Annotated in this window: 61 protein-coding genes and 1 pseudogene (2 of these 62 only partly in view); 29 read left to right on the forward strand and 33 right to left on the reverse strand. The window is 74.2% G+C overall.

The genetic code is table 11. The features are described 5' to 3' along the window. A protein-coding gene (locus tag BF93_RS03575) for a DEAD/DEAH box helicase (RefSeq protein WP_038370697.1) crosses the window boundary here: on the reverse strand, window positions 1–1411 show its 5' portion. It extends 320 nt beyond the left edge of the window; 1411 of the gene's 1731 nt are visible here — the first part of the coding sequence; its start codon is at window positions 1409–1411; the stop codon falls past the left edge of the window. A 107-nt stretch (window positions 1412–1518) separates the two neighbouring features. Here BF93_RS03575 and BF93_RS03580 point away from each other — a divergent pair, with 107 nt between their 5' ends. Next, entirely contained in the window at window positions 1519–2067 is a 549-nt protein-coding gene (locus BF93_RS03580; protein WP_156954029.1) for a hypothetical protein, read from the forward strand. A gap of 110 nt (window positions 2068–2177) precedes the next feature. Here BF93_RS03580 and BF93_RS03585 read toward each other — a convergent pair whose 3' ends face one another. Then, the gene (locus tag BF93_RS03585; protein ID WP_051486484.1) at window positions 2178–2906 is read right to left on the reverse strand and encodes a class I SAM-dependent methyltransferase; all 729 of its coding nucleotides are present in this window, start codon (window positions 2904–2906) and stop codon (window positions 2178–2180) included. Between the two features lie 43 nt (window positions 2907–2949). After that, entirely contained in the window at window positions 2950–3906 is a 957-nt protein-coding gene (locus BF93_RS03590; protein ID WP_038370699.1) for a GlxA family transcriptional regulator, read from the reverse strand. 70 nt (window positions 3907–3976) lie between these two features. On the opposite strand from BF93_RS03590, the gene BF93_RS03595 reads away from it, so the two are divergent. Then, entirely contained in the window at window positions 3977–4927 is a 951-nt protein-coding gene (locus tag BF93_RS03595; protein ID WP_038370701.1) for an NADP-dependent oxidoreductase, read from the forward strand. 31 nt (window positions 4928–4958) lie between these two features. Here the strand turns inward: BF93_RS03595 and BF93_RS03600 are convergent, their stop codons facing one another. Continuing rightward, entirely contained in the window at window positions 4959–5582 is a 624-nt protein-coding gene (locus tag BF93_RS03600; RefSeq protein ID WP_038370702.1) for a TetR/AcrR family transcriptional regulator, read from the reverse strand. Between the two features lie 105 nt (window positions 5583–5687). On the opposite strand from BF93_RS03600, the gene BF93_RS03605 reads away from it, so the two are divergent. Both BF93_RS03605 and BF93_RS03610 read left to right on the forward strand, forming a co-directional pair. After that, a complete protein-coding gene (locus BF93_RS03605; RefSeq protein WP_038370703.1) occupies window positions 5688–6230 on the forward strand; it encodes a dihydrofolate reductase family protein in 543 nt (180 codons plus the stop codon). A gap of 77 nt (window positions 6231–6307) precedes the next feature. Continuing rightward, entirely contained in the window at window positions 6308–6979 is a 672-nt protein-coding gene (locus tag BF93_RS03610) for a YdeI/OmpD-associated family protein (protein ID WP_051486485.1), read from the forward strand. A gap of 93 nt (window positions 6980–7072) precedes the next feature. Here BF93_RS03610 and BF93_RS03615 read toward each other — a convergent pair whose 3' ends face one another. Next, window positions 7073–7663, reverse strand: a complete 591-nt coding sequence (locus tag BF93_RS03615) for a TetR/AcrR family transcriptional regulator (RefSeq protein WP_051486486.1) — start codon at window positions 7661–7663, stop codon at window positions 7073–7075. Between the two features lie 83 nt (window positions 7664–7746). Between BF93_RS03615 and BF93_RS03620 the strand changes: the two genes are divergently transcribed. Continuing rightward, a complete protein-coding gene (locus tag BF93_RS03620) occupies window positions 7747–8943 on the forward strand; it encodes an MFS transporter (RefSeq protein WP_051486487.1) in 1197 nt (398 codons plus the stop codon). 12 nt (window positions 8944–8955) lie between these two features. Here BF93_RS03620 and BF93_RS03625 read toward each other — a convergent pair whose 3' ends face one another. Beyond that, window positions 8956–9576, reverse strand: coding sequence for a response regulator (locus BF93_RS03625; protein WP_038370704.1), 621 nt, complete (start codon window positions 9574–9576; stop codon window positions 8956–8958). Then, window positions 9573–10769, reverse strand: a complete 1197-nt coding sequence (locus BF93_RS03630; RefSeq protein ID WP_038370705.1) for a sensor histidine kinase — start codon at window positions 10767–10769, stop codon at window positions 9573–9575. The genes BF93_RS03625 and BF93_RS03630 overlap by 4 nt, the downstream gene beginning before the upstream one ends. Window positions 10770–10919: 150 nt before the next feature. Here BF93_RS03630 and BF93_RS03635 point away from each other — a divergent pair, with 150 nt between their 5' ends. Both BF93_RS03635 and BF93_RS03640 read left to right on the forward strand, forming a co-directional pair. Continuing rightward, window positions 10920–12011, forward strand: coding sequence for an ABC transporter permease (locus BF93_RS03635; RefSeq protein WP_038370706.1), 1092 nt, complete (start codon window positions 10920–10922; stop codon window positions 12009–12011). Next, complete coding sequence (locus BF93_RS03640) at window positions 12008–12706, forward strand: ABC transporter ATP-binding protein (protein ID WP_038370708.1); 699 nt, start codon at window positions 12008–12010, stop codon at window positions 12704–12706. Before BF93_RS03635 ends, BF93_RS03640 begins: the two co-directional genes overlap by 4 nt. Here the strand turns inward: BF93_RS03640 and arr are convergent. The 3 genes and pseudogenes from arr to BF93_RS03655 all read right to left on the reverse strand — a co-directional run bounded on the left by arr (window position 12699) and on the right by BF93_RS03655 (window position 14806). Then, window positions 12699–13124: an NAD(+)--rifampin ADP-ribosyltransferase gene (gene arr / locus BF93_RS03645; RefSeq protein WP_038370710.1), complete on the reverse strand. Its 426-nt coding sequence runs from the start codon at window positions 13122–13124 to the stop codon at window positions 12699–12701. The genes BF93_RS03640 and arr overlap by 8 nt on opposite strands. A 70-nt stretch (window positions 13125–13194) precedes the next feature. Continuing rightward, window positions 13195–14055, reverse strand: a pseudogene (locus tag BF93_RS19930) (alpha/beta hydrolase); the annotation flags it as partial. 172 nt (window positions 14056–14227) lie between these two features. Beyond that, the gene (locus BF93_RS03655; protein WP_038370712.1) at window positions 14228–14806 is read right to left on the reverse strand and encodes a mycothiol transferase; all 579 of its coding nucleotides are present in this window, start codon (window positions 14804–14806) and stop codon (window positions 14228–14230) included. A 209-nt stretch (window positions 14807–15015) separates the two neighbouring features. On the opposite strand from BF93_RS03655, the gene BF93_RS03660 reads away from it, so the two are divergent. Next, window positions 15016–15981 carry an aminoglycoside phosphotransferase/kinase family protein gene (locus BF93_RS03660; protein ID WP_051486488.1) on the forward strand — a complete coding sequence of 322 codons (966 nt, stop codon included), beginning with the start codon at window positions 15016–15018 and terminating at the stop codon, window positions 15979–15981. An 18-nt stretch (window positions 15982–15999) separates the two neighbouring features. Here the strand turns inward: BF93_RS03660 and BF93_RS03665 are convergent, their stop codons facing one another. Further along, entirely contained in the window at window positions 16000–16431 is a 432-nt protein-coding gene (locus BF93_RS03665) for a CHRD domain-containing protein (protein WP_038370714.1), read from the reverse strand. 154 nt (window positions 16432–16585) lie between these two features. On the opposite strand from BF93_RS03665, the gene BF93_RS03670 reads away from it, so the two are divergent. Further along, the gene (locus tag BF93_RS03670; protein WP_038370715.1) at window positions 16586–17518 is read left to right on the forward strand and encodes an alpha/beta fold hydrolase; all 933 of its coding nucleotides are present in this window, start codon (window positions 16586–16588) and stop codon (window positions 17516–17518) included. Between the two features lie 93 nt (window positions 17519–17611). On the opposite strand, the gene BF93_RS03675 is transcribed toward BF93_RS03670, so the two are convergent. The 3 genes from BF93_RS03675 to BF93_RS03685 form a co-directional block, all read right to left on the reverse strand. Continuing rightward, window positions 17612–17866: a PspC domain-containing protein gene (locus tag BF93_RS03675; RefSeq protein WP_038371042.1), complete on the reverse strand. Its 255-nt coding sequence runs from the start codon at window positions 17864–17866 to the stop codon at window positions 17612–17614. A 93-nt stretch (window positions 17867–17959) separates the two neighbouring features. Next, entirely contained in the window at window positions 17960–19579 is a 1620-nt protein-coding gene (locus BF93_RS03680; protein WP_038370716.1) for an alkaline phosphatase D family protein, read from the reverse strand. 93 nt (window positions 19580–19672) lie between these two features. Next, on the reverse strand, window positions 19673–20890 hold the full coding sequence (locus BF93_RS03685; RefSeq protein WP_051486489.1) for an MFS transporter: 1218 nt from the start codon (window positions 20888–20890) through the stop codon (window positions 19673–19675). Between the two features lie 101 nt (window positions 20891–20991). Here BF93_RS03685 and BF93_RS03690 point away from each other — a divergent pair, with 101 nt between their 5' ends. Together BF93_RS03690 and BF93_RS03695 are read left to right on the forward strand one after the other, a co-directional pair. Further along, window positions 20992–21879, forward strand: a complete 888-nt coding sequence (locus tag BF93_RS03690; protein WP_038370717.1) for a helix-turn-helix transcriptional regulator — start codon at window positions 20992–20994, stop codon at window positions 21877–21879. Between the two features lie 2 nt (window positions 21880–21881). Continuing rightward, window positions 21882–22868 (forward strand): aldo/keto reductase, encoded by a 987-nt coding sequence (locus BF93_RS03695; RefSeq protein WP_038370718.1) that lies wholly within the window; start codon window positions 21882–21884, stop codon window positions 22866–22868. Window positions 22869–22928: 60 nt separating this feature from the next. On the opposite strand, the gene BF93_RS03700 is transcribed toward BF93_RS03695, so the two are convergent. The 4 genes from BF93_RS03700 to BF93_RS03715 all read right to left on the reverse strand — a co-directional run bounded on the left by BF93_RS03700 (window position 22929) and on the right by BF93_RS03715 (window position 25116). Next, window positions 22929–23363 (reverse strand): VOC family protein, encoded by a 435-nt coding sequence (locus BF93_RS03700; protein ID WP_038370719.1) that lies wholly within the window; start codon window positions 23361–23363, stop codon window positions 22929–22931. A gap of 145 nt (window positions 23364–23508) precedes the next feature. After that, the gene (locus BF93_RS03705; RefSeq protein ID WP_038370721.1) at window positions 23509–23883 is read right to left on the reverse strand and encodes a VOC family protein; all 375 of its coding nucleotides are present in this window, start codon (window positions 23881–23883) and stop codon (window positions 23509–23511) included. A 12-nt stretch (window positions 23884–23895) separates the two neighbouring features. After that, on the reverse strand, window positions 23896–24126 hold the full coding sequence (locus tag BF93_RS03710; protein ID WP_038370722.1) for a hypothetical protein: 231 nt from the start codon (window positions 24124–24126) through the stop codon (window positions 23896–23898). Window positions 24127–24168: 42 nt separating this feature from the next. Beyond that, window positions 24169–25116 (reverse strand): helix-turn-helix transcriptional regulator, encoded by a 948-nt coding sequence (locus tag BF93_RS03715; RefSeq protein ID WP_038371045.1) that lies wholly within the window; start codon window positions 25114–25116, stop codon window positions 24169–24171. 63 nt (window positions 25117–25179) lie between these two features. Between BF93_RS03715 and BF93_RS03720 the strand changes: the two genes are divergently transcribed. Next, window positions 25180–26316, forward strand: coding sequence for an epoxide hydrolase family protein (locus BF93_RS03720; RefSeq protein WP_038370724.1), 1137 nt, complete (start codon window positions 25180–25182; stop codon window positions 26314–26316). 25 nt (window positions 26317–26341) lie between these two features. On the opposite strand, the gene BF93_RS03725 is transcribed toward BF93_RS03720, so the two are convergent. After that, window positions 26342–27199 carry an alpha/beta fold hydrolase gene (locus BF93_RS03725; RefSeq protein WP_038370725.1) on the reverse strand — a complete coding sequence of 286 codons (858 nt, stop codon included), beginning with the start codon at window positions 27197–27199 and terminating at the stop codon, window positions 26342–26344. Then, window positions 27196–27642 (reverse strand): MerR family transcriptional regulator, encoded by a 447-nt coding sequence (locus BF93_RS03730; RefSeq protein ID WP_051486490.1) that lies wholly within the window; start codon window positions 27640–27642, stop codon window positions 27196–27198. Before BF93_RS03730 ends, BF93_RS03725 begins: the two co-directional genes overlap by 4 nt. Window positions 27643–27783: 141 nt before the next feature. On the opposite strand from BF93_RS03730, the gene BF93_RS03735 reads away from it, so the two are divergent. Next, complete coding sequence (locus BF93_RS03735; protein WP_038370727.1) at window positions 27784–28509, forward strand: SDR family oxidoreductase; 726 nt, start codon at window positions 27784–27786, stop codon at window positions 28507–28509. Window positions 28510–28556: 47 nt separating this feature from the next. On the opposite strand, the gene BF93_RS03740 is transcribed toward BF93_RS03735, so the two are convergent. Further along, on the reverse strand, window positions 28557–29459 hold the full coding sequence (locus BF93_RS03740; protein WP_038370728.1) for a dihydrodipicolinate synthase family protein: 903 nt from the start codon (window positions 29457–29459) through the stop codon (window positions 28557–28559). Next, entirely contained in the window at window positions 29456–30160 is a 705-nt protein-coding gene (locus BF93_RS03745; protein ID WP_038370729.1) for a TetR/AcrR family transcriptional regulator, read from the reverse strand. Before BF93_RS03745 ends, BF93_RS03740 begins: the two co-directional genes overlap by 4 nt. 63 nt (window positions 30161–30223) lie before the next feature. Between BF93_RS03745 and BF93_RS03750 the strand changes: the two genes are divergently transcribed. The 4 genes from BF93_RS03750 (at window position 30224) to BF93_RS03765 (ending at window position 32621) form a co-directional block, all read left to right on the forward strand. Next, window positions 30224–30979 (forward strand): SDR family oxidoreductase, encoded by a 756-nt coding sequence (locus tag BF93_RS03750; protein ID WP_038370730.1) that lies wholly within the window; start codon window positions 30224–30226, stop codon window positions 30977–30979. Between the two features lie 14 nt (window positions 30980–30993). Further along, window positions 30994–31323 carry a nuclear transport factor 2 family protein gene (locus tag BF93_RS03755; protein WP_038370731.1) on the forward strand — a complete coding sequence of 110 codons (330 nt, stop codon included), beginning with the start codon at window positions 30994–30996 and terminating at the stop codon, window positions 31321–31323. Window positions 31324–31433: 110 nt separating this feature from the next. Continuing rightward, window positions 31434–32183, forward strand: a complete 750-nt coding sequence (locus BF93_RS03760; RefSeq protein WP_038370732.1) for a phosphotransferase family protein — start codon at window positions 31434–31436, stop codon at window positions 32181–32183. Window positions 32184–32300: 117 nt separating this feature from the next. Then, complete coding sequence (locus BF93_RS03765; RefSeq protein WP_332248904.1) at window positions 32301–32621, forward strand: winged helix-turn-helix transcriptional regulator; 321 nt, start codon at window positions 32301–32303, stop codon at window positions 32619–32621. Between the two features lie 71 nt (window positions 32622–32692). Here BF93_RS03765 and BF93_RS03770 read toward each other — a convergent pair whose 3' ends face one another. Then, window positions 32693–33268 carry a MarR family winged helix-turn-helix transcriptional regulator gene (locus BF93_RS03770; protein ID WP_084148230.1) on the reverse strand — a complete coding sequence of 192 codons (576 nt, stop codon included), beginning with the start codon at window positions 33266–33268 and terminating at the stop codon, window positions 32693–32695. A gap of 55 nt (window positions 33269–33323) precedes the next feature. Here BF93_RS03770 and BF93_RS03775 point away from each other — a divergent pair, with 55 nt between their 5' ends. Further along, a complete protein-coding gene (locus tag BF93_RS03775) occupies window positions 33324–34052 on the forward strand; it encodes an SDR family NAD(P)-dependent oxidoreductase (protein WP_038370734.1) in 729 nt (242 codons plus the stop codon). A gap of 531 nt (window positions 34053–34583) precedes the next feature. Here the strand turns inward: BF93_RS03775 and BF93_RS03785 are convergent. From BF93_RS03785 to BF93_RS03795, 3 genes are all read right to left on the reverse strand, one after another. After that, window positions 34584–35687, reverse strand: a complete 1104-nt coding sequence (locus BF93_RS03785; RefSeq protein WP_232226182.1) for a cupin domain-containing protein — start codon at window positions 35685–35687, stop codon at window positions 34584–34586. Window positions 35688–35859: 172 nt separating this feature from the next. After that, window positions 35860–36300 carry an alternative ribosome rescue aminoacyl-tRNA hydrolase ArfB gene (arfB, locus tag BF93_RS03790; RefSeq protein WP_038370736.1) on the reverse strand — a complete coding sequence of 147 codons (441 nt, stop codon included), beginning with the start codon at window positions 36298–36300 and terminating at the stop codon, window positions 35860–35862. Window positions 36301–36344: 44 nt separating this feature from the next. Beyond that, a complete protein-coding gene (locus tag BF93_RS03795) occupies window positions 36345–37136 on the reverse strand; it encodes a DUF3152 domain-containing protein (protein WP_156954030.1) in 792 nt (263 codons plus the stop codon). A 120-nt stretch (window positions 37137–37256) separates the two neighbouring features. On the opposite strand from BF93_RS03795, the gene BF93_RS03800 reads away from it, so the two are divergent. Then, window positions 37257–38912 (forward strand): ABC-F family ATP-binding cassette domain-containing protein, encoded by a 1656-nt coding sequence (locus tag BF93_RS03800; protein WP_038370738.1) that lies wholly within the window; start codon window positions 37257–37259, stop codon window positions 38910–38912. 18 nt (window positions 38913–38930) lie between these two features. Here BF93_RS03800 and BF93_RS03805 read toward each other — a convergent pair whose 3' ends face one another. Further along, a complete protein-coding gene (locus BF93_RS03805; protein WP_038370739.1) occupies window positions 38931–40907 on the reverse strand; it encodes a vWA domain-containing protein in 1977 nt (658 codons plus the stop codon). After that, window positions 40900–42315: a sigma 54-interacting transcriptional regulator gene (locus tag BF93_RS03810; RefSeq protein ID WP_051486492.1), complete on the reverse strand. Its 1416-nt coding sequence runs from the start codon at window positions 42313–42315 to the stop codon at window positions 40900–40902. The genes BF93_RS03805 and BF93_RS03810 overlap by 8 nt, the downstream gene beginning before the upstream one ends. 98 nt (window positions 42316–42413) lie before the next feature. On the opposite strand from BF93_RS03810, the gene BF93_RS03815 reads away from it, so the two are divergent. The 5 genes from BF93_RS03815 (at window position 42414) to BF93_RS03835 (ending at window position 45513) form a co-directional block, all read left to right on the forward strand. Beyond that, window positions 42414–43049 (forward strand): histidine phosphatase family protein, encoded by a 636-nt coding sequence (locus BF93_RS03815; RefSeq protein ID WP_038370740.1) that lies wholly within the window; start codon window positions 42414–42416, stop codon window positions 43047–43049. Beyond that, window positions 43046–43798, forward strand: a complete 753-nt coding sequence (locus BF93_RS03820; protein ID WP_084148232.1) for an SCO1664 family protein — start codon at window positions 43046–43048, stop codon at window positions 43796–43798. The genes BF93_RS03815 and BF93_RS03820 overlap by 4 nt, the downstream gene beginning before the upstream one ends. Before the next feature lie 64 nt (window positions 43799–43862). After that, window positions 43863–44468, forward strand: a complete 606-nt coding sequence (locus BF93_RS03825; RefSeq protein ID WP_038371054.1) for a dihydrofolate reductase family protein — start codon at window positions 43863–43865, stop codon at window positions 44466–44468. Further along, window positions 44465–45037: a GNAT family N-acetyltransferase gene (locus tag BF93_RS03830; RefSeq protein WP_232226183.1), complete on the forward strand. Its 573-nt coding sequence runs from the start codon at window positions 44465–44467 to the stop codon at window positions 45035–45037. The genes BF93_RS03825 and BF93_RS03830 overlap by 4 nt, the downstream gene beginning before the upstream one ends. After that, complete coding sequence (locus tag BF93_RS03835; RefSeq protein WP_038370742.1) at window positions 45034–45513, forward strand: HIT family protein; 480 nt, start codon at window positions 45034–45036, stop codon at window positions 45511–45513. The genes BF93_RS03830 and BF93_RS03835 overlap by 4 nt, the downstream gene beginning before the upstream one ends. Before the next feature lie 50 nt (window positions 45514–45563). Here BF93_RS03835 and BF93_RS03840 read toward each other — a convergent pair whose 3' ends face one another. Then, a complete protein-coding gene (locus tag BF93_RS03840; RefSeq protein WP_038370743.1) occupies window positions 45564–46433 on the reverse strand; it encodes a sigma-70 family RNA polymerase sigma factor in 870 nt (289 codons plus the stop codon). Between the two features lie 84 nt (window positions 46434–46517). Here BF93_RS03840 and BF93_RS03845 point away from each other — a divergent pair, with 84 nt between their 5' ends. Then, on the forward strand, window positions 46518–46904 hold the full coding sequence (locus tag BF93_RS03845; protein WP_038370744.1) for a DoxX family protein: 387 nt from the start codon (window positions 46518–46520) through the stop codon (window positions 46902–46904). A 48-nt stretch (window positions 46905–46952) separates the two neighbouring features. Next, window positions 46953–47411: a DUF1232 domain-containing protein gene (locus tag BF93_RS03850; protein ID WP_051486493.1), complete on the forward strand. Its 459-nt coding sequence runs from the start codon at window positions 46953–46955 to the stop codon at window positions 47409–47411. Here BF93_RS03850 and BF93_RS03855 read toward each other — a convergent pair. Together BF93_RS03855 and BF93_RS03860 are read right to left on the reverse strand one after the other, a co-directional pair. Then, window positions 47390–47893 carry an SRPBCC family protein gene (locus BF93_RS03855; RefSeq protein WP_038370745.1) on the reverse strand — a complete coding sequence of 168 codons (504 nt, stop codon included), beginning with the start codon at window positions 47891–47893 and terminating at the stop codon, window positions 47390–47392. The genes BF93_RS03850 and BF93_RS03855 overlap by 22 nt on opposite strands. Next, window positions 47890–48756, reverse strand: a complete 867-nt coding sequence (locus BF93_RS03860; protein ID WP_038370746.1) for a hypothetical protein — start codon at window positions 48754–48756, stop codon at window positions 47890–47892. The genes BF93_RS03855 and BF93_RS03860 overlap by 4 nt, the downstream gene beginning before the upstream one ends. Window positions 48757–48844: 88 nt before the next feature. Here BF93_RS03860 and BF93_RS03865 point away from each other — a divergent pair, with 88 nt between their 5' ends. From BF93_RS03865 to BF93_RS03875, 3 genes are all read left to right on the forward strand, one after another. After that, window positions 48845–49189: a DUF2200 domain-containing protein gene (locus tag BF93_RS03865; protein WP_038370747.1), complete on the forward strand. Its 345-nt coding sequence runs from the start codon at window positions 48845–48847 to the stop codon at window positions 49187–49189. 203 nt (window positions 49190–49392) lie between these two features. After that, complete coding sequence (locus BF93_RS03870; RefSeq protein WP_038370748.1) at window positions 49393–50685, forward strand: ATP-binding protein; 1293 nt, start codon at window positions 49393–49395, stop codon at window positions 50683–50685. A gap of 56 nt (window positions 50686–50741) precedes the next feature. Continuing rightward, a complete protein-coding gene (locus BF93_RS03875; RefSeq protein ID WP_038370749.1) occupies window positions 50742–51125 on the forward strand; it encodes a VOC family protein in 384 nt (127 codons plus the stop codon). Between the two features lie 22 nt (window positions 51126–51147). On the opposite strand, the gene BF93_RS03880 is transcribed toward BF93_RS03875, so the two are convergent. Both BF93_RS03880 and BF93_RS03885 read right to left on the reverse strand, forming a co-directional pair. Next, complete coding sequence (locus BF93_RS03880; RefSeq protein WP_051486494.1) at window positions 51148–51864, reverse strand: helix-turn-helix domain-containing protein; 717 nt, start codon at window positions 51862–51864, stop codon at window positions 51148–51150. 3 nt (window positions 51865–51867) lie between these two features. Beyond that, a protein-coding gene (locus BF93_RS03885) for a nucleoside hydrolase (protein ID WP_038370751.1) crosses the window boundary here: on the reverse strand, window positions 51868–52262 show its 3' portion. Its footprint extends 499 nt past the window's final position; only the last 395 of its 894 coding nucleotides appear in the window; its start codon lies off the right edge, out of view — the gene reads right to left on this strand; the stop codon is at window positions 51868–51870.

Here is a 52262-nt window from a genome sequence, read left to right on the forward strand (position 1 = left end):
TCGAGGCGACCGTGGTGAACACGCAGACCTTCGCCGTCCCGGTCTGGAACCGCAGCCGCTCGGCCTCGACGTCGAAACGATCCTGGCCGTAGATGGTGGCCACCTCGAGGCCCAGGTCGCGCAGCCGCTCGGTGATCGGGTCGGCGGCGGTGGCGACGAACTCGACCGAGCACGCCACCTGCCGTTCGGCCTCGACCTGCTGGGCGATCCAGGCGACGGTGGAGTCCACGCGGATCAGCCCGGCCTTCTGGCGGAAGCGCAGCAGCGCCGCCCGGCCCTTGGCGGTGCTCCGGCCGCGCCGGGCGATGTCCATGTCACGGCAGAACTCGCCCCATTCGGCGTCATACGCCGCACGCTCCGCCGGGGTGAGCGTCACCGGCATCCCCGAGATCGGCACCGGCCCCCATGGCGCCGCGCGGTGCAGCATCGCCGTCGGCCGCTGGTCCTCGAGCCAGCCGCGCACCCGCGCGAGGTCCTCCGCCCGGCGGGTCGCATCGGTGGTCCACGTCGCGCCGTATCGGCCCCGTTCCAGCGAGATCCCGTGGCGCTCCAGCGCGGAGGCGAAATCGGCCCCGGGCTGCTTCGCGGAGGTCCAGCGCGCCATCGGCTCCCCGTGGGCCTGCGCGTAGGCGGGGGCGAGGTAGGGCAGCTCGAGCGGCGTGTGACCGGGCGTCGCGGTCGTCGCGATGACGAACGGCGCCTCCTCGTGCGGGCGCCCATGGCCGGAGACGGTCGCCCAGAGCTTCCACCGCTTGGTGGTTGTGCGGCGCAGCGCATGCGCCTCATCGGCGATGATCACGTCCCAGTCGTGCTCGACGACCTTCTTCAGACGGTCCCAGGTGATCACCACCCAGGTCAGGCCGCCGTCGCCCAGCGCCGTGATGGTGCGGCACCAGTGCCCGATGGTGATCGCCGCGGGCCGGTCGGCGACGACCAGCACCCGCTGCGCCGCGCGGAGGGAGCCGACGGCCGTGGCCCCGAGCACGGCGGAGATCGTCTTGCCGACGCCGGGCTCATCGGCCAGCAGGAACTGCCGCCCGCCGGCCTGGGCGTGCGCGGCGATCGCATCGGCCGCCTCGAACTGGTTCCGGCGGGGCTCGAGATCCTCGGCCGGCGGGGGAGCCGAGGCAGGGCTGCCGGGGTTGAGGGTGTTCTCGAGGAACCGGCCCAGGGTGTGCGGCCCGGGAGCGTAGGGCGCCAGATGCGCCGGCAGCGCGCGGCCGACGAACAGGTGCATCGACACCGCCGGATGCCAGGACGCCCCGTCGACCTGGGTCCCGTAGGGGACGTCGAGCACCCACAGGCGCTCGCCGGGGCCGACGAACGGCAGCGGCCGCTGCGCGCCGCCGGCCCCGGTGCGCGGCGAGGACCTGCGGCGACGGCGGGTGCTGGAGCGGCGAGAAGGGGGCACCCGGTGACCTTATCGGGAGCCTGATCCGGCCGTCGGCACCCTCGCCGGGGCGAGGGCCGCCGCGAGGAGATCTGCGGCTCCGCCCGGCGCTCGATACGGTGGAGGGCATGACGTGGGTATGGATCGTGCTCGGGATTCTCGCCGCTGTCGTCGTGGTCATCGCCGCGATCCTCGTCGGGCTCGGTGCCGCGCGCCGGCGGCTGCGCCGTCAGATCGCCCGTCAGCAGGAGCAGGCCCCGGCGTTCCCCGACTGGGCCCGCGAGCACGGCTACACCTACTCCGCCGCCTTTCCCGAGAGCGACGTGGAGCACCTCAGGGGCCTGGGAGCTCTCACCCCGTTCAGCGATTTCGTCTTCTCCCGGGCCGAGCACGTCTTCCGCGCCGCGGAGGGCGGCCGGATGCGCTACCTGCTGCAGCTCACCGTCTTCAGCGACCCCGGCCCGGAGGCCCGGCCTCGCGGTGCGCTCACGGTCGCCGTCGCGCAGGTGCCGCGGTCCGCGGCGGTGGCCGATGTCCGCGAGCCCGCGCCCTCGCGCGGACAGGCCGGGGTGCACGCCCACGGGCGCTGGGTGACCAGCTATCGCGGCGGCCCGCTGACGCTCGAGTCGATGGAGATCGTCGAGGGCCGCCTGGATCAGCACCTGCAGAGGACCTGAGGTCGACGCTCCTCGAGAAGGGCGCCGCGCCCGGGCCCCGCGCACCGGCCGTGCGCCGCGCCGCGGCGGCGCCTGTCCGGGTGCGCCCGGGGGAGCGTGCGGACGGCCCCCTACCCCGCCCGCTCCAGGGCGAGCAGAGGACTGTCCGGGGCCGGGCCGACTGCCCGCAGCCCTCGTGCGGCGGCTTCCCGGACGAGGACCTCTCGGCTGAGCGCGCGCCAGGGATAGCTCGCACGGCGCCGTTCGAGGAGGTCGCCGTGGGCATCGAGCAAGGACCATTCCATGGTCCAGGTCACCCGGGTCCCGTCCAGGGGATCGGCCCGCCCCCGGGTGCGGATCCGGTTCTCGCCGATCGCGACCTCGCCGAAGTCGGTCCACGGGATCGCCGTGACGGTCCCGGGCGGCTGCAGGGAGAGGGCGAACCGTCCGCCGGGCCGGAGGCGTCCGCCCAGCGCGGCCCACAGGTGCATCCTGGCGTCGTCGTCGAGGTGCCCGATGGCATTCAGCATGACCGCGGCGTCCCAGCGCGGCGGGAGCCGGTCCAGCGCCTCGGGCACCCCGGACGGGACCACGGTCGTGTCCCGCATCAGGGTCGGATCGCCGGCGATCGTGGTCATCAGGCCCGCGCGCATCGACGCGGAGGGCTCGACGGCGAACAGCCGCGCCGCGCCCAGCTCCCGGAGCACGGGCAGCGCCGTGCCGACCCCCGAGGCGATGTCGACCACGTCCCCCTGGAGGGGACCGAGGGCGGAGCGCAGGGCGGAGGCGGTGCTCTCCTGCCACGGCGCGACGAGGGCGGCGTACCACTCGGCGTTGGCGGTGTACAGATCGTCGCTCATGCACCGAGGCTACATGAGAACGATTATCGCCTTGGGGTGCGGTCTACCCGGAGCGCTGGAACGTCCGGCGGTACGCCGAGGGTGTGACGGCCATCGCGGCGTGGAAGTGCCGGCGCAGCGAGGTGCCGGTGGCGAAGCCGACCTCCTCGGCGACCCGGTCGATCGGCAGGTCGCTGCTCTCGAGCAGATGCCGGGCGCGGGCCACCCGCTGGCCGATGATCCACGCCCCGGGGCTCACGCCGACCTCGGCGGTGAAGCGGCGCGAGAAGGTCCGCGGGCTCATCCCCGCCCGGCGGGCGAGGGCGGCCAGGTCGAGGGGCTCGCGCAGGTGCTCGAGGGCCCAGCTGCGCGCGGGGGCGGTGCCGGCGCTCCCGGGATCCGGGACCGGCTGCTCGATGTACTGCGCCTGCCCGCCGTCGCGGAAGGGCGGGACGACGCAGCGGCGTGCGACCGCGGCGGCGATCTCGCTGCCGTGGTCCGTGCGCACGAGATGGAGGCACGCGTCCACCCCGGAGGCCGCCCCGGCGGAGGTGAGGATCCGCCCCTCGTCGACGAAGAGCACGTCGGGGTCGAGGTCGACCCGCGGGAACCGGCGGCGGAAGAGGTCGGCCAGGTTCCAGTGCGTGGTCGCCCGGCGGCCGTCCAGCATCCCCGCCGCGGCCAGGATGAACGCGCCCGTGCAGATCGAGACGATCCGCGCCTCGGCGCGGATGCGTGCCAGGGCGCCGGTGAGCGCCCCGGGCAGCTCGGCGGGGATCTCCGCCGGCGTGATCGAGGCGATGACCACGATGTCCGCGCTGTCCAGGAGCTCGGGCCCGTGCGGGACGTCGATGACGAAGTCCGAGGCGGTGCGGACGGGCCCGCCGTCGGCGCTGCACGTCGAGACCTCGTACAGCCCCGGGGCGGCCTCGAGGATGCGGCTGGGGATGCCGAGCTCGAAGGGGTAGACCCCGTCGAGCGCGAGCACCGCCACCTGCTGGACCTGCCCCGGAGCGACCATGGCACGATCATATCGAAGGATGACCTTCTTGCCATGTCGGCGGCGCTCCGGAGACGGCATCGTGGAGGGCATGACCACGTCACACACCATGCGAGCCGTCACGCAGCACTCCCTCGGAGGCCCCGAGGTCCTCGAGATCGCCGAGGTCTCCCGCCCGGAGCCCCGTCCCAACGAGATCCTCGTCCGTGTGCGCGCGGCGAGCCTGAACCCCACCGACTGGAAGCACCGCGCCGGCGGCGGCTTCCTCGGGGACCCGCCCTTCGTCCTGGGCTGGGACCTCTCCGGCGTCGTGGCGGCCGTCGGCATCGGGGTGGCCCGCTTCCGGCCGGGGGACGAGGTGTTCGGGATGCTCCCCTACCCGTACGGCCACGGCGCGCACGCCGAGTACGTCGCCGCCCCCGCCCGGGTCTTCGCGACGAAGCCCGCCGCCCTGGACCACCTCCACGCGGCGGCGCTGCCCCTGGTGTCGCTGACGGCCTGGCAGGCCCTCGTCGAGAACGCCGATCTGGGGCCCGGGCAGCGCGTGCTGATCCACGCCGCCGCCGGCGGGGTCGGGCACGTGGCCGTGCAGATCGCGAAGGCCCGCGGCGCGCACGTGATCGGCACCGCGAGCGCCCCGAAGCACGACGTCCTGCGCGAGCTGGGCGTGGACGAGGCGATCGACTACACCAGCCAGGACGTCGCCGAGGCCGTCGACGGTGTCGACGTCGTGCTGGACACGATCGGCGGCGAGATCTCCACCCGGTCCCTGCGCACCCTGCGGCCGGGAGGAATCCTCGTCTCGATCCTCCCCGTCGGCTCCGAGGACCTCTTCCGGGAGGCCGAGCGGCGCGGCGTCCGGGCCGTGCGGATGCTCGTCGACTCCTCCCGCGCCGACCTGCAGGCGATCACGGAGCTCGTCGAGCAGGGCCGGCTGCGGCCGATGATCGCCGAGACCGTCCCGCTCGAGAGGATCGCCGAGGGGCACCGCCTCGGCGACACCGGCCGCACCACCGGCAAGATCGTCGTCACCATGGGGTGAACGGCACGGCCCCGGAGCGTGGCGGCGTGCGTCAGGGGGAGGCGCAGCGCGCGGCGATCGTGCGCGCGGCCTCCTCGACGACGCGCCGCTGCTCCTCCTCCGTGATCGTCCAGGTGCCGTGCACGAGGCGAGGCCAGAACACCGCGGAGGCGATCATCCCCAGGAACTGGGCCGATATGAGGTCCGGATCCTCGATGTCGGCCCGCCCCGCCGCGTGCTCCGCCCGGAGGTAGCGCCCGAGGGCGGCGAGCACCGGCAGGGTCCCGAAGTCGAAGGTGCGCTCCCGCAGCTCCGGGAAGGTCGGCGACTCGGCGATCACGGCGCGCATCAGGGAGATCATGCGCGGGCGGGTCAGCAGCTCCGTGTACGCGCGGCCCAGCTCCACCAGGCCGCCGAGGAGATCTCCCGTCGGAGGGTCGACGACCTCGGCGTCGGGCGAGCCGCCCGCGGCGAGCACCGTCGCCTCGAACAGCTCGGCCTTCGTCGGGAACTGCTTGAACAGGGTCGCGCGGGAGACGCCCGCCTCCCGGGCGACCCGGGCCAGGGACGTGCGGTCGTACCCGGACTCGAGGAACAGTCGCATCGCCGCGTCGAGGATCGCAGCGCGGTTCGTCGCGGCGATCCCCTGGTGGTACGGGGAGGGCTGGGCTGGCACGGGTCGAGTATCCCATGAGGTGAGTCGGTTGACTCACCACTGGTGGCCCGGTACCGTCTGAGAGGTGAGTCGAGTGACTCACCATCTACGGGACAGGAGTCGATCATGGCTCGGACGATCATCCACGCGACGATGACCCTCGACGGGTACATCGCGGAATCCGACGGAGGGGTCGACTGGATGTTCGGTCGCCCGTCCGCCCCCGAGGACGACGCGGTCGTCCAGAAGGTCATCGCACGCATCGGCGCGGTGGTCGGGGGAGCGAATGCGACGCAGACCATCGAGGACGGCGAGATCCCGTACGGCGGCATGCTGAAGGTGCCCGTGTTCCTCATGACCCGTACCGAGCACGCACCGATCGAGCGCGACGGCATCACCTACACCTTCGTCGTCGACGACATCGCGCAGGCGGTCGCCGCGGCGGAGCGGGCGGCGGGCGAGGGCTGGGTCAGCCTGCTCGGAGGGAGCATCGCGCGGCAGTGCCTCCGGCTCGGGCTGGTCGACGAGCTCCACCTCGACGTCGCGCCGGTCCTTCTGGGGGAGGGGATCCCGCTGTTCGCCGGGCTGGGACGGCGCATCGAGCTCGAACGCCTCGAGACCTCGGCCTATGCGAGCGAGACCCACCTCCGCTACCGCGTCCTGCGCTGAGCTCCGCGTGCCGGCGGCCAGGGGCGGCGGGCTGTGCGGCACTGCGCTGCGCGCCGGGCGCTTCGTAGACTGGGCGCATGTCCGATGATCCCGGAACCCCCGGCGGCACCGCGGAGCGCCCCGCGATCTTCTTCCGCGACGCCGCGGAGTTCCGCGGCTGGCTCGAGCGCCACCACGCCACCGAGACGGAGCTGTGGATGGGGCTGAGGCTCGCCCACGTCCCGGGCCGCGGGCTCACCTGGGGCGAGGCCGTCCTCGAGGCGCTGTGCTTCGGGTGGATCGACTCGGTCTCCCAGAAGATCGACGCTGACTCGCGCCGCCAGCGCTGGACGCCGCGCAAGGCCGCCAGCACCTGGTCGAACGTCAACATCGCGCACGTCGAGCGGCTGACGGCGGCCGGGCGGATGCACCCGGCCGGCATCGCCGCGTTCGAGCGCCGCACGGCCGCCCGCTCGGGCACCTACTCGCACGAGAACCCGGAGGCGGAGCTCACCGCCGATCTCCAGGCCGTCCTCGACGCCTCGCCCGGCGCCCTCGCATTCCTCGCCGCGGCGACCCCCGGGTACCGCAAGGCCGTGCGGCACTGGATCATGTCCGCCAAGCAGCAGGCCACGCGCGAGCGGCGGGCGCGCCAGCTGGTCGCCTGCTGCGAGGCCGGCGAGCTCATCCCGCCGCAGCGTCCCGGCCGCACCCCGGCATGGCTCGCCCGCGCGGCGGCAGCGGCGGGAGGCTCCGCTCCGCGCAGCTGAGCGGCCCGCGCCCGATGGCCCGGCCGGCGGGCGAGGGGCCGCGATGCTCGCACTGGCGCGGCTGCCGGGGCGCGATCCGTCGTGCCGCCGCGGCTAGCGGCGCGCGATCCGTCGCGCCGCCGCCTCGCGGGCGCGCTCGAGCAGATGGTCGTCGCCGTCGATGCCGCGGTGGACGAGCGCGCCCTCCAGCAGCAGGAACACCTCCTCGGCGGCCGCGGCGGCGCCGGCCCCGGATCCGCCGTCGGGGCCGATCAGCTCGGTGAGACGGTCGATCACGGCGCGCTTGTGCGCCTGGATGACCTGGCGTCCGGGATGCTCGGGCGGGAGCTCCGCGGCGGCGTTGATGAACGCGCACCCGCGATCCGAGGGCTGCGCATCCTGGGCGTAGGAGTCGAACAGCGCGAGCGCCGGGCGGTCCGGCTGCTGCGCCAGCCGCAGCTCCATCCGTCGCCACCAGTCCTGGTGGCGGGCGCGGAGGTAGGTCGCGACGAGCTGCTCCTTCGATCCGAAGCGGTCGTACAGCGTGCGCTTGGTCAGGCCCGACTCCGCGGCGATCGTGTCCACGCCGACGGCGTGGATCCCGTGGCGGTAGAAGAGCTGGGAGGCCACCTCGAGGATGCGCCGCGCGCCGGGGGTCAGCGGCGGCACCTCCAGGGCGCCGCCGGGAACCTGCTGGGTGCTCATGAGACTCCTCGCCCCTCGACTTCACAGACCAGTGTAGTGTGTCGGCACGGAAGGTTCACAGGTCTGTGAGATCGGAGCGGGTCATGGCGGAGCAGGACGTGCTGACGGACGCAGGAGAATCCCTGGAGCCCGACCAGCGGCTCGGTCGGCGTGGAGCGCTGCGGCTGATGGTCGCCGGGCTCTCGCTGATCGCCGTCTGCTACGGCTTCGCCCGGTTCGCGTACGGGCTGTTCGTCCCGGCCCTCCGCGATGAGTTCGCGCTCACCGCGGGGGCCGTCGGGATGATCGCCTCCGGCTCCTACGTCGCCTACTGCGCGGCGATCATCGGCTCCACCCTTCTCACCCCCCGCCTCGGCGGGCGCGCCGTCGCCGTCGCCGCCGGCGTGATCGCGACCCTCGGGGTGCTCCTGGTGGCCCTCGCCCCGACGGCGGGCGTCCTCGCGGCCGGCGTGCTGATCGCCGGCTCGAGCACGGGGGCGGCCTCCCCGCCGCTGGCGCACGCCGTGGCCCACCGGGTCCCGGAGCGGGCACGCAACGGGACGCAGGCGGTCATCAACGCCGGCACGGGGGTCGGCGTCGCGGTCGCCGGGCCCATCGCGCTCCTCGCGCACGATCAGTGGCGGGCCGCCTGGATCGCCTTCGCCGTCCTCTGCGCGGTCGTCACCGTCGGTGTCGCCATCGCGGTCCCCGACGGGCCGCGCAGCCGCTCGGGCGATGCCCGCAGGGATCCGCTGCTACCGCGGCCGCTGCTGCCCCCGGGCAGCGGCCGGATGATCGCGGCGGCGGCGCTGACCGGCGCCTCGAGCGCCGCGATGTGGACCTTCGGCCGCGACGTGCTCGCCGGAGCCGGAGGGGTCGGCGCCTCCGCCTCGTCGCTCGCGTGGATCGTCCTGGGGGCCTGCGGCGTGGCCGGGGCCGCGGCCGGCGACCTGATCCGACGGTTCGGCATCCGGGCGAGCTGGTCGGCCCTGATGCTCGCCCTGGCGGCCTCGACGGTGGTCCTCGCGGCGCTCCCGGGCGTCCTGGCCGTGGCGCTGCTGGCCTCCGCCGTCTTCGGCGCCTCCTACATCGCCCTGAGCGGGCTGCTGCTGATCTGGGGGACCGAGGTCGATCCGCAGGCTCCTGCCGCCGGGGTGGGGCTCGCCTTCCTCCTCATCGCCGTCGGGCAGGCCGTGGGCGCACCCGTGGTCGGAGCCGTCTCCGACGGGACGAGCCCGGCCATCGCCTTCGCCGCCGCGGCCGTCCTCGCCGTCCTCGGGGCCGGGATCCGCCCCCGATGACCGGCGGGGAGCCTAGCGGAGGATCCCCGCATCCCGCGCCGCGGCGACGGCGGCCGTGCGCGAGGAGACGCCCAGCTTGGTGAAGACATGCACCAGGTGCGACTTCACCGTGGCCTCGCTGATGTGGAGGCGGCGTGCGATGTCGCTGTTCGACGCCCCATCGGCGACGAGCTGCAGCACCTCGGTCTCCCGGGCGCTGAGCCCGGGCCGCGGGGACCGCATCCGGGCGAGCAGCCGGCCGGCGATGGCCGGCGCGAGCGCCGTCTCGCCGCCGGCGGCGGCGCGCACCGCGGCGACGAGCTCGTCCGGGGGCGCGTCCTTGAGGAGATACCCGCTGGCGCCGGCCTCGACGGCGCCGAGGATGTCGGTGTCGGTGTCGTAGTTGGTGAGCACCAGCACCGCCGGCGCCCCCGGGAGGGCGCGGATGCGGCGCGTGGCGTCGGCACCGGTCTGCTCGGTGCCGAACTGCAGGTCCATCAGCACGACGTCGGGCTCGAGGTCGACGGCGCGGGCGACCGCGTCATCCGGGGTCGTGGCGTCCGCGACGACCTCCAGGTCGGCGGCGCTCGCGAGCATGGCGCGCAGCCCTGCCCGCACCACGGGATGGTCGTCGGCCAGCACGATCCGGATCATGGACGGCTCCCCGGCCCGGGCCGGCGGGGCAGCCGGACGGTCACGGTCGACCCTCGCCCCGGAGCCGAGGCGATGTCGAGGCTGCCGTCGAGCTGCTCGACGCGCTCCCGCATGGCCTGGAGCCCGAAGGAGCCCGCCTCGTGGGAGTCGGACACGGCGGTGGCCACGTCGAATCCCTGCCCGTCGTCGCGCACCGTCAGCGTCGCCCCGTCCTCGTCGGCCGTCAGCTCCACGGCGACGTGCGTGGCCTTCGCGTGCCGGGCGACGTTGGACAGCGCGCCCTGGGCGATGCGCAGCAGCGCGGTCTGGGGCCCCATCGCCAGATCGACGTCCGCGGCGGAGACCTCGACCGGGACCGGGCCGCGGCGGGTGTGCTCCTCGCCGAGCCGTCGCAGCGCCGCCGCGAGGCCGTCGTCCAGACGTGCCGGGGTGAGCTCGCGGATGATCTGGCGGGTGTCGGCGAGGCTGTCGGCAGCGGTCTCGCGGGCCAGCGCCACATGCTCCGCACCGGGACCGGAGATCTCGCGCTCCGCAGCGCGCAGGAGCATCTGGATGCTCGAGAGGCCCTGGGCGACGGTGTCGTGGATGTCGCGGGCCAGACGGGCACGCTCGGCCAGAGCCCCCTGCTGGCGCTCGGTCTCGGCGAGCTGCTGCCGGGTCCGCGTGAGCTCCGCGACCAGCTCCTCGCGCTCGGCGGCTTCCCGCCTCAGAGCTCTCGACGCGGCGCCGATGAGGAGCGCCACGGCGGCGGCGACCAGAGGGCCGACCACGCCGCCCACGCTGAAGCCGAGGTGGAGCCCGAGGGCGAGGATCGCGAAGCCTGCGGTGACGACCACGGCCGCGACGCCGCCGCGGCCGGGGATGACGTGGAGATACAGGAAGAACAGAGGGAAGACCAGGTAGGCGCCCTCGGGGCTGAGCCACACGAGCACGGCCCACAGGACCGTGAGGGCGGCAGCCCATGCGAGCACCGGAGCGCGAGGCGCCGAGCCGACGGCCCGCCCGGATCGGGCCGCGCGCGCCCCCAGGAGATAGACCGCGACGAACGCGGCGCCGACGGCCAGCATCGCCGGCGCGTCCGGGGACTGCGTGGCGAGGGCGCGGCCGGCGGCGAAGGCCGTGAGTCCGATGAGGAGGACGTGCAGGCCGAGGCGGAGCCCGAGGAACACCGGAGCGAGGGTGGAATGCGGCATGGCCGGCTCAGCCTATGCCAGCCGCCCGCCCGCCCCATCCATCGAAAGTTCGATCGCCGGACCGCCGGTTCTGGCGATGCCGGGCCTCGCCCTCCGCCGCGAGAGTGGGGCAGGAGCCGGCACAGAGTGCGTCGGCGGAAAGGCATCATCGTGTTCGTCGCCTGGAGAGAGCTGCGGTACGCCCGCGGCCGGTTCCTCCTCATCGGGGCCGTCGTCGCCCTGATCACCCTGCTCGTCGGCTTCCTCTCGGGCCTCACCGGGGGCCTCGCCGCGCAGAACGTCTCCGCGGTCCTCCAGCTGCCCGGGGACCGGCTCGTGCTCCAGCAGCCCGGCACCGGTGAGCCCCGCTTCGCGACCTCCTCCCTCGGCGAGGACGTCGCGGCGGCGTGGGCCGAGGCGGACGGCGTGCGGTCCGTGACGCCCGTCGGGATCGTCCCGGCGCGGGCCTCGGCGGCAGGCTCCGACGACGCCTCCGGGGTGGCGCTGTTCGGACTCCCGCAGGACGCCTCGGGCACGCCCTCCGGCTCGGTGCTCGCCCTCGCGCCCTCCCGCGACGACGAGGTCGGACTCTCCGCGGGGGCGGCCGAGGCCCTCGACGTCCGCACCGGCGACACGATCACCGTCGCGGGGCACGACCTCACCGTCGTCGCGGCCGGGGAGGATCTCTGGTACAGCCACATGCCCGTGATCGCGATGACCCCCGCGGCATGGCGCGAGGCGAGCATGCGGCTCGGCGGCACGGGGGAGGCCACCGTCCTCGCCGTCACCGGCGATCCCGACTGGGAGGCGGTCGGGGCCGGCACCGGCACCGCCGCGAAGAGCCCGGCGTCCAGTCTGACCGCCCTCGAGGCGTTCCGGTCCGAGATCGGGTCGCTCGGGATGATGATCGCCATGCTCTTCGGCATCTCCGCCCTCGTCGTCGGCGCCTTCTTCACGGTCTGGACGATGCAGCGCGCCGGGGACGTCGCCGTGCTCAAGGCCATCGGCGCGAGCACCGGGTCCCTCGTGCGCGACTCCCTGGGCCAGGCGCTCCTCGTCCTCGCCGGCGGGATCGGCACGGGACTCCTCGCCGTCCTCGGACTGGGCACGCTGGCCGGCCGGGCGCTCCCGTTCGTCCTCAGCCCGCTGACCACCCTCGCCCCCGCCGCCGTGATGGCCGCGCTCGGGCTGTGCGGTGCGGCATCGGCCCTGCGCTCGATCACCCGCGCCGACCCGCTCACCGCCCTGGGGAGCACCCGATGATCGCTCTGCAGGACGTCACCCTGACCTTCCCCGACGGCGCCGGGCGCATCACCGCCGTGGACCGTGCCAGCCTGCGCGGCGAGAACGGCGTCGTCACCGGCATCACCGGCCCGTCCGGGTCGGGGAAGTCCAGCATCCTCGCCGTCGCCGCCACGCTGATCCGCCCGGACTCCGGCCGCGTCCTCCTCGGCGACGGGCCGTCCGCGATCGACGCGGCGCAGCTCTCGGCCCGCGATGCGACGGCGCTGCGGCGCGAGCGCATCGGCATCGTCTTCCAGCAGTCCCATCTGCTCCCGGCGCTCACCGCCCGAGAGCAGCTGCAGGTGATGGGCCGTCTCGGAGGCCGGCGCGGCGCGAGCCGGCGCGCGCGCATCGACGCCCGCGTCGAGGAGCTCCTGCACGCGGTCGGGCTCTCCGAGCATGCCGGCAGGCGGCCCCACCAGCTCTCCGGCGGGCAGCGCCAGAGGGTCGCGATCGCGCGGGCCCTCGTCCACGAGCCCGACGTGCTCCTGGTCGACGAACCGACCAGCGCCCTGGATCAGGAGCGCGGGGCCGAGATCATGCGGCTGATCGCCCGCCTCACCCGGGAGCGGGGCACGGCCACCCTGCTGGTGACCCATGACCTCGTGCACCGCGAGTCCCTGGACGAGCTCGTGCACGTGGTGGACGGCCGCGCCGCCGTGCCGGTCAGTTGATGATCTCGGCGGCGCTCTCGCGCATCTGCGCGATCCGCGCCCGCCATGTCTCCAGGGCCTGCGGGGTCTGACGCGTCCAGTCCGTGATCTCCTCGAGGACGAGCATCGGCGAGCTCGTCCGGAAGGACCGGGTGGGGTTGCCCGGGAACTTCTTGTCGGTGACGTTCGGATCATCCTCGAAGGGCCCGGTCGGCTCCACCCGGTACACGTGGGGCTGCGCGCCCTCGGGGCCGAGCATCGCCGCGATCTCCGCCGCCAGCCCGGCGCCGTCGCGCAGCGCGGTGAAGTAGACGTGATGCATGATCACCTCCGGCCGATAGTTCGAGGCGTGCCCGGGCGTGAGGCGGTCGCCGGGCGCGAGCTGCGCGCGCGTGCCGTGGAAGAAGGGGCCGGACTCGAGCGGCGACGGATCGGTCATGCCCCCACTCTCGCAGGATCGGCCCCTCGCGCCCGCCTCCCGTCCCGTCGAGGAGGCCGTGCATCCTCATCCAGCTCACGAAGGAGGCGAACCAGTCGGTGCTGGTGGTCTCCTTCGGATACATGCCGAACCCGTGCCCGCCCCGCTCGTAGAAGTGGAGCTCGACGGGCCGCCCGGCATCGCGCCAGCTCTCGACGAGAGGGAACCCGCGCGCGTCCATCAGGCCGTCGTCCGCGGCCAGGGCGATGAACAGCGGCGGCGCGTCCGCGGGGACCTCGAACGCGGTGAGAGGGCCGTAGATGTCGCCGAGGAAGGCCGGTCTCGCCTCCTCGCCGACGAGGGCGGTGGCGACCGTGAGCATGGCGCCGGCGGAGAACCCGACCATGCCGACGCGCTCGGGATCGACCGCCCACTCCGACGCGCGGCGGCGCACGAGGGCGAACGCCGCGCGGGCGTCGGCGACCTGCAGGTCCAGGGCGCCCAGCGCGGCCTCCGGATCGTGCCGGTGCGAGGGGATGGGTCCTGCCAGCATCTCCCGGATCGCCGCGGCGAAGCCGTCGAGATCCTCCGGGGTGGGCCGCAGGCGGTACTTCAGCACGAAGGCGGCGACGCCGCGGTCCGCGAGCGCACGCGCCACGTTCCAGCCCTCGTTCTCCATGGACAGGGACAGGAACCCACCGCCCGGGGCCACGATCACGGCGGTCCCCGTGGCCGCCACCGGGTCGGGAAGGAAGGGCGTGAGCGTGGCGGTGCTGACGTTGCGCGCGAACACGCTGCCGTACTCGCGGTGCCAGGCCTCCGGTGCCGAGACGTCCGGCGGCAGCCCCGTGCCGAGCTCGATCGCCTCGGGCTGGGCGGGGGTCTCGATCGGGGTCATCCCATGCGGCGCGGGCGCCGCAGGGGCGTCGCCGGTGGCCGAGGTCGTGGTCATGAGCTCTCCTTCGGGCTCTGCGCCGAGGAAGCGCGATCTCCGCGCTCCGCGGCGAGCCTAGTGCGGTGACGAAAGCCCAGGGAAGCGGTTTCGGAGAGTTTCGAGATCGGCGGCTGCGCCCGGAGGATCCGCGGCGCTGCGTCAGGAGGGGCGGCCCGCGCGGGCCGGATGCCTATTCGGCCGTGTGCTCCGCGGCATCGACCGCGTCGTTGAGGTCGAAGGAGGTCGCCCCGTCGATCGCCTCCCGGATGATGTCCGCGTGCCCGACGTGCCGGGCGACCTCCGTACACAGGTGCAACCACATCCACCGCGCATCGATGTGGAAGTCCGGAGGGGCCCACGGTGCGTCCGGGAGGGGGATCTCCCGGTCGAGGGGGACGTCCCGGACGGTCGGATCCCGGATGAGGGCGATCCCCCGGTCGTACACGGCGAGGAGCTCGTCCCGCGACAGGTCCGGGGTCTCCGCCCCGCCGAAGATCCCGTCGAGCCCGATCCGCTCGTTGAGCTCCGCGTACTGGGACAGCTCGAACGTGCGGGGCGCCATGGCCACGCTGGACAGGCTCGCATGGACGACCTGGGCGACATGGGCGAGCAGGCCGGCGAGCGAGAGCCCGCTCGCGGTCGGTGCGGCACGGACCTGATCATCGGTGAGTCCGTGCACGGTCGTGCGCAGCTGCGCGCACTGCTGGTCGAGGAACGACGCGAGCTCCGCAGGCTCGTTCCCGTGGGTGGACGGTGCGAAGAACGGCATGACGGCCTCCCCGTGGCCCGGTCGGGCGCCCCGGCGGCGGGTCCGCCGAGGGACACGACCAGTGTCCCGCGCTGACGGCGATGAGGGAACCGAGGGCGCCGGGAGGTCCCACGGCACGGCCCTCCGCCCGTCCCGATGCGCCCGGCCCGGCCCGCGGCAGGACGGAAATCCGCTTCCGCGCCCCCGGCCGCCGATGCCACAGTGTCCCCATGGCGCATGAGGGAACCGTGGACATCGAGGCGCATGAGGGAATCGTGGACATCGAGCCGTGGCTCTCCGAGTGGTGCCGGCGCGAGCTCGGGGCGAGGCCGGTCGAGCAGCTGCTGGCGGCCTCCGTGATGTCCGACGTGCGAGCGCTCCGGCTCGAGGACGGGCGGGAGGTGGTGGTCAAGGCACGGCCCGACCCCACCGGTCGCGTGGACACGTGCCTGGCCGTCCAGCGGGCCGTCGCGGAGGCCGGCCTGCCGTGCGCGCGGCCGCTCACCGAGGGACGCCGGGCGGGGGAGCTGACCGTGCACGCCGAGGAATGGCGGCCGGGCGGGGAGATCGATCGCGGCACTGACGCCGTCGCGGCCGAGCGGTCCGCACGGCTGTACGCCGCCGTCACCGCGGTGACCTCCCGGCTCCGTGACCCCGCGCCGATGCCCGCCCCGGAGTGGGTGCGCTGGGACCACGACGGGCCGGGGCACTGGCCGCCCAACCCTCGCCACGACCAGCGCCCCGGCGCGGCCTCGCTGCGCGGGGACCTGGTCGCTGTCGCCGCCCGCACCCGCAGGCGGCTGCGGGCCGCCGCGTCCCTGCCGCATGTGCTGGGCCATGCGGACTGGGAGGCGCAGAACCTGCGCTGGGCCGGGAGCACCCCCTTCCTCGTGCACGACTGGGACAGCACGGCCTGGCTCCCGGAGGCCGCCCTGGTCGGCGCCGCCTCCGGGGCGTTCGCCAGCGCCGAGACCCCGACCCTCGCCCCGCTGGAGAGCTCCGCGGCGTTCCTCGAGGCCTACCAGGACGCGCGCGGCGCCGCGTTCACGCGGGAGGAGGCGGAGGCGGCATGGGCCGCGAGCCTGTGGCCCGCCCTGCACAACGCCCGCGGCGAGATCCTCTGGGGCCGGCCGCCGCAGGCGCTGACGGCCGTGCTCGAGCAGGCCGATGCCCGCCTGGAGCGCGCCGCGGCCTGAGGACCGACGGGGCGCGGGCTACTTGAGCTGTCCGCGCACCTCGCCGCCGGGGTAGGTGGGCGTATGGACGTTGACGTACCAGCCGCGCGGATCCTCCTGGATCCCGGCGAGGATCGCCGGGTCGTCGACCGTCGTGCAGCCCTCGACGTCGAAGGATGTCGCATCCGGCACGGAGAGCGGGATCCGGACGGGGCCGGCGACGCCCCGCGCGCCGACGTGCACGTGCGCGGCCACCGCGCCGGCGGTGAGCCCCGTGACCTCGAGCGTGTAGCAGAACCGGTCGCCGTCGATGGTGTAGTGGAACCTGCCGTGGCCTCCGCCCTCGGCTCCGGTCGTCTCCTGCCCGTTGTTCACGGGGATCGCCGGGGCGGCGCTCGCGGCGCCGGCACCGCCGACGATCGCGCAGAACGAGAGGGCCGCGGCCGCGGCGATGCGGGCGATGGTGTTCATGAGCTGCTCACTTCCTCGTGACGGGCGCCCGCGACGCGGGCCTCACCGAGGACACGAGGCAGCCCTCCGGAGGGTTCATCGGCCGCCCTGACGCGGATGCTAGGTTGCGGACCAGCGCATCTCTCCGTCCGCCGTCGCACGAAGGAGCCCTGGCATGGCACTGATCGAACTGGACCTCCCCTCGAGCAACGGGCGGGACACGATCAGCGCCTGGATGTACGAGCCGGTCGTCCCGGCGCGGGCGGTCGTCCACCTCGTCCACGGGCTCGGCGAGCATTCGCGGCGCTACCTCCGTCTCATCGCGCGCCTGCTGGACGAGGGCTTCGTCGTCGTGGCGGACGACCATGCCGGCCACGGGCGCACCGCCATGACCTCCGGCATCTGGGCCGACGCGGGCGAGGACGCGGACCGCGTCGTCGTCGCCGACGAGCAGACGCTGCGGGCCCGGGCGGCGGAGCGCCACCCCGACCTGCCGTACGTCGTCTTCGGCCACTCCTGGGGGTCGATGATCGCGCGGGCGCTCGCCGCCGAGTCCAGCGAGGCGATCGACGGTCTCGTGCTGGGCGGGATCGCCGCCGGGATGGACGGCCTCGAGCAGCGGTTGGACCGCGCGGCCCTGGCCGCCCTGCCCGACCCGGAGGCCCCGGCGCCCGAGGCCCTCGTCCAGCAGATGTTCGCGGGGTTCACCGAGCGCTACGGCCCCGATGCCGGTCCCACCGACTGGGTCGCGCGCAGCGCGGACGTGGTCCGCGATCATGCCGCCGACCCGCTGAACAACTTCGGCGCCCCGATGAGCGTGCGCTTCCTGCGGGGCTTCGTGGCCCTGTACGACGCCGCCAACGGCCCCGGCTTCTACGACGGTCTCCCCTCGGACCTGCCGGTGCTCATCCTCGCCGGCAGCGAGGACCCCGTGACCGGCTACGGCGAGGGCGCCTACCACGTCGCCAACAGGCTCATCGCGACGGGGCATGCCGACGTCCGCACCCGGGTGTGGGCAGGATTCCGCCACGAGGTGCACAACGAGCCGGAGATCCGCGACGAGGTCGCCGCGGAGATCATCGCCTTCGTCGAGCGCGTCATCGGCTGACGCCCCGTTCCCCCGGGCGCGGGAGCGCCACGCGATGTGCCGCTCGGCCCCCGCGACGTCCGGCCGCCGTTCCCCGGGCCGGTCGTCGCCGGCTCAGAAGCGCGCGGACCGCCCGCCCAGCAGGCGCTCCGCAGGGATGGAGCCGTCCTGCCAGGGCAGCAGGATCCACGCCACCAGGTAGGCGCCGACCCCGAGCACCGGGAGCAGGAAGGAGGCGAGCAGCAGCGCGCGGACCAGCCACACGTTCAAGCCCAGCTTCTCGGAGATGCCCCCGCCGATGCCGCCGAGGAGACGTCGGGGACCGCGCCGGAAGCCGAGGCCGTGCAGGGTGTCGAAGATGCGTGTCATGGCCTCCACGCTATGCTCCCGGCGCCCGCACCGCAGCGGGGCAGACCCGACGTCCCGGGGGAGGAGAACCGTAAGCGCCTCCCGGCGGCACCCTCATCGCTGCGGGGTGAGCGTCCGGGTGTACTGCACCTCCCCGCGCGCGTCGATCAGCTCGACGGTGAACTCCTCGCCCTGCGGCGCCACCTCGACCCGGCCGAAGAACTGGCCGGTGCCGTCGCGCGGGGAGCCCATCGGGGGACCGGCCTTCTGGAAGTCGACCTCGGGGCCGAAGGTCCCGTCCAGCGCGTTGGGGCCGAAGGAGCCGGCGTTGATGGGGCCGGCCACGAACTCCCAGAACGGGTCGAAGTCCGTGAACGCGGCGCGCTCGGGGGAGTAGTGGTGGGCGGCGCAGTAGTGGACGTCGCCGGTGAGGAAGACGATGTTCCGCGTGCCCTGGTGCTTGATCCCCGACAGCAGGCGGGCCAGCTCCAGCTCGCGGCCCAGCGGTGCGCCGTCCTCCGCGTTCGAGATCGACTCCTGGCCCTCGCCGTCGGGGACGATGACGCCCAGCGGGAGGTCCGCGAGGATCACCTTCCAGGTCGCCGTCGAGGTGCGCAGCCCCTCCAGCAGCCACTGCAGCTGCTCCTCGCCGAAGATCGAGGTGGCCTGCTGCTCCCTGCCGGCGGTGTTCTCTCCCTTGGCGGTGCGCATGTCCAGGACGAAGACGTCCAGGTCCGGTCCGCGCTCGATGCGGCGGTAGATGCGCGCCGGCTCGAAGCCGGAGCCCCGCCCCATCGCCCGCGGATCGGCGATGGGCTGGTACTCCTGCCAGGCGCGGCGGCCTCGGGCGGCGAGCGTGTCCACGTCGCGGACGGTGTAGCGCTCGTCCTCGAGGATCTCGCCGGGCCACCAGTTGTTGGTGGTCTCGTGGTCGTCCCAGGTCGCGATGACGGGGACCTCCGCGTACATCGCGCGGACGTTCTCGTCCCGCAGGTTGTAGGCGTGGCGGCCGCGGAACTCCTGCAGGGTCTCGGCGACCTTGGAGACCTCCTCGGTGACGACGTTGCGCCAGATGGCGCCGTCGGGCTCCTCGAGCGTCTCGGCGATCGGGCCGTCGGCGTAGATCGTGTCCCCGGCGTGGAGGAAGAAGTCCGGGGCGAGCGAGCGCATCGTCTCGTAGCCGAACATCCCGCCCACATCGGGGTTGATCCCGTAGCCCTGACCGGCGGTGTCCGCCGTCCAGACGAAGGTCTGCGCGCCGTCGGAGCGCCTGCCGGGGGCGGTGCGGAAGCTCCCCGTGCCGATCTCGCCCCTGCGGCCGTTCTCGTCCTCGAAGAAGATCTCGGTCTCGAAGGCGGTGCCCGCGGGCAGGCCCTTCGCGCTGATCCGCGCCGTGAGGTCGGTGTCCGCGCTCGCCCAGGAGCCGCGCAGGGTGATCGGCCCCCTGCCCCGTCCCCTGCCGCGGCCGGTGATGCGCTCGCCGTCGGCGTCGAGCGGGTGCAGCACGGCGTGCAGCCGTCCCACGCCGCTGGCGCGGGACCACAGCACCGCGCTGGAGGAGGTGACGTCGCCGGTCTGGATGCCGGAGGGGAGCGTGAGGCGCGAGCCGACCGGGCCGGTGGGCCGGGTCGGGGAGGCGACGGCGGGGGCCGCGGCCGGCAGGGTCGTGGCGAGCGCCGCGGCGGCGGCGCCCTGGAGGAGGGTGCGGCGGTTCGGGGCGGAGGGGCGTTCCATGCGGGCCAGTGAACTCCCCGCGCATGGCCGTCTCGTGGCGGGCGGATGAATGCGAGGGGACGGTCCGTCGCGGGCGCGATGCCGCCCGCCTGCTCAGCCGTCGGCGGGCACGGAGGCCCGAGCCCGGGAGGCGCGGCGCGCGGCGTGGACGAGGCCCAGGCCGGCGAGGGTGAGGAGCGCGCAGGCGAGGAAGATGCCGCGCTGGCCCAGCAGGGGCAGGGCGCCGAGCGCGATGATCGGCCCGGAGACGACGGCGCCGATGCGCCGGGTGTTCATGTACAGCCCCGTCGCAGCGCCCGCGCCGGGGATGAGGTCCTGGAACAGCGCCAGGCCGATCCCGGAGATCGCCGCGACGCTGATCGCGTTCAGCGGCTGCAGGGCCAGCAGCAGGATCGGCTCGGTGACGGCCGCGAGGCCGATGTAGTAAGCGACCCCGGCGATCGCGCCGAGGGCCACGAGCCTCAGGTGGGGGATCCGATCACCGAGCCGGCCGATGATGAGCAGGGCGGGGACCTCGAGGGCGGCGGCGACGCCGAGGGTGATCCCGCCCCAGAGGATCGCCAGGCCGACGGTCCCGGAGACGTAGAGCGTCAGGAAGGACATGGCCGTGGCGTTGCAGGCCTGGAAGAGCACGAACGCCGCCACCACGAGGACCGTCGCGGCCCGGCCCGAGACGGGCCGGGCCGGCGCCTCAGCGGGAGCCCGGGCCTCCGGGCCCGGTGCGGCGACCCGGTCGAGCCGCCGGCGACGGGCCATCATCGCCGCGGTGGTGGCGATGTTGAGGACGGCGATGACCACCAGGGCCGCGAGGATGCCGCGACCCCCGGCCGCGCCGATGATGAGCGTCGCCAGCGGCGGCCCGCCCACCCAGGCGACGGAGACGATCGCGCGCGTGCCGACGATCCGGGAGGTGGTCGTCCCCGCGTCGCGCAGATGCGCGAAGAGCATCGTGGTGCCCAGGCCCGCGGGACCGCCCAGCACCACCAGGGCCACGGTCGCCGGCGGGAGGGAGGACGCCGTCGCGAGGGCGCCGGCCAGGGCGATGGTCAGCACGCCGCAGCCCAGCAGGATCTGCAGATAGGAGCGGTTCCTGTCGGCCCACGCGGGGATGAGCAGCGCGGCGAGGAACCCGCCGGCGTGGTAGACCGCCAGCGTCCAGCCGATGTCCGCGGTGGAGGCGTCGTACAGCGTCGCGAGGATGATCGCGAGCGCCGGGCTGAGCAGGGCGACCTGGAGCCCCCACAGCAGTGCGGAGGCGGGGACGAGCAGTCGCGCGGGCGCCGGCGCGGCGGCGGGAGCCGGGATGGTCATGGCCCCATGGGACCCCGTCCTCCTCGCGCGAGGAAGGGATCGCGCAACCGTGTACTGCCCGTACGCCCCAGAAGCCTCCGGACCGGCCTAGCGTTGTCGCCATGGATCAGCGGCACGAGGTCGGCGAGTTCCTGCGCAGCCGACGCGACAGGGTGACGCCCGAGCAGGCGGGCCTCATCGGGGGCGGCAGCCGCCGGGTCCCGGGCCTGCGCCGCGAGGAGGTCGCCATGCTCGCGAACATCAGCGTGGACTACTACGCGAAGATGGAGCGCGGCGACCTCAAGGGCGTCTCCCCGGAGATCCTCGACGCCCTCGTCCAGGCCCTGCGCCTGGACGAGGCCGAGACGGACCACCTGCACAACCTGGCCGCGGCGGCGAACCCCCACCCTCCGCGCCGCCGGTCCCGGCCGGGGCCGACCATGCGCCCCAGCCTGCAGCGGTTCCTCGACGCCATCACCGGGGCACCGGTGTGGGTGCGGGACCGGCGGATGGACATCATCGCCGCCAACGCGCTCGGAAGGGCCCTGTACCGACCGGTGATCGAGGATCCCGAGGGACGGGGCAACACGGCACGGTTCCTCTTCCTGAGCCCTGCGGCCAGGACGTTCTTCCCGCACTGGGAGCAGGGGGCCGACGACATCGTCGCCACGATGCGCGGCTATGCCGGGCAGAACCCGCGCGACACGAAGCTCACCGACCTCATCGGGGAGCTCGTCACCCGCTCGGACGCGTTCCGCCGGCGGTGGGCCGTGCACAACGTCCGGCACCACCGCACCGGGATCAAACGGATCCATCACCCGGACGTCGGGGACCTCGAGCTGTCGTACGAGGCGCTGGAGCTGCTGGCGGCCCCGGAGTGGTACATGTTCGCGTACACCGCAGACCCCGGCACCCCGTCCGAGGAGCGCCTGAAGCTCCTGGGGAGCCTCGCCGCCACCGCGGCACCGACCCCGCCCCTGCTGGGGCACCCGACCACCCCGGAGGACTGATCATGCACACCAGGACGCTCGGACAGGGCCTCGAGGTCTCCGCCATCGGCCTCGGCGCGATGGGCATGTCCCAGGGCTACGGACCCAACCCCGGCAGCCGCGACGAGATGATCGCGGTGCTGCGCAGCGCTCTCGAGCACGGGGTCACGTTCATCGACACCGCCGAGGTGTACGGCCCGTACGTGAACGAGGAGCTCGTCGGCGAGGCCCTCGAGCCGGTCCGCGACCAGGTCGTCATCGCCACCAAGTTCGGCTGGGACATCCGGGACGGGGCGATGGTCGGTCTGGACAGCCGGCCCGAGCAGATCCGCCGCGTCGCCGAGGCGTCCCTGACGCGGCTGCGCACCGACGTGATCGACCTGTTCTACCAGCATCGCGTCGATCCGGCCGTGCCGATCGAGGAGGTCGCCGGGACCGTCGGCGAGCTCATCGCCGAGGGGAAGGTGCGGCACTTCGGGCTCTCGGAGGCCTCGGCCGCCACCATCCGCGCCGCGCACGCCGTGCAGCCGGTGACCGCGGTGCAGAGCGAGTACTCCCTGTGGACGCGCGACCCCGAGCAGGAGGTCCTGCCCGCGCTCGCGGAGCTGTGCATCGGCTTCGTGCCCTTCAGCCCGCTGGGCAGGGGGTTCCTCACCGGGACCGTCGACACCTCCACGAGCTTCGCGGAGGGGGACATCCGCTCGCGGGTGCCGCGGTTCGAGCCCGAGAACCTGGCGGCGAACCGGGCCCTCGTCGAGCATGTGAGGCAGCTGGCCGCGGCCAAGGGGTGCACGCCCGGGCAGATCGCTCTCGCCTGGCTGCTCGCCCAGCAGCCGTGGATCGTGCCGATCCCCGGCACCCGGCGCACCGCCCGCATCCAGGAGAACGCCGAGGCGGCGCAGGTCGCGCTGTCCGCCGACGAGCGCGCCGACCTCGACGGCCTCGCCCGGCGCGTGGGCGTGCAGGGCGGCCGCTACGACGCCGCGGGGATGGCGATGGTCGACCGCTGATCCCGCCCGCGGCGCCCGGCCCGCCGTCGGCGCTGCGGGGACCGGGCTCCGACGGCGGGGTCAGACCGGCCGGGATTCGGCCGGCCGCGCGTGCCCGCCCTCGGCAGGCCCCTCCTGGGCGGTCCGGCCGAGGGGGGTGAAGACGTTCACCAGGTTCCCGTCGGGGTCGCGGAGCAGGAACGAACGGTTCCCCCACGGCATGTCCCGCGGTGCGTCGCCGACCGTGCCGGTCCCGCGCGGCAGCGCGCGGCTGACGGCGTCAACGTCCTCGACCTGCAGGTCCAGGATGATGCTGCGGTTCGCCCGGGCCTCGGCCACGCCCTCGCCCAGCAGCGGGATCGTGGCGGTGCTCGCGATCGCGAGCGTGCCGGTGGGCGTGCGGATCTCGCCGAACATGGGGTGCCGGCGCACGGCGTCGACCCCCGTGAGATCCGCGTAGAAGGCCAGGAGCGTGTCGACGTCGTCGGTGAGGATGCGGGTGGCGGCCAGGTGCATGAGGGTCCTCCGGATGGGGCGGGGCGGTCTCGGGAGTCGTCCGTGCTCCCGGCTCCGGACCGTACGCGGGATGCCGGACAGGTTCCGTCCGGTCTGCGCCGCGATGCCAGGACCCGGTGCCCGGAGGCGGTCCGACGGGCCGGGCTCAGAGGTAGCCGCGGGTGATCAGCTCCAGGTAGTGGCCCGAGGGGTCCAGCAGGTAGACCCCGCGCCCGCCGTGCTCCGCGTTGATCTGCCCGGGCCGCGTCCGCTGAGGGTCCGCCCAGTGATCCTGCCCGCGATCGAGGATCTTCGTGTGCGCGCGGTCGAAATGCTCGTCGTCCAGCAGATAGGCGTAGTGCTGCGGCGGGAACTCGATCGGCGGAGCGGCGAACTGCAGCAGCACGCCGCCGCCGATGGTGATGTTCGTGAACGGACCCCAGGCGGGGGCTTCGTCGGCCTCGAGCAGGTCGAGGTAGAACCCGGCCATCTCGGCGGGGTCGGTGGACGCGACGATGGTGTGGTTGAAGTGCGCTGTCATGGGAGGCCGCCCTCACGACAGCCACATCACGAGGCCGAGGACCACGGCCAGGATCAACGGCAGCAGCAGCTGCCGCCGCACCAGCGCCGGGCGGTCGCGCTCCTCGACACGGCGGTACCGCTGCTGCCAGCCCCACAGGAGCCGCCAGCTCGTGCGCGGGGAGATCAGGCCCCACAGGCACAGGGCGGCGACCACGGCGAACGGCGCCACCCGCAGCAGATCGTTCTCCGGGACGTACCACACGGCTCCACCGTACCGGCCGGGGGACGGATCCTCCCTCGCCCGTCACCTGGTCGCGCGGTGCAGCCTCGCGGCGAGGCGCTCGAACGCGGCCGCGAGCTCGCGGCCCTCGAGGACCTCGAGATCGACGCCCAGTCCGATGAGCCACAGGGCGAGCCGGTCGGGATCCCGGGAGCCCACGGCGACGCGGCAGGACGTCTCGTCGACCGTCTCCACGTCCACGGGGACGCCGAGCGCCGCCACGACCTCCGCGGCGGGTGCGTGCACGAGCACGAGGGCGTGGGAGGTCCAGGCGTCGATGCTGACGCGTCGCACCACGAAGTCGACCGCATCGTCCGCCGGGTCGGCGCGGGCACGGAACCGTGCTCCCGACGCGGCCGCCCGTCTGATGCGGTCGACGCGGAACACCCGCCAGTCCCCGCGGTCGAGGTCCCAGGCGAGCAGGTACCACAGCGGACCCCAGCTCACCAGGCGCTGCGGCTCGAGGCGACGGGTCTCCTCCTCGCCGCCGGGCTTCGTGTACCCGCAGCGCAGCCGCTCCCGGCCACGGATCGCGGCGGCGATCGCACCCAGCAGAGGGAGATCCGGCGCACTGCCCGCCCCGGGGACCGTGCTCGTCGCCTCGCGCACCGCGGCGAGGCGGGGGCGCAGGCGGGCCGGCAGCACCTGTTCGAGCTTCGCGAGCGCGCAGAGCGCCGTCTCCCCGCCCCCGGACCCCGCCGCCGCGAGCGATCCGAGGGCGAGGGCGACCGCGACGGCCTCCTCGTCGTCGAGCTGCAGGGGCGGCATCATCGTCCCGGCCGCGAGCCGGTACCCGCCGGCGATGCCCGGTCGCGCCTCGGCCTGATAGCCGAGCGACCGCAGCCGCGCGACGTCGGCGCGGACGGTCCGCGTGCTCACCGCGAGCCGGACGGCGAGCTGCGAGCTCGTCCAGTCCCGCCGGACCTGGAGCAGCGCGAGGAGATCGAGCAGACGGGCGGAGGTCCGGAGCATGGATCCGATCATCCTCGCCGATGCGGAAGCATCCTTTCCGCATCGGCGAGGAACCTCGATCCCATGACCCAGAACATCGCTCTCGCCCCGTTCCGCATCTCCATCTCCCCGGAGGATCTCGACGACCTCCGGCACCGCCTCGCGCGGACCCGCTGGCCGCTGCCCGTGCCGGGATGCGGAGACCGTCCCGACTTCCGACGCGGCATGTCCCCGGCGTACCTGGCGGAGCTCGCCGAGCACTGGCGCGACGGCTTCGACTGGAGGGAGCAGGAGGCACGGCTCGCCGAGCTTCCCCAGCTGACCACGGTCGTGGACGGCCAGACCTTCCATCTCGTCCACGTCCGATCGGAGGATCCGGAGGCGATGCCGCTGCTGCTGCTCCACGGCTGGCCCGGTTCGTTCCTCGAGTACCGGACGATCATCCCGCTGCTGACCGAGGCGTTCCATGTCGTCATCCCGTCCCCGCCCGGGTTCGGCTTCTCCACCCCTCTGGCCGGGACCGGCTGGGAGCTGGCGCGCACCGCGGACGCCTATGCCGAGATCATGACCCGGCTGGGCTACCGGAGATTCCTCGTCCACGGCACCGACATGGGCACGGGGATCGCCGGGCGGCTTGCCTCCGTGCACCCCCGGCGCGTGATCGGCATGCACCTCGGGGCGGACCGCGCCGTGCTCGGACTGGCCGGGGACCTGTTCCCCGCCCCCGAGGGGCTGGCGGGCCCGGAGCGCCGCGAGCTCGAGACCCAGCAGGCGATCAGCGCGGCCGAGAGCGGGTACCGCACCATGCACAGCCATCGGCCGGACACGATCGGGCCGTCCCTCACGGATTCGCCCATCGGCCTGCTCGCGTGGATCGCCGAGAAGTACAAGACCCGCTCCGGGGACGGCTTCGCCCCGCCCGCGATCGACCGGGATCTGCTGCTGTCGACGGTCAGCCTGTACTGGTTCACCCGCAGCGGTGCCTCGAGCGCCCAGTTCTCCTACGAGTTCGAGCACTCCGGCCTCGCCCCCGTCATGGCAGCCGAGGTTCCTTCGGGATGGGCGGTGTTCGATGCGCATCCGCTCGTGCGGCGGGTGCTGGACCCGCAGGGAGCGATCGGCCACTGGAGCGAGTTCGCCCGGGGCGGCCACTTCCCGGCGGCGGAGGTCCCGGAGCTGCTCGCCGCGGATCTCCGGTCCTTCGCCCGCAGCATCGCCTGAGCGCGCGGCCGACCCTGCGGTCGGGCTACGGCGCGGATCCCTCCAGCCACGCCAGCGCATCCCGTCCCAGGGCGTCGGCCGCCTCGAGCGGCACCAGATGCCCGGCCCCGGCATGCGTGCGGACCTCGACGTGCCCCGGAAGGCGTGCGGCGAGCTCGGCCGCTTGCTCGACGGGGATCCACGGGTCCTCCTCGCCCCAGCTGACGCGGGAGGGGCAGCGCACCTGGTCGAGGCGCTCGACGATCGGCGCCGTGTGCTGCGGGCTCAGCTGGGCGATCTGCCGGTAGAACGCGGCCTGTCCCGCGGGGGAGCGCCACGGCTCGGTGAGGGCGTCGATCTGCGGGTCCGTCAGCGCCTGTCCGCCTGCCCCGGCGATGTACTCGCGCACCAGGGCGGCGTGCAGCGCCGGCGGCAGGGCGGCGAAGACCTGCTCGTGCTGGGCGACGAGCCGGAAGAAGGGGGATCCCCAGGGGTCCAGCGTCACCACGTCGACCAGGTGGAGGGAGGCGTACTCGCTGCCGTCGAGCAGGTGCGCACCCAGCGCGACCGCTCCTCCGATGTCATGGGCGATGACATGCGGCCGCGGAAGCTGCCACGTCTCCAGCAGAGATGCGAGCCGCCGGCGCTGGCTGACGAGGTCGACCGCGGCGCCGCCGCTCCGGATCGAGGCCCCGTAGCCGGGCATATCCCACAGGTGGACCCGATGCTCCCGCGCGAGCATGCGCGCCACAGGCATCCATACAGCCGCCGACCAGGGCGTCCCGTGGCAGAGCACGACGTCCCCGGCGCTGTGCGGTCCCTCCGGGTCGAGGCGGTAGGTGGCGATCTCGACGCCGTCGATCGTCTCGAGGACGGGCGCGGGCAGGGGCGGGACGGCGGTCATGAGTCCCCGGCGGGGACACCGGCACGCTCCGGCACGGGCGCCGCCCCGGGGCCCGGGTACTCCGACCAGGCCGGCTCGCGCAGGCCCGGGCAGTGCTCCGGCGTGGGGTGACGGGCCGTGTCGATGATGCGGTCCAGCGCATCGCGGGCGGCGGCGAGGTCCGCCATGGCGGCGCTGATGCGTTCGCGCTCGGCGCCGAGCATCGCGAAGACCTCCGGCGATCCCTGGCCGCTGTCCACGCACGGCAGCAGCTGGGCGATCGTGCGGCTGGAGAGCCCGGCGGTGAAGAACTGCTGGATCAGCCCGACGCGCTCCACGGCCGATGCCGGATAGTCGCGCTGCCCGCCCGGCCCGCGCTCGGCGTGCAGCAGTCCCTGCTCCTCGTAGTAGCGCAGCGCCCGCGGGCTCACTCCCGCGCGCTCCGCGACCTCCCCGATCCGCATGGCTGTCCTCTCCGTCACACCCGACTTGCCCTTGACGTCAACGTCAGGTTCTAGCGTACTCGGCATCGGCCCCGATGGCAGGGCGGACGGCCGGACCCGACGCCGGAAGTGCGGGAACAGACAGCAGGAGGCAGCCACACCATGGACATCACCGACCAGATCGCCCTCGTCACCGGGGCCAACCGCGGCATCGGCCGCGAATTCGTCCAGGAGCTCCTGAATCGCGGTGCGCGCCGCGTGTACGCGACGGCCCGCCGGCCCGAGAGCATCGCGGTCGACGACCCGCGCGTGGTGCCGCTGCACCTGGACCTCACCGACGCGGACTCCGTGCGCGCCGCAGCCCGGGCCGCGCAGGACGTCACCGTGCTGGTGAACAATGCGGGCATCTCCACCGGCGCATCCCTGGTCACCGGGGACCTGGCCGAGGTGCGCCGCGAGATGGACACGCACTTCTGGGGGACCCTCTCCGTGATCCGCGAGTTCGCGCCCGTCCTCGCCGGCAACGGCGGCGGCGCCATCGTCACCGTGCTCTCGGCGCTGTCCTGGTTCTCCACCGCCCGGGCCGGCGCCTACGCCGCCGCCAAGGCCGCCGAGTGGAACATGACCAACGGCGTGCGCCTCGAGCTCGCCGCGCAGGGCACGCTCGTGCAGGGGGTGCTGCTCGGGGCCGCGGACACCGACATCACGGCGGACTACGACGGCCCGAAGATCGACCCCCGCGAGGTCCCCCGCCGGTCGCTGGACGGTCTCGCCGACGGCTCGATCGAGGTGATCGTCGACGACTGGACCGCGATGGTCAAGGAATCCCTCGCCGGCGATCCCGCCCCGTTCTACGCCCGGATGACGCAGCTGCTCGGCGCGTCCTGATCGGACCGCCGGGCCGCGCCGGTCACCGTGCCGAGGGGCGCCGGGGCCTACCGGTCCAGGCCCAGCTGCGCCAGGACCTCCGCGACCCGGGCGCGGTCCGCTGCGGCCAGCCCGTGCACCGGCAGCGGCAGGCAGTCCGGTCCCGCCAGCCCCCTCTGCTCGGCGATCGCGGCGACCACCCGCAGGCTGCCGCCGTGCTGCGCGAACAGCTGCCACAGCGGCTCGAGGCGCGCGGAGAGCTCGCTCGCCCGGTCGTCGCGGCCCTGCTGCGCCGCACGGGTGATCTCCAGGGCCGGCCGCGGCAGCGTCCCGGCGATCACGGAGTACCAGACGTCGCAGCCGGCGATCAGGCCGGCCGCCCCGGAGGCGTCCCCGGAGACGCCGATGCTCACGTGCGCCGGGATGACGGAGCGGATCGCGGCGACGTGCGCGGCGGCCTCCGCCGGATCGGCCGGGACCCCCGGGATCTTGATCGAGGCGATGCCCGGCAGCTCCGCGATCCGCGCGTACAGGTCCCGGGTGAAGGTCACGTGGGTGGTGCGGGGGTTGTCGTAGAGGATCACCGGCAGCGGCGAGCTCTCGACGGCGGCGCGGAAGAGGTCCAGGATCTCGTCGTCGCCGAGGGGCTGGTAGGTCATCGGCGCCAGCAGCACGCCGCGGGCCCCGGCCGCCTCCGCATCGGCGATGTGCGCGAGGACCTGGCTGGTCCGCAGCGCCCCGACCCCGACGATCACGGGGACCTCGCCGGCGGCCTCGACGGCCAGGTGCGCGGCGCGCGAGCGCTCGGCGGCGGTGAGATAGGCGTACGAGCCGGTCGAGCCGAGCACGGTGATCGAGTCCACCGCGTGGGCGGCGAGGCGGCGGACCAGGCCGATGAAGGCTCCCTCGTCCAGCGCGTCGTCCCGCAGCGGGGTGAGGGGGAAAGCGCTGAGGCCGGCGGGCACGGTCATCGGAGCTCCTCGGAGGCATCGAGCGCTCGGTCCCCGAGCCGCGTCAGCCACTGGATCAGCAGCTGCGTCTCGGCGCGGCCCAGGATCTCGGGATGGGAGGCGGCGATCTCGACGGCCGCGGACAGGGCGTTGTCCGGGCGCGTCCCGGTGCCGGTGATCGCGGCGATCGTCCCCTCGCGCACGGCGGCCGAGAGCTCGGGATCCGCGGCCGCGAGGATGATCTGGCGCAGCGTGACACCGATGTTCGTCACGAGCACGTGCGCCGCCGCCTGCTCCGCGGGCACGACCAGGCGGCCCTGCTCGGCCGCCCGGGTGGTCAGCGACAGCAGGATCGCGCTGGGGCGGGACTGCGGCGCAGGCGAGACGCCCGGGCTGACCTTCCCGTACATCAGGGTGTAGAACCCGGGGTTGGCCAGGCCGAAGGCGACGTGCGCGTCCCAGCCCGCGCGGATGTCCTGGATCGGGTCGCCGGAGGACTCCATCGCGGACTTCTCGCCGAGGTAGAGGTCGAAGCCCCGTTCGATGACGGCGTCGACGAGTCCCTGCTTGGAGCCGAAGAAATGGTAGAGCGTCGGCATCTTCACGCCGACCGCGTCGCACACCGCGCGCAGGGAGAAGTCCTCGCCGGGGGAGGCGGCGATGAGATCGGCCGCCGCGACGATCAGCCGTTCCCGTGTATCGCCTGTCGCCGAGCCTGTCATGGTGCTACATTACCGGATGTAGCGTCGCTACAACGAAGTGTTTCACCGATATAGGAGCTGCGCATGACCGAGCACACGCTCATGGGAAAGAACCTCCTCGTCGCCGGCGGGGCGAAGAACCTGGGAGGCCTGATCGCCCGGCAGGCCGCCGAGGCCGGCGCGAACGTGGCGATCCACTACAACTCCGAGCCGTCCCGGGCCGATGCGGAGGCCACGCTCGCCGCGGTCCAGCACGCAGGCGGCACGGGAGTCGTCCTCCAGGGGGACCTCACCGTCCCCGCGAACGTGGCCCGTCTGTTCGCCGACGCCGAGGCCGCGCTCGGGACGATCGACGTCGCCGTCAACACGGTCGGCAAGGTGCTGCGCAAGCCGATCGTCGAGACCACCGAGGACGAGTACGACGAGATGTTCGACGTCAACGCGAAGGCCGCGTACTTCTTCCTCCGCGAGGCCGGCACGCGGCTCGCCGACGGGGGCCGGATCATCACGATCGTCACCTCGCTGCTGGGCGCGTTCACCGACGGCTACTCCACCTACGCCGGCGGCAAGAGCCCGGTCGAGCACTTCACCCGCGCGGCGGCGAAGGAGTTCGCGGGCCGCGGGATCTCGGTCACCGCGGTCGCGCCGGGGCCCATGGACACCCCGTTCTTCTACGGCCAGGAGACCCCCGAGCGCGTAGAGTTCCACAAATCCCAGGCCATGGGCGGCCGGCTGACCCGGATCGAGGACATCGCCCCGATCGTGCGGTTCCTCGCCACCGAGGGCTGGTGGATCACCGGACAGACGATCTTCGCCAACGGCGGCTACACCACCCGCTGAGAAGGAGCATCACGATGGCAGACCAGACCGTTCCCGAACCCGTGGCCTCCTTCCTGGAGGCCGTCAACCGCCATGACGAGGCCGCATTCCTCGACGCCTTCGCCGAGGACGGCGCCGTCGACGACTGGGGCCGCGTGTTCACCGGCCGCGAGCAGATCAAGGGCTGGAGCGACGGCGAGTTCATCGGCGCCCGCGGCACCCTCGCCGTCGAGGAGGTCGAGGTCTCCGGCTCCACGATCACCGTGATCGGCGACTGGCGCTCCCAGCACGCCAACGGCAGGTCCCGCTTCGACTTCGAGGTCGACGGCGACACGCTGACCCGGATGACCATCCGCGAGGGCTGAGCCTCCCCGGCGCGCGGCCGGTGCCGACGGGCGGGCCCCGCCCCGTCGCGGCGCCGGCCGCGCCGCTATTTCCGGTGACAGCGGCCCTCTGCTCCGACACACTGGGCGCCATGGAGGACGTGGAGGTCATCGTCGCGCATTCCCAGCGGGCGACGCTGCGGGTAGGGGACGTGTTCCTGAAGGTCGACGGGGACCTGGAGCACGCCGAGGTCGAGGTGCAGGCCATGTGCCTCGCGCCCGTGCCCACGCCGACCGTCCTGTGGCGGGAGGCGCCCGCCCTCGCGATCGCCGCCGTCCCCGGCCGCGCGCTCGGGAAGCTCGGCGAACCCTCGAGCGCATCCCCGGCCGCGTGGAGGGCCGCAGGCGCGGCCATCCGGACGCTGCACGACGCGCCGCTGCCGCCCTGGTCGGGCCCTGATCCGGATGAGGTCGCAGCCGATCTGGACCGCGAGTGCGGGTGGCTGCTGGACCATGCCGTCCTCCCGGCCGACGTCATCCACCGCAATCGGGAGATCGCTGCGGCCGCGCTGCGCCCGTGGCCGCTGTCCTTCGTCCACGGCGACCTGCAGATCTCGCATGTGTTCGTCGACCACGACGAGGTGGTCGGGATCATCGACTGGTCCGAGGCATCCTGCGGCGACGCGATGGCGGACCTCGCGACGCTGACCCTCGGCCAGGAGGACCGCCTCGAGGATCTCCTCTCCGGCTACGGGGACGATGCGGACCGCGACGTGATCCGAGCCTGGTGGTCCCTGCGCAGCCTCACCGCGGCGCGCTGGCTGATCGAGCACGGCTTCGATCCGGACGCCCCCGGATGCGAGTTCGATGTCCTGAGAGCACGGGCGCGGGAGGCGCGATGACGACATACCCCATCGATGCGGAGCCGTTCGCCGAGGACGTCCGCCCAGGTCGCGGAGCTGGAACCATGCGGGCAGGAGGGTCACGTCGACTGCGGGATCCGGGACGTCCTCGATCGGGTGGGGGACAGGTGGTCGGTGCTCGTGATCGTCGAGCTCGCGAACGGCACACGACGATTCCGGCAGCTCCAGCGGGCGATCGACGGCATCTCCCAGCGGATGCTGACCCTCACGGTGCGGCGCCTGGAACGTGACGGCCTGGTCGAGCGGACCGTCTACCCGACGGTTCCCGCGCAGGTCGACTACCGGCTCACCGCGGCCGGAGCGAGCCTGACCCACCTCGTCCGAGCTCTGGCGGACTGGTCGCTCGAGCACCGCGACGGCATCGCCCGCTCCCGCGAGGACTATGACGCCCGGCATCCCGGCCACGACATCCGCTGATCAGCGACGTGGGCCCGCTCGCCCATGTCGCGAGGGGCGATGCCGCCCCCATCCGGCCCGGCGCGCTCCGGTCAGTCCTGGTCCGGATGCTCCCGGCCGACGTGCTCGAGCGGCGTTCCCGGGTCGAGCTCGAGGCACAGGGCGCGCAGGTGGGCGGCGAGCTCCTCGCGCCGGCCCTCGGGCAGGCCCGAGAGCAGCTCGTCGTCCTGAGCGAAGATCGCGCCGGCCGTCCTGTCCACGACCTCCTGCCCCTGGGGCGTGAGCGTCACGATCACGCTGCGCGACCGTCCCGGGGAGCGCGTAATCCATCCCAGCCCTTCGGCGCGCGCGATCCGCTGCGAGATCGCCGCCGGGGTCACGCCTTCCCGGGCGGCGAGAGCACGGGTGCTCAGGGCATGCGGAGTGCCGCTCCGGCGCAGCGCGCCCAGCAGATCCATCATGGCCGGATCCAGCCCCTGCGCGGCGAGCAGGCGGCGCCGATGGTCGCCGAGCACCTTGGCGAGATGCCAGATCCGCGTCACGATGCCGACGGAGGCGGGGTCCAGATCGGGGCGCTCGCGGCGCCAGGCCGCCATGATCTCGTCGGCGCGATCCTGCTCTGCCGACTCCCGGGGAGCCGAGGGCCGCGGTGAGGTCTGGTTGCTCATGCTGCGAGCCTACATTAAGGTCTAAACGACCGGATCCCGAGCAGCGAGGAATGCCATGCATGTGATCACCGGAGGCGGGACCGGCATCGGCCGCGCGCTCGCCCTGTCCCTGGCCCGCGACGGCCACGACGTGCTCATCGCCGGCCGCAGGGCCGCTCCGCTGGAGGCGGTCGCGCAGGAGGGGGCGACGGCCGGCGGCGGGACCATCACGGCGGTGGCCTGCGATCTCTCCACGCCGCAGGGCGTCCGAGCGCTGGCCGAGCGCGCCGGGACGAAGGTCGACTCCCTGGTGCACTGCGCAGGCGGGAACCCGGCCATCGGCCGCCCGGCGAGCGCCACGCTCGAGGAGGAGGCGGCGCTCCTGGAGGAGACCCTCGCCGGCAACCTCGTCTCCGCGGCGCTGACGGTCACGGCGCTGCAGGGCGCGATGGGCGAGGGGAGCGCGATCGTCCTGCTCGGGTCGATCGCGGCCGAGCACGGCGTGGGCTACTACGGCCCGGCCAAGGCGGCCGTGGCCAGCTATGCCGTAGGACTGTCGGCCGCGCTGGGACCCCGCGGCATCCGGGTCACGTGCCTGTCCCCGGGGTACATCTCCGGCACGGAGTTCTTCGCGGGGACCATGACCGAGGAGCGTGCCGAGGCCCTGCGGTCCCAGACCGCCTTCGGGCGCACCGGGGAGCCGGAGGACGCCGTCGACGTGCTCCGCTTCCTGCTCTCGGAGCGGAGCCGCCACCTGACCGGCCAGAACATCCATCTCGACGGCGGGGCGTTCACCACCCGCTAGTCCGTCCGAGTACCAGGATCGGACCATGGACCCCGATCGCGGAAGCCGGCGCACGGCGCGGCTCCTCCTGGAGCCCCTCCGGGCCGAGGATGCGGCCGATGTGCTGCGCGTCTACGGCGACCCCGGCACCTGGCAGCACCTGCCGCAGGGCCGCATGTGCGACCTCGGGCAGGCGCACGCCCAGATCGAGAAATCCCTGGTCAGCGACCGAGCCCGCCCCGGCGCCCGCACCGTCGGGCGGACCCTCATCCTCCTCCTCGGCATCGGACGGCGTCCCTCGGGAGCGGATCTACGCCGACCGCGACCTCGACGGCGCGACGCTGCGGCGGCTCCTGGACGCCGGGTGACGCCCCAGGGCTCCACGGTCAGGTCGGGCACGACTCCCCGGATGCGCAGGGCGCCGGTCGACCATCTGCCCGGGAATCTGCCCGGGACGGCGGTGACGGGAGGCTCCGGACGACTGATCGATCGCAGCCCCTTCGGCGCGCGGGAAAGGGCCGCGATCGATCAGTCATCCGGAGCGCCGGGAGCTCAGACCCCCGGCGGCGGCCCGACGACCTCGACGTCCAGCTCCGCCTGCACGCGGCCGAAGGCCTCCGCCGGGAACGCCCGATCACCGATCTCCTGGTGCACCGGGGCGTCCGTGGGCCGGTTCATCCAGTCGAAGAACGGCTCGAACACCTCGGTGGTGAGGATCCCCAGCATCTGGGTGTGATGCGCGGCGAACGAGAACGAATGGATCGTCCCGGCGGGCGCATGGAGGAAGTCCCCGGGATGCAGGGCGATCTCCTGCCCGCCCGCGTGCAGGAGGATGCGCCCCTGCAGGCACAGGAAGTTCTCCGTGTGCAGGCGGTGGAAGTGCCGCGGGATGTACGGGGAGCGGCCCCCGCTGGTGTGCACGGCGAAGAAGGAGCCGCCGGTGTGCCGTGCGCGGGCCAGGAACGTGTTCAGCTGGTCCAGGCTCTCGAGGTGCTCGCCCTCCCCGGCCTCGAGCACATAGGGCTGCGCCTCCGCGGGCAGCGCCGTCGCGAGGGAGGGCGGCGCGGCCGGCTCCGTGATGGCCTCGGCCGCGGCGGCGTCGACGTCCGGCAGCTCGTGGACCGCGATGCCGAAGCGGGCCGCGAGCTCTCCCGCCCGCGCCGCGCTGACATCGGCCGCATGCAGGTCGTACATCCGCCGCTCGGTCGCCAGGCCCAGCGCCGGCACCAGCCCGAAGGTGCTCGTGCCGCCGAGGACGGCCAGGAACCGGGTGCGGTGCGAGAGCAGCCGCAGGGCCGCGGGGGAGCCCGCGGGGATGGTCGCGCTGTCCCCGGGGACGAGGATCCGGGTCGCCCCGGCCAGGCGCAGCTGCAGCCGTCCCTCGGTGACGTAGAGGAACTGCGGATCGGCGTGGGAGATGCACGGGGTCGCCACGTCGCGGCCGCCGAGCACCCAGGCCGCCCAGAAGGCGCCGCCGGTGTCCTCGGGGCGGGCGATCACCGTGACCAGCGCGCGGCCCAGATCGAAGCGGTGCCCCTCGCCGTGCTCGAGCGCATAGGGCAGGCGGGCGCCGGGGAGGGCGCCGCGCAGGGGAGGGGTGGAGCGGACCGTCTCCAGGGACGGGATGTCGTACGCCGGCGGGATGTCGTATGCCACGGGGGAGAGATCTCCTCGCGCATCGCTGGGGCCCGGGTCGTCGTCTCCGGCCGCGCAGGGCGGGCGGGCGCTGTAGAGCCTCTGAGGAACGATGCCTGGGCCGCAGGATAGCGGCCGCGGGACGCCCGGGAGAAACCGGGTGATCGCGCGATGGTGCAGGTCGGAGGGCATCTCACTCGGCGCCGGGACGGCGGCGGGTCTGCTTCACCGCCCCGCGCAGCTTCTTCGCCTCCAGGCGCCGGCGCTGGGAGCCGCGGGTCGGGCGGGTCGCGCGCCGCGGGACGGGCGGCATGACGGCCTCGCGCAGCAACTCGGCCAGACGCTCCCGGGCGGCGACCCGGTTGCGCCGCTGGGAGCGCTGCGCGGAGGCCGTGACCGTGAGGACGGTGCCGGCCAGCCGGGGTCCCAGGCGCTCGAGCACCCGGGCGCGCTGCGCATCGTCCAGCGCGGTCGTCGCGGCGACGTCCCAGCTCAGCTGGACACGGGAGTCGGAGGTGTTCACGCCCTGGCCGCCGGGGCCGGAGGCGTGCGAGAACTGCTCGAGGAGCTCGGAGGCCGGCAGCCGCAGCCCGCGCGGCGCGCCCGGCCCCGGAGGCACATGCAGGTCATCCACCCTCTCAGTGTGCCCCAGCCGCCGGGCGGGCGCCGAGGGCGGGCCTAGGCGGCGCCGTCGGCCGTGGGCCAGGGGTTGGGGCGGCAGCCGCCCAGGTCGATGCTCTGCTGCAGCATGACGGGGGCGGCGCGCCCCGCCCCGGAGCAGGTCTCGTGCCCGTGGCCGAGGAAGTGCCCGACCTCGTGGTTGACCATGTAGGCCCGGTAGGCGGACAGGTCGTCGTAGGTCGGGGTCATGAGGGTCCAGCGGTCGGTGTTCAGGACCGCGTCCTCCCCGATCCGGCAGCTCCATCGGCCGTGGGTCTGTGCCGGGGCGCAGAGCCGGTCGACCGTCGGCGGGGAGGCCAGGGAGATGGTGAACTCGGCCTGCTCGGGATCGGCGACCTGCTGGAAGGAGACGTCCTCCACCGCGGTCCAGCCGCGCTCGTCGGCGAGGATCTGCGCGACCTCCTGGGCCGACGCGTCCGCGTCGAGGCCGGTGCCGCCCTCGACGCGCAGGGCGTAGGTGTGCACGGTCCCGACCCCGGCCGCGGCAGGCACCGGAGCGGCGAGCGCCCAGCTGCCGTCGCCCACCGTGCCGGAGCTCGGGATCTCGCCGCTGCGGGCGGTCATCTCGGCGGTGGGCTCCGCGGCGGCGGTCGTCGGGCTCGCGGTGGCGGCCGGCAGGGAGACCGCTGCGGTGTCCTCGGGCGCCGCGACGTCCTCGCCGCGACCGCTCGCGCGCACGATCACGGTCGCCGCGACCAGGATCAGGACGGCCATCACCGCGGCGGTGCGCAGCAGGCGGCCGCGACGGGTGAGGGTCAGCGTCGGACGCGGGGCACGGGACGAGGGCACGAGGACACAGTAGAAGGCGCGGGCCGCGCCGGGGCGGACGACGCCCGGCATGGGACGCGACGTACGATGCCGACCGGGGCCGCGCGAGGGCCCGCTCGCCCCGACGGACAGGAGTCCTGCATGACCGCGACGCTCGTCGCCTCCGACCTGGCCGGAGGGCACGGCCACCGCGTGCTGTTCGAGGGCCTGGACCTGACCGTCGCCCCCGGCGACGTGATCGGCGTGGTGGGGCAGAACGGCGCCGGCAAGTCCACGCTGCTGCGGCTGCTGGCCGGCATCGACGCCCCGATGACGGGATCCGTCACCCGGTCCCCGGCCGATGCCTTCATCGGCTGGCTCCCGCAGGAGCACGAGCGCGTCCCCGGGGAGAGCGTCGCCGCCTTCATCGGCCGGCGCACCGGCTGCGCGGAGGCGACCCGCGCCCTGGACGCGGCGGCCGCGGCGCTCGCCGACCCGGACGCTCCCGCCGCTGCGGCCGATGTCTACGCCGCCGCCCTGGACCGCTGGCTGGCCAGCGGCGCCGCCGATCTCGAGGACCGCATCCCGCAGGTCCTCGCCGAGCTCGACCTGACCCTGGGCGGCGCAGGCCTCGACGAGGTGGCGATGACCTCGCTGTCCGGCGGGCAGGCGGCCCGCGTGGGGCTGGCCGCGCTGCTGCTGTCCCGCTTCGACGTGGTGCTGCTGGACGAGCCCACCAACGACCTGGACCTCGACGGGCTCTCCCGGCTCGAGGCCTTCGTGCGCGGGCTGCGCGGCGGCGTGGTCCTGGTCAGCCATGACCGCGAGTTCCTCGCCCGATCCGTCACCCGCGTGCTCGAGCTGGACCTCCCGCAGAGCGCCCACCGTCTCTACGGCGGCGGCTACGAGTCCTACCTCGAGGAGCGGGCAACGATCCGCCGCCACCAGCGCGAGCAGTACGAGCAGTTCGCCGAGCAGAAGGCCGATCTCGTCGCCCGCGCCCGCACCCAGCGCGAGTGGACCAGCCAGGGGGTGCGCAACGCGATCCGCAAGGCGCCGGACAACGACAAGCTGCGCAGGAGGGCATCGGCCGAGTCCAGCGAGAAGCAGGCCCAGAAGGTCCGGCAGATGGAGAGCCGCATCGCCCGGCTCGAGGAGGTCGAGGAGCCCCGCAAGGAGTGGCGCCTCGAGTTCGCCATCGGCGCCGCCCCGCGCTCCAGCACCGTCGTGTGCACTCTCGACCAGGCCGTGGTGCGGCAGGGCGACTTCACCCTCGGTCCGGTGTCGGTGCAGGTCAACGCCGGAGAGCGGATCAGCATCACCGGTCCGAACGGTGCGGGGAAGTCCACGCTGCTGCGCGCCCTGCTGGGGCGGCAGGAGCTCGACGGCGGCCGGTCAGGCCTCGGGGCGAGCGTGCGGATCGGCGAGATCGACCAGGCCCGCACCGCCCTGGCGGGAGACCTGCCGCTGGCGGCGGCCTTCGAGTCCCTGGTGCCGGAGATGACCACCGGCGAGGTGCGCACGCTGCTGGCGAAGTTCGCGCTCAAGGCCGATCACGTCGGCCGGCCCCCGCGCGAGCTGTCCCCGGGGGAGCGGACCCGCGCCGCCATGGCCCTGCTGCAGGCCCGCGGGGTGAACCTGCTGGTGCTGGACGAACCCACCAACCACCTGGACCTCGAGGCCATCGAGCAGCTCGAGCAGGCGCTGGAGAGCTACCCGGGGGCGCTGCTGCTGGTCACCCACGATCGCCGGATGCTCGAGACGGTGCGCACCGACCGGCGCTGGCAGGTCGAGGGCGGCAGGCTCCGGGAGCTCTGAGGGGCCGCGGGCGCCGCCTCAGTCGTCGGCGGCGTCGGGGTGGCCGCTGCGCAGGAACTCGCCGACCACCGCCGCCCCCAGATCCTCGGGATCGGGGGCGACCACGGTCCCGCCGACGCGACGGGCCATGGCCGCGAGGAACCGGGCCAGCCCCGGGTCCTCGCCGAGGCGGAAGAACGTCACCTGGGCTCCGATGCGGCCGGCCCGGTCCAGCTCCGCGACCGTCGCCTCGAGCGTCTCGGGCAGCGGCGGGTAGGTGAACAGCGGCTCCCCGCCCGGCAGCAGATGCGCCGTCGGCTCGCCGTCGGTGACCACCAGCAGCACCGGGTCCAGCCCCGGATGCCGGCGGAAGAACTGCAGCGCCAGCAGCAGGGCGTGGTGGAGGTTCGTGCCCTGCTCGTACTCGGCCGGAAGGGCCGTGAGCTCCTCGATGTCCATCTGCCGGGCGTACCGGCCGAAGCCGATGGGCTGCAGCCGGTCCCCGCGGAAGCGGGTGGCGATGAGGTGGTGCAGGGCCAGGGCGGTGCGCTTCATCGGCACCCAGCGGCCCTCCGCGGCCATCGAGTAGGAGGTGTCCAGCAGCAGGGCGACCGCGGCCTGCGTGCGGGCCTCGGTCTCGCGCACCTCGACGTCGGCGACCTCGAGGCGCACCCCGGCGGCGGGATCGCCGCCCGCGGCGGCGGTGCGGGTGATCGCGCTGGTCAGGGTGCGGCCCACGTCCCACGGCTCGGTGTCCCCGAACTGCCAGGGGCGCGTCGCCCCGGACTGCTCCCCGGCCGCCCCGGCGCGGTGCGCGTCCCGCCGGCCGCTGCGGTCCGAGAGGCGCCGGGACGCATCGCGCAGCAGGGTGCGGCCCAGCCGCCGCAGGGCGGCGGGGGACAGCCGCAGGCTGCCATCGGCCCCGCGGCGCAGCAGGTCGGACTCGCGCAGGGCCTGCTCGAGGCGGGCCAGGGTGCGGGCGTCGACCGCGGCCCGGTCCCCGAGCTGGCGGGCCAGCGCCTCCACGTCCAGGTCCGAGAGGGAGGACCCGTCGTAGGACTGGGAGAGCTGCTCGGCCAGGCGGTCCAGCTCCGCGAGATCCGCGAGCGCGCTGGTGCCGTCGCCCAGGCCCAGCCCCTCCTGCCCGGAGAAGTCCTCGGAGCCGCTCCAGTCCTCGCCGGGCCGCAGCGCCTGCAGGCTCGCGTCCAGCCGGTCCAGCTGGGCCAGCAGCTCCGGGGAGCCGAAGGCCTGCGCCGACAGCGCCATCAGCTCCTCGCGCTGCTGCGGGGTCATCGAGCGCAGCATCCGCTGGGCGGCGGCGGAGCGGCGGGCCAGGACGTCGATCAGCTCGTCGATGTCGCGCGGCTGCTCCGGGAAGGCGTCGCCGTGGCGCTGCAGGAAGCGGTCGAAGTCCTCCGGGGTGTCCTCGCCGCGCGCATGCTTCTCCAGCAGGTCGCCCAGGTCGCGGAGCATGTCGGTGACGGCGGCGCGGTCCTGCGCGGTCGCGTTCTCGAGGGCCTGCTTCATGCCGGCGAAGCGGGCGTCGAGCATCTCCCGGCCCAGCAGATCGCGGATCTGCTCGTAGTGGGCGCGGGCATCGGCCGAGGCCCAGTCGTAGCCGGCGAGCTCGGAGACCGCCGCGGCGGGGGAGGAGGGCAGGTTCTCGATCTGCATCTCCCGCAGGGTGCGGTCGGTGGCGTCCATCTCGGTGTCCCGGGCCAGCTGGCCGCGCTCGGCGAGCACCGCCTTCTCCAGCAGGTGCCGCACCTCGTCGAGGGTGCCGCCCAGTCGGCTGCGCTCGAGGATCTCGCGGCGGCGGCGCTGCACCCTCCCGGCCAGCTCGTCGAGGCCCGGGCGGCCGCGGCCGCCGCGGCGCAGGTGCTCGCGCAGCGCCTGCTCGGGGGAGTAGCCCTCCATGACGTCGGCGGCCAGCGCCTCGAGCGCCTCGGAGAGGTCCAGCGGCGGGGCCAGCGGGTCGGGGCCGCCGCGGTAGGCGCCGTAGCGCTGCTCAGCCATAGATCGTCTCCCCGTCCCCGGAGTCCTTGGACAGGCGCCGCACCAGGTACAGGCCCTCCAGGGCGAGCTCGATGGCGCCGGCCCGCGCCCCGGGGCCGTCGGCGTCCAGGCGCTGGGCGATCGCGTCGTAGAGCCCCGGGTCGCTCAGCGCGGGCAGGGAGTCCAGCACCTCCTGGGCGGGGACGCGCTCGCCGGTGGTGAGGGTGCGCGTGCCGTCGAAGGCGTCGACCAGCGGGCCCAGGTCCAGCCCCGCGAGGTGCCCCCGCACGGCCTCGGCGGTCGCGGTGCGCAGCAGGTGCTCGAGGATCTCGTGCTCGCGCCCCTCCTCGCCGGGCTCGAACTCGACCTTGCCGCGCAGCACGTCGATCACGGTCACCAGGTCCACGGGCCGGGCCACGGCCTCCTCGCTGGGGTTCACGGCCGCCCGCAGGCGAGCCGCCGCGGCGACGGTCTCCGCCGCGGCGATCGCGAAGCGCGCCGAGACGCCCGAGCTGGCCGAGACGGCCGGGGACTCCCGCACCGCCCGCGTGTACCGGGCGAGGATCTCCAGCAGCACGCCCGGGACCTCGGCGACGAGCTGCGCCTCCTGGCGGACCACCGCGATCTCGTCGTCCAGCTCGAGGGGGTAGTGGGTGCGGATCTCCGCGCCGAAGCGGTCCTTCAGCGGGGTGATGATGCGGCCGCGGTTGGTGTAGTCCTCCGGGTTCGCGGAGGCGACCACCAGCACGTCCAGCGGGAGGCGCAGCACATAGCCGCGGACCTGGATGTCGCGCTCCTCCATGACGTTCAGCAGCGCCACCTGGATGCGCTCGGCGAGGTCGGGCAGCTCGTTCAGCGCGACGATGCCGCGGTTGGCCCGGGGGATCAGGCCGTAGTGGATCGTCTCCGGGTCGCCCAGGCGCCGGCCCTCGGCCACCCGCATCGGGTCGACGTCGCCGATCATGTCGGCGACGGAGGTGTCCGGGGTGGAGAGCTTCTCGACGTACCGCTCGCTGCGATGGCGCCACACGACGGGCAGGTCGTCGCCCTCGGCCGCGATGCGGGCGCGGGAGGCGGCGGTGATCGGCGCCAGCGGGTGCTCGGACAGCTCCGAGCCCTCGATCACGGGGGTCCACTCGTCCAGCAGCCCCACCAGGGTGCGCAGCAGGCGCGTCTTGCCCTGGCCGCGCTCGCCGAGGAGGACCAGGTCGTGCCCGGCGATGATCGCCCGCTCCAGCTGCGGGACGACGGTGGTGTCCATGCCGTGCATCCCCGGCCACGGGTCCCGGCCCTCGGCCAGGGCCGCCAGCAGGTTGCGGCGCAGCTCCTCGCGCAGGGGGACGGCCTCGACCCCGGCGGCGCGCAGGGCGCCGAGGGTGCTCAGGGACGGGGCGGGACGGGTGGCGGCATCAGCGGGAAGGGTGCTCACACGGCCACGCTAGACCTGAGCGGCGGGATCGTCGAGGGAGTCCGGGGTGCCCGGACAGAGCCTCCCACCGGCGGTCCCGGAGGCCTAGGCTGTCCGCCATGGACGCCGCCCCCGCCACGCTCGTGCTGCTGGTGCGCCACGGGCAGACGCCGACCACCGGACGCGAGCTGCCCGGCCGCGCCCCGGGCCTCCACCTCAGCGACCGGGGATGGGAGCAGGCCGGGCACGTCGCCGAACGGCTCTCCGCCCTGTCCGTGGACGCGCTCTACGCCTCGCCGCTGGAGCGGGCGCAGGAGACGGCACAGCCCGCCTCCCGCGCCCTCGGCCTGCCCGTCGCCGTCGAGCCGGGACTGCTCGAGGGGGACTTCGGGTCCTGGACCGGCCGCTCCCTCGCGGAGCTGAACGCGCTGCCGGAGTGGGAGGCCGTGCAGCGCCGCCCGTCGACGTTCCGCTTCCCGGGCGGGGAGAGCTTCGCCGAGATGCAGGACCGCATGGGCGCGGCCGTCGACCGCCTGCGCGCCGCGCACGAGGGCGGGACGATCGTCTGCTTCTCCCACGCCGACCCGATCCGCCTGCACCTGGCCCGTGAGCTGGGAACGCCGCTGGACGCCTTCCAGCGCATCAGCGTCGCCGCCGGCTCGGTCTCCGCGATCTCCTGCGCCGCCGGCCGCGACCCGGTGGTGCTCACGGTCAGCTCGACCTCCGCCTCCCTCGCGGACCTGGTCCCCTCATGAGCGCCCCGCAGCGGGAGGAGCGGGGTGCGCAGGAGGGCCGGCTCACGGTGCGCCCCGGCGCCCGGGGCGCCCTGCTCGCCGGCGGGGACATCGTGCCCCTGGGGTATCTGCCCAGCTCCAACGAGACGTTCCTGGTGGAGCTGCGCGCCGGGGAGGAGCGCGGCTGGGCGGTGTACAAGCCCGAGCTCGGCGAGCGGCCCCTGCACGACTTCCCGCCGGGCCTGTTCCGCCGCGAGCGCGCCGCCTACCTGCTCAGCGAGCACCTGGGCTGGGGCATCGTCCCGGAGACGATCATCCGGGAGGACGGGCCCTTCGGCCCCGGCTCCCTGCAGTCCTTCGTCGTCGCCGACCCGCGCGAGCACTACTTCACCCTGGTGGACGAGGACCCTGCGAGCCACGGGCAGCTGCGGCGGATGGCCGTGTTCGACCTCGTCGCCAACAACACCGACCGCAAGGCCGGGCACGTGCTGCGCGGCGCGGGCGGCCGGATCTGGGGCATCGACCACGGCCTGTGCTTCCACGCCCAGGGCAAGCTGCGCACCGTCATCTGGGACTTCGCCGGCGAGCGGATCGATGACGATCTCGTCGACGCCGTCGCCGATCTCCTCGACGAGGTCCCGGCCGAGCTCGCCGCCCTGCTCGCGGCCGAGGAGGTGCGCGCCCTGCGCGGCCGCGCCCGGTACGTCCTCGCCGCCCGCACCCTGCCCGTCGACGAGAGCGGCATGGCGTTCCCCTGGCCGCTGATCTGAGCGATGCCGGCGGTCCGGGCGCGCCTGCGGGCGTTCCCCGGCCCGCGGGACTTGGATGGACGCCATGCGCCCCCTCACGTACTTCGTCGCGACCACCATCGACGGCTTCATCGCCGCACCGGACGGCGGGGACCCCACCGGTCCCGACGGCTTCCTCGACGTCCCCGAGGACTACCTGCGCTTCCTCATCGAGCAGTACCCGGAGACGCTGCCCGCCCCGGCCCGCGCGGCCCTCGGCGTCACCGACCCGGGCACGCGGTTCGACACCGCGGTGATGGGGCGGCGCACCTTCGAGATCGGGGCGCAGGCCGGGATCCCCGATGCGTACTCGCACCTGCGCATGGTCGTCGTCTCCCGCACCCTGGGGGCCCGGCCGGAGCCGGCCATCGAGGTGGTGGCCGATGATCCGGTCGCCGCGATCCGGGCGCTGAAGCAGGAGGAGGGGCGCGGGATCTGGCTGGTGGGCGGCGGCGAGCTCGCCCGGACGCTCGCCGAGGAGATCGACGAGCTCGTCGTGAAGATCAACCCCGTCGTCGCCGGCGCCGGCGTGCCGCTGTTCGGCGGCGGCTTCGCCCCGCGGTACCTCGAGCGCACCGCCGTGCACCAGATCCCCAGCGGCACCACGGTGATCAGCTACCGGCGGGCTCCGGGCGAGGGCGCGGCGCGATGACCCCTGCGAGGGCACGGCCCGGCCCGGACTCGGGATCGATCATGCTGCGGCCGATGGTCGCCGCCGACTGGCCCGAGGTCGAGGCGATCTACCGCGCCGGCATCGCCACCGGCCGCGCCACCTTCGAGCCGGCCCCGCCCCGGGACTGGGCGACCTTCGACGCCTCCCGCCGGGCGGACCTCCGCCTGGTGGCGGCGGGAGCGGACGGCACCGTGCTCGCCTGGGCGGCGGCCTCCGCCGTCTCGTCGCGCGAGGTCTATCGCGGCGTCGTCGAGCACTCGATCTACGTGCACCCCGATGCCGCCGGCACCGGAGTCGGGTCCCGTCTGCTGGCCGCGTTCGTCGAGCTCACCGAGGCCCGCGGGGTGTGGACGGTCCAGTCCGCCGTCATCGCCGGGAACACGGCCAGCCTGCGCCTGCACGAGCGGGCCGGCTTCCGGGTCGTCGGCCGTCGCGAGCGGATCGCCCGCATGACCACCGGCCCCCTCGCCGGCACCTGGTGCGACACCATCCTCATCGAGCGCCGCTCCGCCGTGGTCGGCGCGGACGATCCGGAGGCCACGACATGACCGGCTGGCGCGATGACCGCGTCTCGGCCGCGCTCGAAGGCCGCAACCCCACCGTCCTCGCGCAGCTCGAGGCGTCCTTCGCCGTGATCGGCGACGTGCAGTTCCTGCCCGGGTACTCGCTCGCGCTGACGCGGGACCCCGGCGCGGACCGCCTCTCCGATCTCCCGCGCGCGGAGCGCCTGCGCTATCTCGCGGACGTGGACCTGCTGGCTCTGGCGGTGGAGAACGTCTGCTCGGCCCAGGACCCCGCGTTCCGCCGGGTGAACATCGAGATCCTCGGGAACACGGACCCCTTCCTCCACGCCCACATCTGGCCCCGGTACGACTGGGAGCCGCCCGGCCTCGTCACCAGGCCCGTCTGGCTCCATCCGCCGGAGCGCTGGCGCGAGCCGGAGACGGCGCTCGGCCCTCGGCACGACGGGCTGCGGGCAGAGCTCGCCGCCGAGATTTCGAGGCTGTGCGACGAAGCGGCCTAGGGCTAGGTCGTCGCCGGGGAGGACGCCGCTGCCGGGCGGTCGCGCGTCGCTCAGGGCGCCTCCGGGCCGGGAAGGTCCATCCGGGCGAGCCGCGCCGGGTCGATGATCGAGGTGAGCGCGACGATGCGGCCCCCGGCGACGGTGCAGGCCATCAGGCCCATCGGCCGCCCCGTCGGGCCCCACACGAGGATCCCGGGCTCGCCGTCCACGCTCACGCGGCGCGCGCGCATCCGCTCCGGGTCGCCGCGGCGCACGGCGTCCAGCACGCTCTCGGCGCCGGTGCCGGTGGTGCGGCGGCGCGAGGTGATCCGATGCCAGGTGACGTCCGGGTCCAGCAGCGCGAGCAGCGCCTCGAAGTCGCCCTCGCGGGCCGCGGCGAGGAAGGCGTCCACGACCTCGCGCCTCTCCCGCAGCGCTCCGGTGGGCAGGGGCTGCTGCTGGACCTTGCGGCGGGCCCGGCTGGCCGCCATCTTCGCGGCCTCGGGGGTGGTGCCGATGATCGTCCCGATCTGCGCGAACGGCACGGCGAAGACGTCGTGCAGCACGAAGGCGAGGCGCTCGGCCGGGCGCAGCGAGTCCAGCACCACCAGCATCGCCAGGCCCACCGCGTCGGCGGTGAGCACGGAGTCCTGCGGGTCCTCGACGTCCTCGGTGACGATCGGGTCCGTCTCCCAGTCCTCCAGGGCGGATTCCGCGTGCGCGGTGCGGCGGCGCAGCGTGTCGATGCAGATCCGGCCGACCACGCGGGTGAGCCAGGCGGCCAGGTTCTCGATCGGTGCGCCGCGGTGACGGGCCAGCCGCAGCCACGCCTCCTGCACGGCGTCCTCGGCGTCGGCGCGTGAGCCGAGGGCCCGCGCGGCCACCGTCAGCAGCCGCGGCCGCTGCTGCTCGAACGCCTCGGCGAGAGTGAGCTCCTCCATGGTCGTTACCTTCCGTCGCGATGGTTCGTCACCCCTGTGACGGAGCAGCACGCTCCGAGGTCACACATCGAGAGGAATCGGACCATGGACATCGCCCTGTGGATCATCACCGCGCTGCTGGCGCTCGCCTTCACCGCCGGCGGGCTGGCGCAGATCCTCCTCCCTCGGGAACGCTACCGCGCCTTCGGCCGGAGCCAGGCCTGGGTCGACGAGTTCAGCGCCGGGCACGTCAAGGCCATCGGCACCATCAAGCTGATCGGGGCGACCGGCCTGTGGCTGCCGGCGGTCACGGGCATCGCCCCTGTGCTCTCGCCGATCGCCGCGTGCGGGCTGGCCCTGTTCATGTCCGGTGCGGCGACCACGCGGTTCCGCCGCAGCGAATGGGGCTTCATGGCCGGGGACGTCGCCTACCTGCTGGCCTTCGTGCTGATCGCCGCGGGGCGCTTCGCGCTGGTGCCGTACGGGGGCTGAGCCCGCGGCGTGCCACCATGTCCCCGGAGCCGACGGCGAGGAGACGCGATGACCGGATCGACCTGGGCGGATCTCGCCCTCGGCACCCTGGCCGCGCTGCTGCTGGCATGGCTGGTCCTGCTCGGCGCCCTGTGGGCCGTGCGACCGCGCGGTGACCTGCTGCGCGAGGCCCTGCGGATCCTGCCGGACGTGCTGCGGCTGATCCGCCGCCTCGCGGCCGATGCCTCCCTGCCGCGGGGCGTGCGGATCCGCCTGGGACTGCTGCTGGCCTATCTGGCGCTGCCCGTCGATCTCGTGCCCGATGTGATCCCCGTGCTCGGCTACGCCGATGACGCGATCGTGGTCGCCGTGGTCCTGCGGGGCGTGGTGCGCCGCGCCGGGCTCGAGGCGGTGCGGGCGCACTGGCCCGGCACGGAGGACGGCTTCGCGGCCCTCGTGCTGATCACCGGGATCGGGCGCGCGCAGGCCCGGGACGGGGAGGGGCCTCAGCGGGCGAGCGCGTCGTAGTGGTCCTTCAGCGCCGGGTAGTAGTCGTCCCAGTCCACTCCGGCCGCGTCCTCGCCGGCGAGGGCGCACTCCAGCCGGTCGAGGTAGTACTCCCAGCCGGGGCCGACGCTCCCGGCCGGCTCCGCCCCGAGGACCTGCGCGAACAGCAGTCGTGTCCCGCCGCCGTCCTCGCTCAGGGCGACGCGCAGATGCCAGGCGTCCTCGCCCACGCTGGTGTCGATCGAGAACGTGCGCGGCGGGGTGCATTCGGTGATGACGCACTCCTCGGGCGGGACGTCCCCGCCCTCGGCGGTCATGACGAAGGTGACGCGCCCGCTCGAAGGGTCGCCCTCGAGGCGGCCGATCCACGGCTCGAGGCCGGCCGAGGTCGTCAGCGCCGCCCAGACGCGGTCGATGCCGGCGGTGAGGTCGCGGCGGATCTGCAGCTCGCGTCCGCCCGGCGCGTCGACGACGGTGCCGCGGGGCTCGGGGGTCGCATTCATGGGGTCCTCCTCGTCGGGTGTGCTGACGAGGACTCTTCCAGGCCATGGCGCGGCGCGCCAGGGGCGGCGGCGCCGTTCCCGTCGGCGGCCCGGCGAGCATCCGCCCGGGCGATCTTCTCGCGCAGGGCGGCGCGATCCACGGCGGACCAGGGGCCGGAGCCGGCCAGCGGGATCTCCGTCATGTAGCGGCGCTCCGGCTCGGGGATGCGCGCGACCAGCTGATCCGGGTCGTGCTCGGCCGTGGCATAGAGGTCCGGGCCGCCGGCGAAGTAGGGATCGATGAGCACCGGCGTCCCGCTCGCGGTGCGCATGACGTTGGCGGGGTTGTCGTCCAGCGGGCCGCACCAGGGGAGCTCGCGCCGGGCCTCCGCATGGATCCGCGCGACAGCACGGGCCAGCTCCGCGAGCGCCGCGGGATCCGGGGCCCTCCCGTGAGCAGGGTCCGTACCGGGGTCAGGGCCCGCGCCGGGATCCGTCGGCGCCTGCCGATGCTGGGGCCGCTCGGCTCCTGCCGAGGCGGCCGACGCGACCGCCAGGCGCCGATGGAACGCTGCGGCATCGGACGCCGGCACCTCCGTCAGGCGTTCGAGGATCTGCAGGTCGCCGCCTCCGGCCAGGCGCCGATGCGCCAGCAGGCGGGGCACCAGCCCGGTCCCGGCCGCCTCGCGGTACAGGCGGGCCGTGTACGGGCCCACAGGATCGAAGGGGCTGACCCGGGCGACGACCTCGGCTCCGGGCGCGGCCAGGGCGATCGCCCAGTCCCCTTCGCCGCAGGGCGTCCATCCCTGCTCGCGCAGGAGGCGGCCGACCTCGCGGTGCGTCGCCTCCGCGGGCAGGAGGTCGAGGACGGGATGCGAGGACATGACGGGGAGCCTACGGCGCGCCCCTCCCCGGCCTCCAGCGGTTTCCGGGGCGGCCGCCGGCGCTGCGGGCGGTGCTACTCTCCCGCGCATGAACCAGCGCCTGTTCGCCATGCCCTTCGGCTCGATCTACCCGCTCTACGTCCAGAAGGTCCAGCGGAAGGGGCGCACGAGCGCCGAGCTCGACGAGGTCCTCACCTGGCTGACCGGCTACGACGCCTCCGATCTGGAGCGGCACATCGCAGCCGGGACGACACTGGAGGACTTCTTCGCCCAGGCCCGCCTGACCCCGAACGCCTCCCTGATCACCGGCGTCATCTGCGGGCACCGGGTGGAGGACATCGAGGATCCGCTGATGCAGAAGATCCGCTGGATGGACAAGGTCGTCGACGAGCTCGCCCGCGGCAAGGCCGTCGAGAAGATCCAGCGGTCCTGACGACCGGGCCGGCTCGCTCCGGCCCGAGGACCACCTCCGCTGCCGCACCGGCGCCGGCACGCTCCCGATCGGCGGTGCGCTGGCGCCCCGAGCACGAGGGCTGTACCGTGCGGTGATCATCATGTGACCGGGGTCACGTACGTCGGCTCAGGTCGCGGGCGCCCGGGCGTCGAGGGCGATGCAAGGACGGAGTTGAGGGGCGAATGTCGAAGGCGACCATCCGCGAGTTCCGCAGCGAGGACCTGGGCCGCATCGTGACCCTGTGGGACGCCACGCAGGTCCCCGGTCGCGAGCCCGTCTACGGGCTCTCCGAGGTGCTGGCCTCCTGCCACGCCGATGAAGCGGTCGTGGCCGTCGGCGAGGACGAGGACGTGCTGCTGGGGGCGGCGGTCGGTCGGGCGGCCCACGAGCAGGGCTGGATCGTCTATCTCGGGATCCTGCCCGAGCATCGGAGCCAGGACCTGGGCGGGCGACTGCTGGACGCCCTCGAGCGGCGCCTGGCCGCCCACGGGATCGGCACCCTGTGCAGCCTGGTGCCCTCGCACCAGCCGGAGGCCCTGGCCGTCTTCACCGACAGCGGCTTCGCCCTCGAGCACGAGCTGCGCTACGCCGAGCGGCGCATCCCCGTGCAGGGCCGCGACATCGCCCTGCTGCGCGATCTCGGCGGCCGGATCCTGCCGCGCGGGCACTGGGACGCCGTCGGCGGGATGCAGAAGGAGAAGGAGCTCCTCGAGCGCCGCCTGGTGATGCCGCTGGCCCGGCCCGAGCTGGCCGAGCGCTACGGCGTCGTGCCGCCGCGGGCCGTGGTCCTGTTCGGCCCGCCCGGCACCGGCAAGACGACCTTCGCCAAGGCCGTGGCCTCGAAGCTCGGCTGGCCCTTCGTCGAGGTGTTCCCCTCCCGGCTGGGCGGCGATCCGGCGGGTCTGGCCGCTGCGCTGCGCGAGACCTTCTCCCGCATCGCCGAGCTCGAGAAGGCGGTCATCTTCATCGACGAGGTCGAGGAGATCGCCGCGCACCGCAAGGGCGACCCGCCCTCGCCGCTGCAGGGCGTGACCAACGAGCTGCTGAAGATCATCCCCGACGTGCGCGAGCAGAGCGACCGTCTGCTGATCTGCGCGACCAACTTCATCCGCTCCCTGGACTCGGCGCTGCTGCGCCACGGCCGCTTCGACTACGTGCTGCCCATCGGCCTGCCCGATGATGCGGCCCGCGAGGCGATCTGGAGCCGGTACCTGCCCGGCGAGGTCGCCACCGCCGTCGACGTCCCCGCCCTGGTCGCCGCGAGCGCCGGGCTCACCCCGGCCGACATCGAGCATGCGGCGCGCCGCGCCGCCCAGGGCGCCTTCGAGCGCGCCGCCCTGGACGAGGACGGGACGGAGCATCGGGCGCTGGCGACGGAGGACTACCTGCAGGCGCTGCGCTCCATCCGGCCGACGGTCAGCGAGGAGGTCGTCGCCGACTTCCTCGAGGACATCGACGCCCTCGGGAGGATGTGAGCCGATGGCCGATCCGTCCATGACGGCGTCGGGACGAGCGGCGTAGCGTCGCCGCCATGACGACCCTCTCCGCCGTGTCCATCGTGACCGCAGACATGTCCCGTGCCCTCGACTTCTACACCGCCCTCGGTCTCGTCCTCGAGTCCGGCGGGCCCGACCAGCCGCACAGCGACCTCGGCGGCGCCGGGATCCGGGTCATGCTGGACACCGAGGAGGTCATCCGCTCCATCGACCCGCAGTGGCGCCGCCCCGAGGGAGGACCCGCCGTGACCCTGGCCTTCGGCTGCGGGTCCCCGCAGGAGGTCGACGCGACCGCCGCGTCCCTCGCCGCCGACGGCGCGCCGGTGGTGCGTGCGCCATGGGATGCGTTCTGGGGGCAGCGCTACGCCGTCGTCGCCGATCCCGACGGCAACCCGGTGGATCTGTTCGCCGCGCTCTGAGCTCGCCCCGCCGCAGACGCCGTCAGGACGGGGTCATGAGATCCCGTTCGTCGCGCCACAGGTGCGAGGCGTCGGCGTACCCTGCCCGCGCGGCGGCATCGGCCCGAGAGGCCCCGGCCTCCAGGTCCGCGGCCGCGCGCCGGTATCGCAGCACGCGCGCCAGATGCTTGGGCCCGTACCCGTACCAGCGGGCCGCGTCCCGGCGCAGCTGACGGGTCGAGCGGCCCGCCTCCTCCGCGACCTGCGCCACGTCGAGCCCGGAGCCGAGCGCGCGGGCCACCCGCAGCGGCCGCGGATCCAGCCGTCCCGCCCGTGCGCACAGCGCCGCGGCGATCGCCGTCACGGACGGGAGGTCGGACGCACCGGTCCCGTCGCCCCGCACGGCCCCGGCGACGGGACCGGGATCGCCGGGTCCGCGCCGCCCCGCCGCGTCGAGCAGGCGGGCGACATCGCGCCGGCCGAGCACCTCGGCCAGCGGCACCTGCCGGTCCGCCAGGGCGTCGGCATCCACCCCCAGCAGCTGGGGCAGCACTCCCGGATCGAAGCGCACCCCGGTGGTGAGCGTCCCCGCCGTGCCCCGGTGGACGCGGGCCCGTGCATCGGCGCCGACCACGACCAGGCGCCCGTGCAGGGAGATCACGTCCATGCACCCGTCGGGGCCGATGAGGCTGCTGGCCCCAGCCGCGGCATTCCACCATGCGACGGCGGGCAGACCGGGGAGCCGGGTCTCGGCGTGCATCGCTCAGACGCCCGGCTGCGCGGCCGCGGACCGGCGCAGCTTGGCGAAGAAGTCCTCCAGCAGGTACCGGGCGTCGTACATCTCGCACACCCGCACCGTGTGCCCCGCGCCCGGCAGCAGCGCGCCCTCGGCGGAGAACAGGGGAGCGGGGCGGGTGCGGAACAGCCCGCCCAGGGGGTTGAGCATGAGGCCGACGGCGGGGGAGTCCCCGAGAGCGCGATGCTCGATGGGGCCGTCCTGGACGGTCTCGTTGAACTCCTTGAGCTGCCGCACGAGGTAGGCGCCGAGCTCTCCGCAGGGCGCGACCTTCTCGTCCAGCTCCGCATATCCGACCGAGGACATGACATACGCCGTCCGGGGCACCTGCCAGATGCGGATCCCCGAGCGGAAGACGACGT

Source organism: Brachybacterium phenoliresistens, from assembly GCF_000576425.1.
GTDB lineage: Bacteria > Actinomycetota > Actinomycetes > Actinomycetales > Dermabacteraceae > Brachybacterium > Brachybacterium phenoliresistens.

Coding starts and splice junctions, on each gene's coding strand:
- BF93_RS03580 (WP_156954029.1), top strand. CDS start 1,519: ATGACGTGGGTATGGATCGTGCTCGGGATTCTCGCCGCTGTCGTCGTG.
- BF93_RS03585 (WP_051486484.1), bottom strand. CDS start 2,906: ATGAGCGACGATCTGTACACCGCCAACGCCGAGTGGTACGCCGCCCTC.
- BF93_RS03590 (WP_038370699.1), bottom strand. CDS start 3,906: ATGGTCGCTCCGGGGCAGGTCCAGCAGGTGGCGGTGCTCGCGCTCGAC.
- BF93_RS03595 (WP_038370701.1), top strand. CDS start 3,977: ATGACCACGTCACACACCATGCGAGCCGTCACGCAGCACTCCCTCGGA.
- BF93_RS03605 (WP_038370703.1), top strand. CDS start 5,688: ATGGCTCGGACGATCATCCACGCGACGATGACCCTCGACGGGTACATC.
- BF93_RS03610 (WP_051486485.1), top strand. CDS start 6,308: ATGTCCGATGATCCCGGAACCCCCGGCGGCACCGCGGAGCGCCCCGCG.
- BF93_RS03615 (WP_051486486.1), bottom strand. CDS start 7,663: ATGAGCACCCAGCAGGTTCCCGGCGGCGCCCTGGAGGTGCCGCCGCTG.
- BF93_RS03620 (WP_051486487.1), top strand. CDS start 7,747: ATGGCGGAGCAGGACGTGCTGACGGACGCAGGAGAATCCCTGGAGCCC.
- BF93_RS03625 (WP_038370704.1), bottom strand. CDS start 9,576: ATGATCCGGATCGTGCTGGCCGACGACCATCCCGTGGTGCGGGCAGGG.
- BF93_RS03630 (WP_038370705.1), bottom strand. CDS start 10,769: ATGCCGCATTCCACCCTCGCTCCGGTGTTCCTCGGGCTCCGCCTCGGC.
- BF93_RS03640 (WP_038370708.1), top strand. CDS start 12,008: ATGATCGCTCTGCAGGACGTCACCCTGACCTTCCCCGACGGCGCCGGG.
- arr (WP_038370710.1), bottom strand. CDS start 13,124: ATGACCGATCCGTCGCCGCTCGAGTCCGGCCCCTTCTTCCACGGCACG.
- BF93_RS03655 (WP_038370712.1), bottom strand. CDS start 14,806: ATGCCGTTCTTCGCACCGTCCACCCACGGGAACGAGCCTGCGGAGCTC.
- BF93_RS03660 (WP_051486488.1), top strand. CDS start 15,016: ATGGCGCATGAGGGAACCGTGGACATCGAGGCGCATGAGGGAATCGTG.
- BF93_RS03665 (WP_038370714.1), bottom strand. CDS start 16,431: ATGAACACCATCGCCCGCATCGCCGCGGCCGCGGCCCTCTCGTTCTGC.
- BF93_RS03670 (WP_038370715.1), top strand. CDS start 16,586: ATGGCACTGATCGAACTGGACCTCCCCTCGAGCAACGGGCGGGACACG.
- BF93_RS03675 (WP_038371042.1), bottom strand. CDS start 17,866: ATGACACGCATCTTCGACACCCTGCACGGCCTCGGCTTCCGGCGCGGT.
- BF93_RS03680 (WP_038370716.1), bottom strand. CDS start 19,579: ATGGAACGCCCCTCCGCCCCGAACCGCCGCACCCTCCTCCAGGGCGCC.
- BF93_RS03685 (WP_051486489.1), bottom strand. CDS start 20,890: ATGACCATCCCGGCTCCCGCCGCCGCGCCGGCGCCCGCGCGACTGCTC.
- BF93_RS03690 (WP_038370717.1), top strand. CDS start 20,992: ATGGATCAGCGGCACGAGGTCGGCGAGTTCCTGCGCAGCCGACGCGAC.
- BF93_RS03695 (WP_038370718.1), top strand. CDS start 21,882: ATGCACACCAGGACGCTCGGACAGGGCCTCGAGGTCTCCGCCATCGGC.
- BF93_RS03700 (WP_038370719.1), bottom strand. CDS start 23,363: ATGCACCTGGCCGCCACCCGCATCCTCACCGACGACGTCGACACGCTC.
- BF93_RS03705 (WP_038370721.1), bottom strand. CDS start 23,883: ATGACAGCGCACTTCAACCACACCATCGTCGCGTCCACCGACCCCGCC.
- BF93_RS03715 (WP_038371045.1), bottom strand. CDS start 25,116: ATGCTCCGGACCTCCGCCCGTCTGCTCGATCTCCTCGCGCTGCTCCAG.
- BF93_RS03720 (WP_038370724.1), top strand. CDS start 25,180: ATGACCCAGAACATCGCTCTCGCCCCGTTCCGCATCTCCATCTCCCCG.
- BF93_RS03725 (WP_038370725.1), bottom strand. CDS start 27,199: ATGACCGCCGTCCCGCCCCTGCCCGCGCCCGTCCTCGAGACGATCGAC.
- BF93_RS03730 (WP_051486490.1), bottom strand. CDS start 27,642: ATGCGGATCGGGGAGGTCGCGGAGCGCGCGGGAGTGAGCCCGCGGGCG.
- BF93_RS03735 (WP_038370727.1), top strand. CDS start 27,784: ATGGACATCACCGACCAGATCGCCCTCGTCACCGGGGCCAACCGCGGC.
- BF93_RS03740 (WP_038370728.1), bottom strand. CDS start 29,459: ATGACCGTGCCCGCCGGCCTCAGCGCTTTCCCCCTCACCCCGCTGCGG.
- BF93_RS03745 (WP_038370729.1), bottom strand. CDS start 30,160: ATGACAGGCTCGGCGACAGGCGATACACGGGAACGGCTGATCGTCGCG.
- BF93_RS03750 (WP_038370730.1), top strand. CDS start 30,224: ATGACCGAGCACACGCTCATGGGAAAGAACCTCCTCGTCGCCGGCGGG.
- BF93_RS03755 (WP_038370731.1), top strand. CDS start 30,994: ATGGCAGACCAGACCGTTCCCGAACCCGTGGCCTCCTTCCTGGAGGCC.
- BF93_RS03760 (WP_038370732.1), top strand. CDS start 31,434: ATGGAGGACGTGGAGGTCATCGTCGCGCATTCCCAGCGGGCGACGCTG.
- BF93_RS03770 (WP_084148230.1), bottom strand. CDS start 33,268: ATGAGCAACCAGACCTCACCGCGGCCCTCGGCTCCCCGGGAGTCGGCA.
- BF93_RS03775 (WP_038370734.1), top strand. CDS start 33,324: ATGCATGTGATCACCGGAGGCGGGACCGGCATCGGCCGCGCGCTCGCC.
- BF93_RS03800 (WP_038370738.1), top strand. CDS start 37,257: ATGACCGCGACGCTCGTCGCCTCCGACCTGGCCGGAGGGCACGGCCAC.
- BF93_RS03805 (WP_038370739.1), bottom strand. CDS start 40,907: ATGGCTGAGCAGCGCTACGGCGCCTACCGCGGCGGCCCCGACCCGCTG.
- BF93_RS03815 (WP_038370740.1), top strand. CDS start 42,414: ATGGACGCCGCCCCCGCCACGCTCGTGCTGCTGGTGCGCCACGGGCAG.
- BF93_RS03820 (WP_084148232.1), top strand. CDS start 43,046: ATGAGCGCCCCGCAGCGGGAGGAGCGGGGTGCGCAGGAGGGCCGGCTC.
- BF93_RS03825 (WP_038371054.1), top strand. CDS start 43,863: ATGCGCCCCCTCACGTACTTCGTCGCGACCACCATCGACGGCTTCATC.
- BF93_RS03830 (WP_232226183.1), top strand. CDS start 44,465: ATGACCCCTGCGAGGGCACGGCCCGGCCCGGACTCGGGATCGATCATG.
- BF93_RS03835 (WP_038370742.1), top strand. CDS start 45,034: ATGACCGGCTGGCGCGATGACCGCGTCTCGGCCGCGCTCGAAGGCCGC.
- BF93_RS03840 (WP_038370743.1), bottom strand. CDS start 46,433: ATGGAGGAGCTCACTCTCGCCGAGGCGTTCGAGCAGCAGCGGCCGCGG.
- BF93_RS03845 (WP_038370744.1), top strand. CDS start 46,518: ATGGACATCGCCCTGTGGATCATCACCGCGCTGCTGGCGCTCGCCTTC.
- BF93_RS03850 (WP_051486493.1), top strand. CDS start 46,953: ATGACCGGATCGACCTGGGCGGATCTCGCCCTCGGCACCCTGGCCGCG.
- BF93_RS03855 (WP_038370745.1), bottom strand. CDS start 47,893: ATGAATGCGACCCCCGAGCCCCGCGGCACCGTCGTCGACGCGCCGGGC.
- BF93_RS03860 (WP_038370746.1), bottom strand. CDS start 48,756: ATGTCCTCGCATCCCGTCCTCGACCTCCTGCCCGCGGAGGCGACGCAC.
- BF93_RS03865 (WP_038370747.1), top strand. CDS start 48,845: ATGAACCAGCGCCTGTTCGCCATGCCCTTCGGCTCGATCTACCCGCTC.
- BF93_RS03870 (WP_038370748.1), top strand. CDS start 49,393: ATGTCGAAGGCGACCATCCGCGAGTTCCGCAGCGAGGACCTGGGCCGC.
- BF93_RS03875 (WP_038370749.1), top strand. CDS start 50,742: ATGACGACCCTCTCCGCCGTGTCCATCGTGACCGCAGACATGTCCCGT.
- BF93_RS03880 (WP_051486494.1), bottom strand. CDS start 51,864: ATGCACGCCGAGACCCGGCTCCCCGGTCTGCCCGCCGTCGCATGGTGG.